This is a genomic window from Leptospira sp. GIMC2001 (genome assembly GCF_028462125.1).
Lineage (GTDB): Bacteria > Spirochaetota > Leptospiria > Leptospirales > Leptospiraceae.
Genome location: NZ_CP115468.1, coordinates 2350468 through 2408138, shown reverse-complemented (window position 1 = coordinate 2408138; position 57671 = coordinate 2350468). Strand labels below are relative to the sequence as shown.

47 protein-coding genes, 1 tRNA gene and 1 pseudogene (2 of these 49 only partly in view) are annotated in these 57671 nt (G+C 38.2%); 25 read left to right on the top strand and 24 right to left on the bottom strand.

What is annotated here, in order from left to right:
* The 4 genes from O4O04_RS12610 to fbp all read right to left on the bottom strand — a co-directional run.
* Positions 1–303: the 5' portion of a hypothetical protein gene (locus O4O04_RS12610; RefSeq protein ID WP_272532095.1), read on the bottom strand. It extends 963 nt beyond the left edge of the window; only the first 303 of its 1266 coding nucleotides appear in the window; its start codon is at positions 301–303; its stop codon lies beyond the left edge, outside the window.
* Between the two features lie 27 nt (positions 304–330).
* The gene (locus tag O4O04_RS12605) at positions 331–1050 is read right to left on the bottom strand and encodes an OmpA family protein (RefSeq protein ID WP_272532094.1); all 720 of its coding nucleotides are present in this window, start codon (positions 1048–1050) and stop codon (positions 331–333) included.
* A gap of 98 nt (positions 1051–1148) precedes the next feature.
* A complete protein-coding gene (locus O4O04_RS12600; RefSeq protein ID WP_272532093.1) occupies positions 1149–3971 on the bottom strand; it encodes a hypothetical protein in 2823 nt (940 codons plus the stop codon).
* Positions 3972–4332: 361 nt separating this feature from the next.
* The gene (gene fbp, locus O4O04_RS12595; protein ID WP_336297480.1) at positions 4333–5355 is read right to left on the bottom strand and encodes a class 1 fructose-bisphosphatase; all 1023 of its coding nucleotides are present in this window, start codon (positions 5353–5355) and stop codon (positions 4333–4335) included.
* A 50-nt stretch (positions 5356–5405) separates the two neighbouring features.
* Here fbp and O4O04_RS12590 point away from each other — a divergent pair, with 50 nt between their 5' ends.
* The 7 genes from O4O04_RS12590 (at position 5406) to O4O04_RS12560 (ending at position 13191) form a co-directional block, all read left to right on the top strand.
* On the top strand, positions 5406–6317 hold the full coding sequence (locus O4O04_RS12590) for a hypothetical protein (RefSeq protein WP_272532092.1): 912 nt from the start codon (positions 5406–5408) through the stop codon (positions 6315–6317).
* Positions 6318–6407: 90 nt separating this feature from the next.
* Positions 6408–6617 (top strand): 30S ribosomal protein S21, encoded by a 210-nt coding sequence (rpsU, locus tag O4O04_RS12585; RefSeq protein WP_272532091.1) that lies wholly within the window; start codon positions 6408–6410, stop codon positions 6615–6617.
* A 44-nt stretch (positions 6618–6661) separates the two neighbouring features.
* Positions 6662–7123 carry a GatB/YqeY domain-containing protein gene (locus O4O04_RS12580; RefSeq protein WP_272532089.1) on the top strand — a complete coding sequence of 154 codons (462 nt, stop codon included), beginning with the start codon at positions 6662–6664 and terminating at the stop codon, positions 7121–7123.
* Position 7124: 1 nt separating this feature from the next.
* On the top strand, positions 7125–8948 hold the full coding sequence (dnaG, locus tag O4O04_RS12575; protein WP_272532087.1) for a DNA primase: 1824 nt from the start codon (positions 7125–7127) through the stop codon (positions 8946–8948).
* Positions 8949–8978: 30 nt separating this feature from the next.
* The gene (gene rpoD / locus O4O04_RS12570) at positions 8979–10760 is read left to right on the top strand and encodes an RNA polymerase sigma factor RpoD (RefSeq protein ID WP_272536094.1); all 1782 of its coding nucleotides are present in this window, start codon (positions 8979–8981) and stop codon (positions 10758–10760) included.
* A 2-nt stretch (positions 10761–10762) separates the two neighbouring features.
* The gene (tyrS, locus tag O4O04_RS12565; protein ID WP_272532085.1) at positions 10763–11983 is read left to right on the top strand and encodes a tyrosine--tRNA ligase; all 1221 of its coding nucleotides are present in this window, start codon (positions 10763–10765) and stop codon (positions 11981–11983) included.
* Positions 11984–11997: 14 nt separating this feature from the next.
* On the top strand, positions 11998–13191 hold the full coding sequence (locus tag O4O04_RS12560; RefSeq protein ID WP_272532083.1) for a polysaccharide deacetylase family protein: 1194 nt from the start codon (positions 11998–12000) through the stop codon (positions 13189–13191).
* Positions 13192–13219: 28 nt separating this feature from the next.
* On the opposite strand, the gene O4O04_RS12555 is transcribed toward O4O04_RS12560, so the two are convergent.
* From O4O04_RS12555 to O4O04_RS12545, 3 genes are all read right to left on the bottom strand, one after another.
* Positions 13220–15094 (bottom strand): AMP-dependent synthetase/ligase, encoded by a 1875-nt coding sequence (locus O4O04_RS12555; RefSeq protein ID WP_272532082.1) that lies wholly within the window; start codon positions 15092–15094, stop codon positions 13220–13222.
* 63 nt (positions 15095–15157) lie between these two features.
* Positions 15158–16498 carry a tetratricopeptide repeat protein gene (locus O4O04_RS12550; protein WP_272532081.1) on the bottom strand — a complete coding sequence of 447 codons (1341 nt, stop codon included), beginning with the start codon at positions 16496–16498 and terminating at the stop codon, positions 15158–15160.
* A gap of 130 nt (positions 16499–16628) precedes the next feature.
* Complete coding sequence (locus O4O04_RS12545; RefSeq protein ID WP_272532080.1) at positions 16629–17087, bottom strand: YopX family protein; 459 nt, start codon at positions 17085–17087, stop codon at positions 16629–16631.
* Positions 17088–17122: 35 nt separating this feature from the next.
* On the opposite strand from O4O04_RS12545, the gene O4O04_RS12540 reads away from it, so the two are divergent.
* The 4 genes from O4O04_RS12540 (at position 17123) to O4O04_RS12525 (ending at position 21016) form a co-directional block, all read left to right on the top strand.
* A complete protein-coding gene (locus O4O04_RS12540; protein WP_272532079.1) occupies positions 17123–17860 on the top strand; it encodes a ParA family protein in 738 nt (245 codons plus the stop codon).
* A complete protein-coding gene (locus O4O04_RS12535) occupies positions 17857–19548 on the top strand; it encodes an FAD-binding oxidoreductase (RefSeq protein WP_272532078.1) in 1692 nt (563 codons plus the stop codon). Before O4O04_RS12540 ends, O4O04_RS12535 begins: the two co-directional genes overlap by 4 nt.
* On the top strand, positions 19541–20506 hold the full coding sequence (locus tag O4O04_RS12530; RefSeq protein WP_272532077.1) for an alpha/beta hydrolase: 966 nt from the start codon (positions 19541–19543) through the stop codon (positions 20504–20506). The genes O4O04_RS12535 and O4O04_RS12530 overlap by 8 nt, the downstream gene beginning before the upstream one ends.
* Before the next feature lie 192 nt (positions 20507–20698).
* A complete protein-coding gene (locus O4O04_RS12525) occupies positions 20699–21016 on the top strand; it encodes a YbaB/EbfC family nucleoid-associated protein (RefSeq protein WP_272532076.1) in 318 nt (105 codons plus the stop codon).
* Between the two features lie 103 nt (positions 21017–21119).
* Here the strand turns inward: O4O04_RS12525 and O4O04_RS12520 are convergent, their stop codons facing one another.
* Both O4O04_RS12520 and O4O04_RS12515 read right to left on the bottom strand, forming a co-directional pair.
* Entirely contained in the window at positions 21120–21836 is a 717-nt protein-coding gene (locus O4O04_RS12520; RefSeq protein WP_272532074.1) for an OmpA family protein, read from the bottom strand.
* 46 nt (positions 21837–21882) lie between these two features.
* On the bottom strand, positions 21883–22734 hold the full coding sequence (locus O4O04_RS12515) for a flagellin N-terminal helical domain-containing protein (RefSeq protein WP_272532073.1): 852 nt from the start codon (positions 22732–22734) through the stop codon (positions 21883–21885).
* Positions 22735–22902: 168 nt separating this feature from the next.
* Here O4O04_RS12515 and O4O04_RS12510 point away from each other — a divergent pair, with 168 nt between their 5' ends.
* Together O4O04_RS12510 and O4O04_RS12505 are read left to right on the top strand one after the other, a co-directional pair.
* On the top strand, positions 22903–23469 hold the full coding sequence (locus tag O4O04_RS12510) for a cob(I)yrinic acid a,c-diamide adenosyltransferase (protein ID WP_272532072.1): 567 nt from the start codon (positions 22903–22905) through the stop codon (positions 23467–23469).
* 72 nt (positions 23470–23541) lie between these two features.
* Positions 23542–24873: a peptide MFS transporter gene (locus O4O04_RS12505; protein ID WP_272532071.1), complete on the top strand. Its 1332-nt coding sequence runs from the start codon at positions 23542–23544 to the stop codon at positions 24871–24873.
* Here the strand turns inward: O4O04_RS12505 and O4O04_RS12500 are convergent.
* Entirely contained in the window at positions 24842–25630 is a 789-nt protein-coding gene (locus tag O4O04_RS12500) for a glycerophosphodiester phosphodiesterase (RefSeq protein WP_272532070.1), read from the bottom strand. The two genes, O4O04_RS12505 and O4O04_RS12500, sit on opposite strands and share 32 nt — an antisense overlap.
* A gap of 77 nt (positions 25631–25707) precedes the next feature.
* A complete protein-coding gene (locus tag O4O04_RS12495) occupies positions 25708–26400 on the bottom strand; it encodes a queuosine precursor transporter (RefSeq protein ID WP_272532069.1) in 693 nt (230 codons plus the stop codon).
* Between the two features lie 245 nt (positions 26401–26645).
* Between O4O04_RS12495 and O4O04_RS12490 the strand changes: the two are divergent.
* Both O4O04_RS12490 and O4O04_RS12485 read left to right on the top strand, forming a co-directional pair.
* Positions 26646–28118 (top strand): annotated as a pseudogene (locus tag O4O04_RS12490) (glycosyl hydrolase family 18 protein); the annotation flags it as partial.
* 367 nt (positions 28119–28485) lie between these two features.
* Positions 28486–29499, top strand: coding sequence for an L-threonylcarbamoyladenylate synthase (locus O4O04_RS12485; protein WP_336297507.1), 1014 nt, complete (start codon positions 28486–28488; stop codon positions 29497–29499).
* On the opposite strand, the gene O4O04_RS12480 is transcribed toward O4O04_RS12485, so the two are convergent.
* Together O4O04_RS12480 and O4O04_RS12475 are read right to left on the bottom strand one after the other, a co-directional pair.
* Complete coding sequence (locus O4O04_RS12480) at positions 29496–31034, bottom strand: OmpP1/FadL family transporter (protein WP_272532068.1); 1539 nt, start codon at positions 31032–31034, stop codon at positions 29496–29498. The genes O4O04_RS12485 and O4O04_RS12480 overlap by 4 nt on opposite strands.
* A gap of 4 nt (positions 31035–31038) precedes the next feature.
* A complete protein-coding gene (locus O4O04_RS12475; RefSeq protein WP_272532066.1) occupies positions 31039–32574 on the bottom strand; it encodes a hypothetical protein in 1536 nt (511 codons plus the stop codon).
* Between the two features lie 160 nt (positions 32575–32734).
* Between O4O04_RS12475 and O4O04_RS12470 the strand changes: the two genes are divergently transcribed.
* Complete coding sequence (locus tag O4O04_RS12470; protein ID WP_272532064.1) at positions 32735–33997, top strand: M48 family metalloprotease; 1263 nt, start codon at positions 32735–32737, stop codon at positions 33995–33997.
* Entirely contained in the window at positions 33994–36162 is a 2169-nt protein-coding gene (locus O4O04_RS12465; protein ID WP_272532063.1) for a CHASE2 domain-containing protein, read from the top strand. The genes O4O04_RS12470 and O4O04_RS12465 overlap by 4 nt, the downstream gene beginning before the upstream one ends.
* 2 nt (positions 36163–36164) lie before the next feature.
* Here the strand turns inward: O4O04_RS12465 and O4O04_RS12460 are convergent, their stop codons facing one another.
* On the bottom strand, positions 36165–37967 hold the full coding sequence (locus tag O4O04_RS12460; RefSeq protein ID WP_272532062.1) for a S49 family peptidase: 1803 nt from the start codon (positions 37965–37967) through the stop codon (positions 36165–36167).
* An 86-nt stretch (positions 37968–38053) separates the two neighbouring features.
* Between O4O04_RS12460 and uvrA the strand changes: the two genes are divergently transcribed.
* Both uvrA and O4O04_RS12450 read left to right on the top strand, forming a co-directional pair.
* On the top strand, positions 38054–40903 hold the full coding sequence (gene uvrA, locus O4O04_RS12455) for an excinuclease ABC subunit UvrA (protein ID WP_272536092.1): 2850 nt from the start codon (positions 38054–38056) through the stop codon (positions 40901–40903).
* The gene (locus O4O04_RS12450) at positions 40904–41851 is read left to right on the top strand and encodes an acyl-CoA dehydrogenase family protein (RefSeq protein ID WP_272532060.1); all 948 of its coding nucleotides are present in this window, start codon (positions 40904–40906) and stop codon (positions 41849–41851) included.
* 15 nt (positions 41852–41866) lie between these two features.
* Here the strand turns inward: O4O04_RS12450 and O4O04_RS12445 are convergent, their stop codons facing one another.
* The gene (locus O4O04_RS12445; protein WP_272532058.1) at positions 41867–42844 is read right to left on the bottom strand and encodes a cation diffusion facilitator family transporter; all 978 of its coding nucleotides are present in this window, start codon (positions 42842–42844) and stop codon (positions 41867–41869) included.
* 107 nt (positions 42845–42951) lie between these two features.
* Here O4O04_RS12445 and mgtE point away from each other — a divergent pair, with 107 nt between their 5' ends.
* Together mgtE and O4O04_RS12435 are read left to right on the top strand one after the other, a co-directional pair.
* Positions 42952–44352: a magnesium transporter gene (mgtE, locus tag O4O04_RS12440; protein WP_272532057.1), complete on the top strand. Its 1401-nt coding sequence runs from the start codon at positions 42952–42954 to the stop codon at positions 44350–44352.
* Between the two features lie 8 nt (positions 44353–44360).
* A complete protein-coding gene (locus O4O04_RS12435; protein ID WP_272532055.1) occupies positions 44361–44987 on the top strand; it encodes a hypothetical protein in 627 nt (208 codons plus the stop codon).
* Positions 44988–45035: 48 nt separating this feature from the next.
* Here O4O04_RS12435 and O4O04_RS12430 read toward each other — a convergent pair whose 3' ends face one another.
* Positions 45036–45707 carry a CDP-alcohol phosphatidyltransferase family protein gene (locus tag O4O04_RS12430; RefSeq protein WP_272532054.1) on the bottom strand — a complete coding sequence of 224 codons (672 nt, stop codon included), beginning with the start codon at positions 45705–45707 and terminating at the stop codon, positions 45036–45038.
* A 112-nt stretch (positions 45708–45819) separates the two neighbouring features.
* Between O4O04_RS12430 and O4O04_RS12425 the strand changes: the two genes are divergently transcribed.
* A tRNA-Asp gene (locus O4O04_RS12425) sits at positions 45820–45893 on the top strand.
* Between the two features lie 32 nt (positions 45894–45925).
* Here O4O04_RS12425 and O4O04_RS12420 read toward each other — a convergent pair.
* Genes O4O04_RS12420 through O4O04_RS12400 form a run of 5 tightly spaced genes read right to left on the bottom strand, consistent with a single transcriptional unit; the run spans position 45926 to position 49252 of the window.
* On the bottom strand, positions 45926–46909 hold the full coding sequence (locus tag O4O04_RS12420) for a lysylphosphatidylglycerol synthase transmembrane domain-containing protein (RefSeq protein ID WP_272532052.1): 984 nt from the start codon (positions 46907–46909) through the stop codon (positions 45926–45928).
* A gap of 4 nt (positions 46910–46913) precedes the next feature.
* A complete protein-coding gene (locus tag O4O04_RS12415) occupies positions 46914–47258 on the bottom strand; it encodes a histidine triad nucleotide-binding protein (RefSeq protein ID WP_272532050.1) in 345 nt (114 codons plus the stop codon).
* A complete protein-coding gene (locus tag O4O04_RS12410) occupies positions 47251–48156 on the bottom strand; it encodes an ROK family protein (RefSeq protein ID WP_272532048.1) in 906 nt (301 codons plus the stop codon). The genes O4O04_RS12415 and O4O04_RS12410 overlap by 8 nt, the downstream gene beginning before the upstream one ends.
* A 14-nt stretch (positions 48157–48170) precedes the next feature.
* Positions 48171–48836: an ATP-binding cassette domain-containing protein gene (locus tag O4O04_RS12405; protein ID WP_272532046.1), complete on the bottom strand. Its 666-nt coding sequence runs from the start codon at positions 48834–48836 to the stop codon at positions 48171–48173.
* Positions 48836–49252, bottom strand: coding sequence for a hypothetical protein (locus tag O4O04_RS12400; RefSeq protein WP_272532044.1), 417 nt, complete (start codon positions 49250–49252; stop codon positions 48836–48838). Before O4O04_RS12400 ends, O4O04_RS12405 begins: the two co-directional genes overlap by 1 nt.
* Positions 49253–49422: 170 nt before the next feature.
* Between O4O04_RS12400 and O4O04_RS12395 the strand changes: the two genes are divergently transcribed.
* Positions 49423–50970: a restriction endonuclease gene (locus O4O04_RS12395; protein ID WP_272532042.1), complete on the top strand. Its 1548-nt coding sequence runs from the start codon at positions 49423–49425 to the stop codon at positions 50968–50970.
* A 498-nt stretch (positions 50971–51468) separates the two neighbouring features.
* On the top strand, positions 51469–52305 hold the full coding sequence (locus O4O04_RS12390; RefSeq protein WP_272532040.1) for an Rpn family recombination-promoting nuclease/putative transposase: 837 nt from the start codon (positions 51469–51471) through the stop codon (positions 52303–52305).
* Positions 52306–52535: 230 nt separating this feature from the next.
* On the opposite strand, the gene O4O04_RS12385 is transcribed toward O4O04_RS12390, so the two are convergent.
* From O4O04_RS12385 to O4O04_RS12375, 3 genes are read right to left on the bottom strand one after another with little or no spacing between them, the layout of a single operon-like run.
* Positions 52536–53204, bottom strand: coding sequence for a hypothetical protein (locus tag O4O04_RS12385; protein ID WP_272532038.1), 669 nt, complete (start codon positions 53202–53204; stop codon positions 52536–52538).
* Positions 53201–54619: a Kelch repeat-containing protein gene (locus O4O04_RS12380; protein WP_272532036.1), complete on the bottom strand. Its 1419-nt coding sequence runs from the start codon at positions 54617–54619 to the stop codon at positions 53201–53203. Before O4O04_RS12380 ends, O4O04_RS12385 begins: the two co-directional genes overlap by 4 nt.
* Positions 54616–55512 carry an LA_3334 family protein gene (locus tag O4O04_RS12375; RefSeq protein ID WP_272532035.1) on the bottom strand — a complete coding sequence of 299 codons (897 nt, stop codon included), beginning with the start codon at positions 55510–55512 and terminating at the stop codon, positions 54616–54618. The genes O4O04_RS12380 and O4O04_RS12375 overlap by 4 nt, the downstream gene beginning before the upstream one ends.
* 130 nt (positions 55513–55642) lie before the next feature.
* On the opposite strand from O4O04_RS12375, the gene O4O04_RS12370 reads away from it, so the two are divergent.
* Positions 55643–57671: the 5' end (the start) of an RHS repeat-associated core domain-containing protein gene (locus O4O04_RS12370; protein ID WP_272532034.1), read on the top strand. The gene runs 5012 nt beyond the window's last position; 2029 of the gene's 7041 nt are visible here — the first part of the coding sequence; the start codon lies at positions 55643–55645; the stop codon falls past the right edge of the window.

Sequence of the window (57671 nt, the reverse complement as noted above, 5' to 3'; positions counted from 1 at the left end):
CAAACCAAATCCCAATCGAAATTGCAGACGGTGTTCGAATACTCCATTGAAATTATCAAAAGGTTCGTTACCGCTGATCAGTCCGTTCTTCGCTTTGGATTCATCTTTGGCTTTTTGTTCACTGGAAGTTTTGTTATCCTTTTGCTTATTTGCCGAGTCCGTAGATCCAGTGTTAGGCTGAGATAGGATAGGGAATGCTAGGCTTGCGATTAAGAGAAAAATAAAAGTCTGCAAGCCAATCTTTTTGGATAGGAAAGCTATGATGTTTCTTCGTGTGATGGGTTTTTTGTTTAAATTTTTCATATTGGTAACTAAGAATGATCTAGTAAATCACTTGATGATCTTGATCGTTCCTATTGTAATTTCTGTTCTTCTATTGCGTGGTTCTGCACTGATTGTATTCACGATCTTCTGAAGATCAGCAAACCCATCAACTTCGGTGAATCGCTCTTCTGCGATACTTCCCGCCTTCATCAATTCTTCTTTTACCGAGACTGCACGTGCTTTAGATAGACGCATATTCAATTGGAAGGCTCCGACGCTATCTGTATGTCCGCCGACTTTTGCTTTGGTTTCGGGATAGGCTGCCATAGCAGCGGCAATTTTGCCAAGTAGCTCTTTTGCTTTGGGAGTGAGGGAAGACTTACCTGTGGGAAAGGATACGTCTCCATCAATACTGAGTAGGATTTCTCTTAGCTTCTTCTCATCATCTTCGATTCGCTTGAGGGCTACACCTTGAGCTTCGAGACCGTCACTGACTTGCTTGAATTCGGTTCCTGAATATTCGAAGTCTCTTTTGACTCCTAGATACAATTTCTCCATATAATTCTCGGTTCCGAGCTCTTCGAGTTTGCCTTCTTCTAGAGAACCCAATGCTTCTTCACGATTTGCAACTTGATCGATGGGTTTCTCGACGGCACATCCACAGAATTTCTTCCAGGTAGGAGTCTGTTGGATCTCTTCCCAACTAATGGCAGATAGGTCGTGGTTGCCTGCATTCAGCGCAATCATAAGCAGACCCATTGGTAGCATCCATTTCATTGTTTTCATAGTTTTTCTCTCAATATCCTTTCGCATTCAATTTATGAATTCTTGCTCTATTGTGGAACTTCGCACAAGGTAAAACCCTGCCCGAAGTTCGTCGTTTTCTATTGCTCTACACAGATCAGTTTTTTGCTGGCACTACAGATAGATTCACTGCTGACAACCGTACCTGCTCCATTGTTTTTCCAAATCTGTCCGTAAAAGAAGGCTGCTGCGTTAGTCGGACAGTTAATATAAGTAAAACCGTGGCAGTTGTTTCTATACACTGTTGCTGCATCAACACAAGTTCCCGCTGGAGTACTGGGTTGTACTGCTGATGTGAGATTGTCTGTCATTCCAGTCCAAAATTCGTCTGCCAGAGTAGTTGAAAAGTCTCTTCCCATACCCATTGGGTTAAATGATCCTCCAGCACCTGCGATAAACAAACGTTGGTGTTCATCACTGCAGTTTGTATAACCGCTGCTATTGCAACGGTAATAATGCAGGCCGGCTGCAATAGGCCAGCCTGCTCCACCATTAACGCGATCATTGACTTCGCCACTACTATTGCTTGATATCAATGCTTTATAGGTTCCCGTCACTCCTCCAGGTTTATTGCTATTGCAATTGCTATCGGCACCAAGAACACCTTGAGCAGTCATCTCACCTTGAAAAGTAGAAGTTGTAACAAATACCCGTTTGCCCGCAGGTTCGTTGTCCTGGTTGCTAATGTTTGGAGTAACTACAGTAGCTGGGGCGCCAGTGTAATTTGCTTCAAGAGCATCTCTTGTCATGGTCACTGTAAAAGTTTGTGTTCCATCTGCATAACTGTCATCGAATCCTTGGACTGTAAAAGTTTGTCTTTTTGCATCATTGGAGCATCCATTATCGCTCGCATTGGCAAGATCAACTTGACTGTTAACCGGAAATACAATGCTTGCAGTCGATAAGGTTCCACATTCATCACTTGCAACTGTACACGCAATACTGAGCGTAATCGCAGCGTTTGGATTGTTAGCTCCCAGACAAACATCAACTGTTGCTATGTCCGCATTTGCCTCTCGAGTGTTTCCAGTAACCTTTACATAGAAGTACTCTTCATTGTCTGTAGTTCTGGCAAAGATATCCACTGGATTGTAAACAACGACTCCAGTGGATTCGGCAGTGATTACTGTCCAGTCTTGATTGGCATCAACTATAGCATCATCCACATGAGTAAGAGCAATCTGATTTGCCGCTCCAGCTGTAAGTGTATTGTAGGTTGTTCCATCTATAGTCACGTTAGCCGGAACCGTTCCCTCAGTTGCATCGGAGGTAGATAGAGGAACGGTTACTGTTCCACCAGGGTTAGTTTTGGTGATAAGCCAGATATTTGTCGTGGCACTAGGCTCTGCTCCAGACAAACGACTTCCTGTTGTTCCCAATGGTGATCCAGAGAAATTGCAAGGTTGGATCAAATGTGCTCCGTCGTTGTCGCAAGAACGAACTCGGAATACTGGAGGAGTGACCGTTGTGCTATAGGTATTGTCCGTTGAAGCTACAGTAAAATTGACATTGTAGTCTTGGTTTCCAAGGTCGGCTCCATCGCTCGATCCTCGGACTTGGAAGGTTTGGTAGGTATTCCAGTTGGCTGTCGTAAAAGTTAACGAAGGAGTGAGAATCGTGCATTTTGTTCCACAATTGGAAGTATAATTGAGAGTAACATCACCTGTAGGTTTGGAGCGAAGACGAATCTGAAAGTTTGCATAGTTTGAACCCATTTGGTTGTTCTCATCTGTTGCAAATCCATTGATGGTTCCACCCGCTGCTGCAGTTGTGCCAGTAGTCGCATCAAATCTTTGATAAGCATATCCGGGTACACTTTGGTCTTTGTTGTAGACAACTACGTCCCTTGGTTTGATTCCATTGTAGTCGGCATCCGCACTTACGGATGGATTGGTTCGGATAGTATAGATCTTCAGACCATCTACTTCTAAGTCATCATTCGAACTTACTGTTACGAGTTGCGGAGTATTAAAATTACCATTTGTAAATGTTAGAGTAGTCGGGCTTGCATTTCCTTCGCGATTGTTTGCATTGATTGGATCGTGTGTATCATTGATCCCAATGGTAACATTTGCGGTAGGAGCTGTTCGCAAAACTACACTGAATGTCCCACTGTTCGGTGTTGCTACACCTGGCTCTTCCATGATCTGGGAAATATTGGAAACACGGATACCCGGACCTTCATCATCTTCCACAGTAGCTGTGATATTGCATGGATCCAGACCTGAATAGGTTCCAGTCACAACTTCATTCGATCCATTTTTCATGACAGCATCACCAAGAGTAATGGTTGCAGCATCCACTACAGTATTTCGGATCGCATCATTGACTCGAGTGAATACGAAGCACTGACGGTTATTGGAGCCACTTGTAGTAAATACCAATTTATCTGGAAAAGGATTGGAAGCAGCGGGAATACTTGGTACAGTTGGACTTGCTTGATTAACATAGGCTATATGTTGGATCGTCATTCGCGTATCATAGGGATTATTCAATGTGACAGGAATCTCAACCGATCCAGTGAAAGCTGTTGGAAGAATGACACAGGATTGGAAGGATCGATAGCCCCAAGATGTTCCACCATCAACATCCGTATCTGTAAGAAAGTTATCGGTGGCAGAATTATAAACGGAATTCACATCGCCATCTTCAATTAAGCTTACTGTCTGAGTTGAAACGGTGATCTGGGTTGTGCAACTTGGCACACTGGAAGTCGTTGCATCAGTTCCAGAATCACTACTCGTTTCATCTTCAGTACCTGCTACAGCTTCTAAGGCTTCCGTCAAACCAAACAACATTCGATCGGCAGCATCATTCACAGCCTGGCAGTTTAAACCAAAGGATAAAAGAAATAAAAAAATGACTGATTGAAATATTTTCTTAAAGGTGTATCTGTTCTGCATGTTAAGGCCTCGTGATGGAAAACTATCTAGCGTCTTTTTAATGAAGACGAAAAAAACTGCAAGTTTTAATTATTTAATTGGGTGAATACGATGTATCTATTATACATTGAATAAAGGTGTTTCAATTGTATATTTTCTAGTAAAAAAGTTATATTAAAAATATATAATATATTAATCTATTTGGTTATTTTCTAAACAGGAAATCGGTAAAATAAACCTATAGGATCATTCAGGCTACCGATTGGAGTATTAATTTCCAAAATGGAGGATTGTTTTTGTCATAATGTATAGGAGGATAGGGGATTGTAGAGATTAACCTACAATCCGTTGAATTGTTACAAAGATAATACGATCGTTCGGATTAAATGAATTTTAGAAATTGCTCAACTTCTTTCTTGGATCCTACAATCATTGTGGATCTTTGGTGAAGTTGTGTCGGTGTAAGATCAAGAATTCTCTCACCTTTTACCGTTACAGCCATTCCACCTGCTTGTTCTGCAATAAAAGCCATAGGTGCAACTTCGTATAACAGACGCAATTTGCCATCAGGATATTTGTTGGATTTTGTATCATTTGGATAGAGAAAGATTCCACCTTTTAGGAGGTTGCGATGGAAGTCGGCAACAAGAGATCCAATATATCGTGCTGTTTTGGGTTTGCCGTCTTCGAGAGATTTGATATGTTTTACATAGTTTTGGAATTCAGGCGACCAATAGTTGTAATTGCCTTCGTTCACAGAATAGATGTTACCTGTCTCTGGCATCACCATATTGGGATGAGATAGCAGGAATTCTCCGCAAGAAGGATCGAGTGTAAATCCTACAACTCCGTTGCCTGTAGATAGTACAAGCATGGTCGAAGATCCGTACACAATGTATCCAGCACAACGTTGTTTGTGTCCGACTTGCAATAGATCTGCTTTGGTTCCAGGAGTTTTCGCTTCGATGTCTAGTCTTCTATGGATGGAGAAAATGGTTCCAATCGATACATTGGAGTCGATGTTAGATGAGCCGTCTAGCGGATCGATAGCAATTGTGTATTTGCCACATTTATAGCCTTCGGGTATCGGGATGATTTCTTCTTGTTCTTCGCTTGCCATAACACAGAGATGTCCGCAGATTGTTAAGGCATTGGTAAAAATCCGATCGGCATAGTCATCTAGCTTCATGACCGTCTCGCCTTGGACGTTTTCTTTCTGAGTTGCACCCAAGATATTATCGAGAAGCCCAGCTTTTCTTACTTCGCGGGATACAATTTTGGCTGCATACAGCAGGTGGCTCATAAGAGCCGTGAAGCCACCAGTTGCATAGGGCAACTTCAATTGTTCTTCGATCAAAAATTGTGAGAGTGATATAAGATTGTCTTGTGGTTTTAGTGGCATCATAGAACGTATTACCAAAATCTCAAGATTCCATCCTCGGTAAAGGAAAATCTATGAGCTTAATCGCTGAGAACCTATTAGGAAATATAGAATTGGAAGACGTATACATTCAGACTTGTGAGATTTTATCTAAGAATACAAGTCATATTCCAGGTTTTTATCAGACGGGTGATCTATGGGACAATCGGGATTGGGATTTTTTTGCAAAAGCACTCACTCTAGAGCTCGGCAAATTGGAAGCCTACCAAGGATTTCTCTGGGGCGGATCCTATCTCTATGAGTTCGGTTTTAGGCTTCTGTCTCCGGCCAAAATTGAAGAAAAAATCATAAACAATAAAGACAAAATCTTTCGCGAATACTTACCTAAGAAACCTGTTGCGACAGGAAGTTTTACCAAGGATCAGATCGAATTTATCACATCCACATCCGTTCATTCTGCACAGAGAGCTGGTTTTATTCTGATCTTAGTTCATAGAAAGGATAGACCGGTTCTCGAATCCAAATGGAATCCAATCGTTCAGCTTTTGGAAAATTTGGGTTATGCTGTTGGCGGAGGAGAGCATCGCTATTTCCCTCTATTTCGTGAGTTCTCGGACCAATTCTTTGCAAGAATTCGCAACCAGATTGAATTGGCTGGAAAAGCTGGAGTGATCACTCATTTCTATATCCAAGATCTTACCAAGTATTTTGATGCTCTCGGTCTTCAGAAATCCTTCGAACTCCTAAAAGAAATCCAAGCTCGTATCCAAGCCCATCTTAAGAAAGATGATATTTTCTTACATCAAGGCACACGTTCGTTTTTTACATTTTCTCCAGGATGCAATGCGGATATTGTTCTCAAGCGATTCGAAGAAGTCTTCTTGCAGATCGAACATCTTATCATCGACTATCGCTTGATATTTCGGGAAGTAGGTGAAGACGATGATCCTAAGGACATTTGGCAAGACCTTCTCGTCGAAATTTAAGTTGGGAGAACCGCATTCCCTTTCTTGACAAAATACATAGGTCAAAAACTATAGGATATCCATTCGGTTTTGAGGAGCATTTTTTCCTTTATGGTAGGAATTATAATAAAAGACGGCGAATCTATTGAGGCTGCCCTACGAAGATTTAAGCGTGACTGTGCCAATGCTGGTATCATGAGCGAAATTAAGAGACGTGAATACTTTGAAAAGCCAAGCGTCGTTAAGAAGAAAGCTATTGAAGCTGCTGTAAGAAAAAGAGATAAAAAGAAAAGACTGTACGCCAAGAAAGATAAGGTCTAAGACCCTATCTTACGTTCCTTCCGGGATGGCGGTTTACCGATATAATGCCCACAATCCAGGAAATAGTATATAGTGACCTCAAGGAAGCTCTAAGATCTCATATTGAGCCTGAGCTTGGTACCCTTCGTTTATTAAAATCTGAGATTCAATACGATTTAACCAAGACAGGTGCGAAGGAGATTCCCGACCCTGCGATGATTCTTATACTCAAGAAGAATCTATCTCAACGTAAAGACTCAGCTGCTGAATATAGAAAGGCGGGAAGAGAAGATCTTGCTGCCAAAGAAGAAGCAGAAGCCGTTGTCATCGCTAAGTATTTGCCAGAAGAGATTGGCGAAGATGCGATCCAAAAGGCTGTAGATGATGCAATTACTCAACTTCCTGCAAAAGGTCCATCTGATACCGGTAAGGTGATGGGAAAAGTCATGCAAAATTTCAAAGGGCAAAATATTGACGGATCTAAGGTATCCGAAATAGTTAAGAGATCACTACAGGCATTATCTTAACATGTCCGGTTCCGACTTCAAGGAGAGAGTTCGAAGGGAAGTCCCTATAGAAAGTTATATTTCTAGATTCATTCCTCTTAAGAAAGCTGGCAAAAATTACTTAGGACTCTGTCCTTTTCACAACGAAAAAACTCCCTCATTCAATGTAAATTCCCAAGGCGGATACTACCATTGCTTTGGTTGCAAAGCATCCGGTGATATTTTCCGTTTTGTTATGGATTACAACAAAGTAGACTTTGTTCGCTCCATGGAGATTCTATCGGAAGCATCGGGAATTCCGCTTACTTCTGGTAAGTCGCCAGAAGACAATGAACGCAATAAACGAAAAGAAGAAGCCTATCGAATCAACCAAAAGGCAAATGAATTCTTTGTGAGCTGTCTACATTCTCAAGCGGGCAAGCAGGCTCTTGACTATTTACTTGGTCGTGGCCTAAGCCTAGACGAAATCAAAAAATTTGATATTGGATATGCACTTGAAGGATTCCAGAATCTAAGACCTGATATTTTGCGCACAAGCTTTGACGAAGAGCTTGGAATCGAACTTGGTTTACTCAAGAAAAACGAGAAAGGAAATATCTACGATTTCTATAGGAATCGAGTCATGTTTCCCATTCGAGATTCTTCGGGACGATTTGTTGGGTTCTCAGGTAGAACTCTTTCAACCGATACAGTTGAAGCCAAATACATCAATAGCCCCAATTCGATTGTCTATGATAAGGGTAGGCAAGTTTTCAACCTATACCTTGCAAGCGAAGAGATTCGCAACCTCAGAACGGTTTATCTTGTGGAAGGTGTGATGGATGCGATTGGTCTATACACAAAAGGCGTACAGAACGTACTCGCACCTCTGGGAACTTCGTTTACTGAGAACCAATCCAAGATTCTCAAGAACCTTGCAGATAAAGTCTATCTCGTTATGGACGGAGATGCTGCTGGCAAAAAGGGAGCACTTCGAGCATCCGAGATCCTTCTCAAAGATGGACTTCCAACAGAAGTGGTATTTTTGGATCAAGGCGTTGACCCATTTGAACTATCTAGATCTAAGAATAAAGCTGAGATTCGAAATGTGCTAGAATCGGGCAGAAGTGGTTGGGATTTCCTAGTCGCAGAGGCACTTCTTGGTGCCGATGCCTCATCTGAGCCCGAACTCAAGAAAAAAGGAATTCGTTCGCTATTCCAATTCACCAAAAAATGGGAAAAGGAAACGGATAGGCAGCTATTTCTTACGGAAGGTGCGAAGAAAATAGGCCTAACTTATCAGGCTTTGTTGAACGATTTCCGTATGGAGAAGGAACAGTTTGCCCCTGCCGTATCCGATAATCAAACTAGAACGCAACGCAATATTGCCACCAATCGTCCAATAAAAAAGGGTGCGGTTGAATGTGAGAGGACTTTGCTTGCAAAGCTTGTGATCTATCCGGATTTGTTTCGATTCGCTCACCGTTTGGATGAGTTAGTTTTTCTGGATGAAACGAGTGTTATAGTTTGGGAGTGGTTGTATACTCAATTCCATATGGGTGAGGCAATTACTCCAGCAGAATTTCTATCTGCAGAATCTCTGCCTGAGAAGATCAGAGAGAGTCTTGCACCGTTTCTTATGCAAGAAGAGATTGCAGATGAAGAAGACCAAGGAATTGTTTTTGAAGAATTGATTATGGCGCAGAGAAAATTTTTCCATGAAAATGAAATGAACAAATATTATATGTTTCCATCGATGTCTGAGGGTGATTTTGAGAGCATATCACAAATAACTTATCATAAGAACGAGATTGAGAAAATCAATTCGTACTTTCGGAAACATTCTCATCAGACAATGCGGAAATAGAGTTAGGTAAACCAGGAGAATTCGTAAATGATTGAAAATCTACAAGAGATGCCCGAAGTACAGAAGATTATTGCCTTAGGCAAAGCGAATCGGGAAGTAAGTTATGATGAGATCAATGAAATCCTTCCTGACAAAATTCTCAACTCAGAAAAAATCGATGATGTCTTTACACTTTTGCATGAGCTCGGAATTGAAGTAGTCGAAGACTACACAAAAGAAGCTGTCGAAGAAGCGATCCAACCAGAAAAAGTTCATCGCGAAAAAGAAGAGAAGAAAGAAAAAGAAGAAAAAGAGAAAGTCGTTAAGAAGAAAAAAGAACCTGCCGGTGGCGGTTCAGAAGATCCAATCCGCCTCTATTTAAAAGAAATTGGAAAGGTAAGTCTTATCTCTGGAGAGACAGAAGTCTTTCTTGCAAAGAGAATCGAGAAGGGTGAGAAAATCATCGAAGAGACAATTCTCGGATCAAGTATATTGCGCCAAAATTTTGCTAAATTAATTCCTAAGATCAAAAGCAAAAAAATCAAAGTCTATGAATTGGTAAAAGTGGACAAATTGTACGCTCTAAACCAAGATGAAGCCGAGAAATTAGAGAAGAACTTCTTCGATAATATGGATATCATCCAACAAGACGAAAAGGTTTTCAACGAAGCAACCAATCGCATTCGCAAATATTCCGAGAACTCTAAGAAGTTTCGTGAACTCAAAGAACGCATTGATCTATCATCCAATAAAATTGATGAAGCTATTCGCAATATTGGTGTATCGCAGAAAGAAATTCAGAAGATATCCCAGAAAATCAAATCTATGGTTTTTCGAATCAAAGAGATTGAGAAACATTTCCTTAAGATAAAAGCCAAATACGGACATGATGTTCGGGAAATCAAAGGCTTCAATCGCTTCATCGAGAAGAACGAAAACCTAGACGAAATCGAAAAGATGATGGATGTCGATATTGATGAAGTTCGCGAAGTAATCAAAGACATTCGTAATAACGAAAGAAAGCTTCGACGTATGGAACAAGAGGCGGGATCTCCAGTTCATGAAATCAAGGAATGGGGAGAGCGAATCATCAAGGGTGAGAGAGAAATCTCTCAAGCCAAAAAAGAACTGGTTCGCGCTAACTTGCGTTTGGTTGTGTCCATTGCAAAGCGTTATGCAAACCGAGGAATGCATTTCTTCGATCTTATCCAAGAAGGCAATATTGGTCTAATCAAAGCTGTTGATAAATTCGAATACAAAAAAGGTTATAAATTTTCTACCTATGCGACTTGGTGGATAAGACAAGCAATCACTAGAGCAATCTCTGACCAGGCTCGTACGATTCGTGTTCCTGTTCATATGATTGAACAAGTAAACAAAGTGATTCGTGAGACGAGATTGTTTGTTCAAGAATTCGGTCGTGATCCATCCAATGAAGAAATCGCAGAACGACTTGGCTGGCCAGTTGGCAAAGTAAAAGCTGTGAAGAACGTTGCCCGGGAACCAATCTCTCTTGAGATTCCTGTTGGTTCCGAAGAAGACAGTGAATTGGGTGATTTTATCGAAGACAAAGACGTTGAGACTCCAGTCAACGCTGCCGCATCTTCTATATTAGCCGAACAGATTCGCCAAGTGCTCCAGACTCTTCCTGCTCGTGAGCAGAAAGTTATTAGAATGAGATTTGGTTTAGATGATGGATATGCACAGACTCTAGAAGAAGTGGGTTATCAGTTCAAGGTAACTCGTGAGCGTATACGTCAGATCGAAGCGAAAGCTCTTAGAAGACTTCGCCATCCATCTAGATCCAAAAGACTTAAGGATTATATTGATTAATAGTGTTAGATTCTACAAAACTTCAATTAGAAAAAATTCGACGGGGAACCGTCGAAGTAATCAGCGAAGCTGAACTCGCATCAAAGATTGAGAAGAAAAAATCTCTCAAGATAAAGGCAGGTTTTGATCCAACTGCTCCCGATCTTCATTTGGGACATTTGGTGCTGCTTCGGAAGCTTAGGCATTTCCAAGAACTCGGGCATACTGTGTATTTCTTGTTAGGTGACTTTACGGGTATGATTGGAGATCCAAGTGGTAAGTCGGAGACAAGAAAGCGACTCACCAAAGAAGAAGTTGCGGGTTATGCTAAGACTTACCAAGAACAAGTTTTTAAGATTTTAGATCCTAAGGCAACGCAAGTTGTTTTTAACTCAGAATGGTGTCTTCCTATGAAAGTGGAAGATGTATTGGGACTTACTGCTAAGTATTCGGTTGCACGACTGCTTGAGAGAGATGATTTCAGCAAAAGATACAAGTCGGGCAATTCCATCTCACTACTTGAGTTCATGTATCCTCTATTCCAAGGCTATGATTCCGTTGTTATGGAATCCGATGTAGAGATCGGCGGAACCGACCAGAAGTTCAATCTATTGGTGGGTCGAGAGCTTCAACGTGATTATGGTAAAGAAGCTCAATGCGTTGTTACCTTGCCTTTGTTGGTTGGTCTTGACGGTGAGAAGAAGATGTCTAAATCTCTTGGCAATTATGTGGGAATCACAGAAGCACCGATTGATATGTATGGTAAGCTTATGTCTGTGTCCGATACATTGATGTGGAGTTATTTTGAGATTCTTACTGATATTCCACTACCCGAAATCGAATCTTATAAAAAATCTGTAGCAAACCAAGAAATCCATCCCAAAGAAATGAAAACTAAGATGGCTCGTGCAATCATGGATCAACTGCATCCTGCCTCTTCTAATGAAGAGGCGATTGAAGAATGGAATCGAATTCATAATACGAAAGCTCGCGCTCTACCAGATGAGATTCCGACACATAGTATTGGTTCGGAATTTTTCCAAGATAAGCCTCCACTGCTTGCATCCGTTCTCAATCAAATTGGTTTTACCAGTTCTGCATCTGAAGGCAGGCGATTGATCAAGAATGGTGGAATCTATGTTAACGAAGAAAAAATCCAAGATGAATCCTATTCTTTGTCGCAAGGCAATGAGTATATTATAAGACAAGGCAAGAAAGGAAAATTTATCAAGATCGTTACCTGATCACGAGTATTTCCATGGAAGAAGAAAAAGTCCAAGACCTCGTCAACGAACTCAGTCAGGATATATCTCGTGATGATCAGTTTAGGCAGAGAGTTAAGAGATTGATTCTTCGCACAACAATTATCCTTGTTCTTATTTTTCTCTCAACGATTGGAGCCTATCTTCTCTATCTCAAATTTTCCTTAAGCCAGATTGAACAAGAATTAAAACTCAAACAAAATACAATCGATGACTTAGAATCCAGTCTCAATTCACTTATGTACGCAGAACAGATTAGGGAAGAAGAATCTCTTCGCATTCGGGAAGGTGGTGATTGGGCAGAAGATCGAGAAACCAATCAACTAGAAAAGAAAGTTTTAAAAAATCTTCAGTTCTTGGAAGCAGCTGCAAAAGACTCGAAAGGCAATAATATATCCCGAGGAAACGAGAAGTTTCCAGAGATTGCTCTTACTTTCGATCTGGCAACTGGCAACGAACTTTCTACAATTGAAAATCTTATAAAAAAATACAATATCAAAGTTACGATTTTTCTCTCGAATGAGAGGCCATCCGATACAACGGGTTCATTTTTTATGAGCTCGAATATTCGCTATATCAAGAAAATGGCAAAGTCCAATAAGGTAGAATTCGCCAATCATACTTGGAGCCACTTCAACTATGTAAGAAGTGTTCATGAAACATCTCCTAAACGAAGAAAGGTTTTGGATTATGTTTCCAAAGACGCGATGACTCTCGAGAGAATGGCAGAAGAATTGTATCGAGTTGAGACTAAATATCTGGATATAACAGGCGATAATCTAACCAAATTCTATAGACTTCCATATGGCGCCGTAAACACATTGATTCTGAATTCGCATGCATCTATTGGATACAAAGATCATATCATGTGGTCCAAAAATTCAGTCGGCTCTCTTGATCTTCCTGACTATATTCATAAACAATTTATTACCAAAATCAGTGAGAAAGGTAAACCAACTGTTGTTAAGAATCCATTCTATAAAACAGGTCGGGAAGCATTGGATTTTTTGTACAAATGGGAAAATCGTGATTCAAATGGAATGAATGGTGCCATTTTGCTGATGCATTTGGGTAGTCCGAGAAAATTTGATAAGCTGATTGATATCTTACCCGAATTTATTGAGACCATGAAGAAAAAGGGTTACTCATTCGTCACGGTCTCTGAAGTTTTAAACGATAAACAAGATTGAACTAAACAAGATTGATTGAATCAATAAATCAATACATTGAATTGATTAGATCTTTGTATTTGTCCATGATCACGTTTCTTTTCATCTTGAATAGATTGGTAAGTTCATCACCAACTTCCATTGGCTTTGGAAGGAAACGAAAATCAGTTACTTTCTCAAAGGATTTGAATCCATTCTCGGATGAGATTGTTTTCTTGATGATTGTCTGAAAGAAAGCACGCAATTCTTTATTGGAATTGAGATTCTCGCCTTCTTTTAGCTTGAATCCGTTCTCTTCTAATTTGGAAAATTCTGGCCAGATAAGTGCTGTTAGGTTTTTCTGATCTTGTCCAACAATGATTACTTGATTGACCATTGCATTCTCAAGTAGCATATTCTCGATAGGAACTGGTTCAATATTTTCTCCACCAAGAAGAACGATTGTATCCTTTACACGACCGCGAACAGAAATAGATCCGTTAAAAGATATAAATCCTAGATCTCCTGTGTTGAGCCAACCATTATTGATAGTTTTGGAGGTTGCTTCAGGATTCTTATAGTATCCTTTCATGACCTGAGGTCCTCTTACATGGATGATTCCCATCTTGCCTGTTGGAACAGCATTGCCTTTATCATCTAAGATTTTTACTTCTGTTCCTTTAGGTGCAAATCCAACAGATCCCTGGATGATTCGTCCAACTTTACGAACAGAAATGATAGGTGCACTTTCTGTCATTCCGTATCCTTCATAAACAGGAACTCCTACAACGTTGAAAAACTCATCCACATGCGATGGAAGTGCTCCTCCACCCGAAATAGTTCCTTTGAGTTGTCCACCTAACACATCTCTGATTTTTTGGAATACGATTCTGTCTGCAATTTGTGCTGGAAGAAAAAGATTTACGGATGCAGCAAGACTGAATGCTGTATTCTTAGCTTTTTCGAGAAGATCTTCTTCTTTTTGCAATAATTTATTGCCTGAAAGATAATCCACGCTATCCTTCCAAGTCTTACAAAGTTCATACGCCCCTTCGAAAACCTTTTGCTGAACGTCGGATGCTTTTTCCAATTTCTGCTTAATTCCTGTATATAAATTCTCCCAGAGCCTTGGAGCAGATGCCATAAAGGTTGGTTTTACTTTCTGGAAATCATCTCTAAGTTCTCGAACGTTTGTATAATAGATTGCTGATCCTCTTTCAATGATCGCATAGTACAATGCTCGCTCGAATATATGCCAGACTGGTAGAATGGAAAGTGCTCGATCACCGGCTCCAAGACCAACGAGAGGAGGGACTTCTTCAACGTTGTAGAGCATATTTCTATGAGTAAGCATAACACCTTTTGGCATTCCTGTTGTTCCAGAAGTATAGATAATCGTAAATAGATCATCCGATTTTGTTGCATGCATTCTCTTATGAAGTTCTGCAATATGTTTGTCTCTTAGCTTTTCGCCGTGAGTAAGTAGTTCTTTTAGTGTGAGAACCGATTCATTCTTAGGATCACCCTTGAAATCTGGATCAAGCACGATGAATTTTGAAACTTGGGTTTTGTCTGCGATCTTGAGTATGGACTCGAGCAATTTCTCATGTTCAACAAAACAAAATTTGCATTCACTGTGTTCCAAGATGTATTGGATTTCTTGCGGAGTCGAGTCTGATCCTCTAGGAACGTTGGTTGCTCCATTTAAAAGTACGGATAGGTCTGCGATTGCCCATTCCACACGGTTGTCAGCCATGATTCCGACTTTTTCTTGCGGTTGAAGTCCGAGGTCTATTAAAGCGATACCAAGATTTTCTGCTTTGAGAAAAACGGATCCTAAGGTTTCTCCTTGGAAATTCTTAGATTTATCTTTTGTAAAATATAATTTCTTGTCACGATTCTTGGCAAGAGAGGTTAGGATTGCTTCGTTGATTGATTTATACATACTCATTGTTTGAATATTGTAAGAGAAAGCAAGTTACAAGGCAAGAAAAAATATTAGAGTCTGCTATTTCTCTGCGGCTTTGGGGGTTAGGATTTCTGCAACATACGGTCGGAGACTGGGTTTCATTTCAATTGCTTTCTGAAAATATTGTTTAGACTTTGTTTCGCTTTCAGGTAAGTTCCTGTAAGCCATTCCTAATTTAAAATACACCTGTCCCAGATCTTCAGCCGTTGGTGAATTCACTCTCGCAATTTCCAAAGTAGAGATGGATTCTTCGCTTCGATCGGATCCAAGAAGGCATGATCCTTTGTAGTAATGGAAAAAATAGATTCCTTTTTGTTTGAAAGGTCGGCTCTGGATTCGTTGTAGGGAATTTAGACATGAAGTATAATTGCCTAAATGATTGTAGGCGTAGGCTAGGCTGAGATTGATTTCAATTGAGTCCCAGCCATAGGTTTCTTTGTAGGCTTTATTCGCTCGTTCATATTGTTCACTTGCTTTTTTTATATCACCAACTATATACAAATTAACATAAGCTGTAAAAAATTGTGCTTCAAACTCATGATTTTTACAATGAGGATTGGATTCTAGTTGATTGTATTCTTGGATTACTCGATCATATTTTTTTCGTTCATATTCTAATTTTATAATTTTTAAATGAATATCGCAAGCATGCCTGGGCTTTTCTCCAAGTTCGGTGGAATATTCTAGGTTGGTAAGTTGGAGATAGTAGACTGCCTTATTGTAATCTTTTCCTGCTTCCGCTTCTTCGGCGATTTGTAGATTCTTATCACCTAATCCTTCGCAATTTAGTCGGATGTTTTCTCCATTATAATAACAAGTTCTTTCTATTGATCCATTTTCATTATAGTCTTCTTGGACTTTTACTAATTTACAATTATCGTATATATACCACATATCCGGATTGCCCGAATGATTGGTGTCTGCGTATTTTTCTTTTATACAGCCAGAGATTTTATCGGAATATTTCGTGAAGACATCGGGAACAAAATTTCTATTGGTATCTTCCCAGATTTCTACAATTTGATTGTTTCTTTGTAATTCCCAAGCATGGGGAACAAACCCGATATCGGTATCTAGAACAAAACTTACTCGAAGATTCGAGGAATCTTTTTGCTTGCCTGAGTGACATCTAAAAGCAGGTTTTCTGGAACGTAGTTCATACAGTTGCGGATAGTATTGATTCCAGATTAAGGATTCAATATCATTGCGAAATTCTGAATTCGTATATTTCGAATGTTTTTTTTTGAAATAGGATGAACATAGTCTATGGATTCGGAAAGCGATTGTTTCAGTATGAACTAAGCTAGGTTTATTTTTTCTAGAAAAGAATCCACCTCTTGGTATTTCTCTCAGCTTGAGATTCACTTCCGTATCATCCAAGTAATCCCAGATCTCCGTCAAAGGAAGCGCTGATAGTTTAGAATTTATAAAAAGGAAAAAAATTGAGAAAATGAGGACAGTTTGTATCCTAGAAAATTTGAATTGGTATATGTTTGATGTACAATCCAATTTATGATAAGGAAAATTTCTTCACATAGAGGTCAAAAAGTACGGAATTTTCATATGGGTTGCCTAATTTTCTAAGAGAGAAGCATTCACCAAGTGGTCTTGAACTTCCATCTTTTAGAATAAACATTCCTTTTGCAGAATCATAGAGTATAATACCAACATGCTGACTCAACTCGCCGCCAAATGCCACCGTATGCTCGACAATGTCTTCTTGATAGATCTCTTTGTCATACTTATCTAGTACACCTGTGAAAAAATGAATGGAAAAATTATCGATGTTCTCGACTTCTTTATTGTATTTTAATAATTTTCCGTTGGATGTGATTGTGCATCCTTTTGAATTGAATTCTTTTAAGGTTTTGTCCCAAATTCTAAATTTCCATTCGAATGCCATGTCAGATTCCAAAGACTGCTTTATAGCTTTTGAAACAACAAAAAAACAAAGAAAATTGACTTCCATTCCATAGAATCTATATTTGGAAACCAGGATTGCCTATGAAAGTAATTACAGTTTCAAATATCAAAGGTGGGAGTGCTAAAACAACAACTTCCATTTTTCTTACGGAAGCTCTTTCAAGGCGTGGCAAAACTCTAGTCATCGATCTAGATATGCAAGCAGATCTTACAGATTACTATTTACCAGAGTCGACCCCAGAGAGTTTGGATAAGGGAAATATATTTCGATTGTTGATTGGAGAATCAGATTTTGCAAGCTGTGTTCATAAGGGGAAATTTGCTGATGTGATTCCTGGAACCATTGACCTTGCTAATCTCACTTCTCGTGTGATGCAGTCTTTTTCGATTCTTAAAAGATTGAATACGATTCTAAAAGAAAATCCAGATTATGATTATGTTGTGATAGACACTCCAGGAAGTGCTAGGTCTGAGCTCACAGTTTCATTGGTTGCCTGTGATATGATTTTGATTCCAGTCACTCCAAGTAAATGGGCAATTCGAGCCGTCAATATTTTGTTAGATGAGATTAGCAATGCTCGTGAGATAACGAATAAGGAGCACAAAGTATGTTTTGCGCCTTCTATGTTTGGGACATCTCAGAAGCATCTAGATCTATTGGAAAGGATTCATAGCCTAGAAGAATTTAAAACCTTTTCACCTATTCCCAAGAGTGAAGTGATAAAAACGAATTCAGAAAAAAGAAAAGTTCTAAAAGCAGGAAGTAAAGGTTGGGAAGCTTATGATCGACTTGCTCAAGAGGTAATTGATTATTTATGAAAATATATTCAGAGTTTAATCCGGATTTGGATTATGATAGAGAAAAATTAAGATGGAATGCATGGGGATCCGTAGATGAGGATTTTCATGGAGCCGATCATATGCCGGGAATTCTTGAATTTTTACGACAAGAACTGGAAGTCGGCAGAGATGTTTTTATTCCACCGGTTCCATTGGATGAAATTAAGATAACCCCATCCAAAATCACAGCTAATGAAAAGAAATCATTGCAGCAAATTGTTGGTGAAGATCATTATTTCGACAATCGTCGTGAGCGAGTTCTACATTCTGCAGGTCGCAGTTACTACGATGTGCTTCGACTCAATCTCAATGAGATCAAAAGTTTTGTTGACTGTGTTGTCTATCCTTCCAATGAAACTCAAGTTAAGAAGATTTTGGATTTCGCGACTAAAGCGAAAATTACAGTGATCCCATTCGGGGGAGGTTCATCCGTTGTTGGCGGTTTGGAAGTTTTAAAAGGCAAAGGACAGAATCGAGTTCTTTCCTTGGATATAACCAAAATGGCCGATCTGATTTCCATTCAGACAGAGAACCAAACCGCAAGTTTTCAGGCAGGAATCTATGGACCTAAACTCGAAAAAATCTTAAATGAAAAAGGTTTTACTTTAGGACATTTTCCGCAATCATTCGTTTACTCTACATTAGGTGGATGGGTTGCTGCAAGGAGTGCGGGACAACAATCGAATCGATATGGTAAAATCGAGGAGATGATCGTAGGACTTAAATTGATTACTCCGGCAGGAGAAATCAAAACAGGCGACTATCCTGCTTCTTCATCAGGACCAGATTGGAATCATATCATTGCTGGTTCAGAAGGTTTACTTGGAATCATTACCGAGGTTACAGTTCGAATTCATCCTCTTCCAGAAAAAAGATTCTACTGTGGATTCTTATTTCCCGATTTTGTTACGGGCAAAGAATTCATTCGTGAGATCAATCAACAAGGAATTCCGACCTCTATGCTTAGGCTTTCAGATGAGGAAGAATCCAGACTTCTTGGAACCCTGGGTTCAATTGGCAAGAAAGGTTTAGTACATTCAGTTAAGGCTTGGATTCAACAAAAGGTTTTGTCTTTGTACGGATTGGATAAAACTAAATCAGCGCTTATCATGGGAATTGAAGGAAATGATCGAGAAATTCAATCGCATTTTATAAAAATCCGTGAAATCGCGTCCCAATTCAAAGCAATGTATGTGGGTGAATCGCTTGGCAAGAATTGGATTAAGAATCGATTCAATATGCCTTTTTTGCGCAATCATATTATGGAGTTTGGATTTGGAGTGGATACGATGGAGACCTCCGCTCCCTATGATCGTTTAGAGAAAATACGCCAAGAATTCTACACTAACGTAAAGAAGACGATACCCAACTCGATTCCCATCTGCCATATCAGCCACAGTTATCATGATGGAGCATGCTTGTATTTTACAGTTCTATTCAAAATGGATACGAAAAAGTCTGTCGCGCAGTGGTTGAAATTAAAAAAAACTGCCTCAGATACTTTCTTAAGCAATGGTGCATCAGCAAGTCATCATCATGGCATTGGTGCAGACCATAAATTCTGGTATGAAAAAGAAATGGGTAAGGTTGCTGTATCCTCTTTGAAAGGACTCAAATCTTCGTTAGATAAAAATGGCATTCTAAATCCGAAAAAAGTTTTTGATTGAGAAAAATCCAAAATATCGAATTGAATCAAAGAGTATAGATTGTAACGGAATTTCCATATTTGCAAAAATATGGATTCCGGCAAAAGTCAATTTCACAATTCCAATTCTTTGCGTCCATGGGCTCACGGGCAATCATCTTTCTTTTGCAAGGATTGCTCAAGGTTTAGTTAGGCGAGGCCACAAAGTCATAGCCATCGACTTGCGTGGGCGAGGGCAATCAGACAAACCAGAATCGGATTATTCTCCCAGCACTCATTCTAAAGATATCTATAATTTATTGAATGAATTGAATATTGAGAAAGTGAATCTTATCGCTCATTCTTTAGGTGCTTGGATATCCATTGAAATAGCTACTCGCTATCCTTGGCTTGTGAATCGCTTGGTTTTATTGGATGGCGGAGGAGTTACACCGATTTATAAAAAGTGGAAAAACCTAAAAATGGTTAGGTTATCTCTTGGAAGAATCGGGGCAAAATTTCTAGATCCCAAAGACTATTTACAGAATGTAATTGATTCACCATTCGTAGATGAGATGAGCGATGATCTAAAAAACCTTTTGTTATATGAGTTAGAAAAAGTAGGTGAACATTGGGTTTGCAATATTCCCGAATATGTGACAGAATCCGAGCTTGCAAGTTTGGGTGGTGCGATGAAAAATTCGACCTTGTTTTCAAGGATACTATTGCATCCGATTGAATACGTTCGCACTATGATTCGAAATAAAAATCTTCCCTATCATAAAATTAGCTGCCCGACACTAATCATTCGAGGACTCGCACCCAATCTTTCAAAAGGTGATGAATTGATCGCTGATAGTTCCTTACAGGCTATGTTGCAAAAAATTTCTAAATCAGTTGCGCTCACCGTTCCAGACAAAAATCACTATGGAATTCTTTTGGATAGTTGTCCGTTGAGAGACTCCGCGCTGAATCATTTTCTGGAAGATGTGATTGGATAGTTGAGAACAATCTGCAAAGATTCCTTAGCTGTATGAGTAATTTTGGAAGTTGGGATCGGTTAGAGAAAATTTGTCCAAAACCAACGATCAATTTATTTAAGAATCAGCTTGGTTGACAGGCTAGGTAGCTGTAAAGATATTGGATTCATTGATCAACTGATTAGTTCTAATAGGTTGCAATTAGGAGTTTCTATGTTTGCCAATGCAAAAGATAAATTTGAACATTTAAAAAAATTAAAAAGAATGCGTTCTCAGGTTAAAAATCTTGAGAAAGAATTGTTATTAGTAGACTTCGAAGGAGAATCCAAAGGTGGACAAGTTGTCTGCATCATGGATGGCAAATTCAATATCAAAAAACTAGATATAAAAGAAGAGCTCCTCGAAAAGAAAGACAAGAAATCAATTGAGAAGGCTGTGATCGAAGCTGTTACTAAGGCTCTTTCTGCTTCGCAAAAAGGTTCAGCTGAGAAAATCCAAGAAATGGGCGGACTACCTGGTCTAGGAATGTAAATTCTCCTAGCAAATTTATAGTCCAAGATTCAATTCAGTTTTAGATAAAAAAAAGCCTGGATGTAAAAACCCAGGCTTTTGCTTTTTATAAATTTTGGTAAATTTACGATTTAGGAAGAATTTCTACTTCCACTCTTCGGTTCGCTCCGTCTTGAGGAGACTTACCTGGAAGAGGTTGTTGTGATGCATATCCTTTAACACTAGTTAATCTAGATCCTGCAACGCCATTGTCTTTCAATAAACCAGATACTTCTTTCGCACGGCTCTCAGATAGAGCTTGGTTTACAGATTCAGAACCTGTTCTATTCGCATGTCCAGCAATTCCAATATTGGTTTCTGGATAAGCAAGTAGTGCTTCAGATAGTTTATCGATATTGGCTTTACCTACACCTTTAAGGTCAGATTTACCATCTTCGAAAGAAATTCCACCATCCATTTTAACTTTTAGAGCTGCGGTCTCACCGTTTTCTGTTTCTTTTTCTAGTTCAATTCCACGGTCTTTAAAGTTTTCTTTGATGTCTTCATGCATCATATTTAGATAAAGTCCAGTTCCTAGTCCAGCTAGACATCCAGTTGCTAGACCAACCATCTTACCTTTGTTCTGCTCTTTTCTTTTTTTGAAAACGTTGAACACTTGGTTTTCCAGTTTCTTTCTTTCTTTGCCGTCTTTTGCTCTTTGCATCTCATCATAGACAGCTCCAAAAGCAAGACCAGTTCCACAACCAATACCAGTTGCCATCAATAATCTTTTTGCATTTTCCGAGCATCCGCTCATAAGTGACATGGCTACAGCCAAAATAATAATCTTCTTCAAATTCATTCTCCTCTCTATTCTCTCAAATCAATATATTGATTTCTTTTTTCTTTCATCCGAATCGATCCGAAAGCAATTTTATCACTTGGTCGGGTCTTGAGTTGGCTTGAGCAACCATAGCTGTGCCGGACTTGGTCAAAACTTGGTTTCGAACAAATTCAACAACTTCTTCTGCCATGTCTGCGTCTCTGATACGCGATTCGGATGCGACCATACTTACATAATTATTGGAAAGTGATCCAATAGTTAGTTCTAGTCGATTGTAGTAAGCACCTAGTTCTGCTCTTTGTTTATTTACTTTACCAATGGCATCATCAATCAGACTGATCAAATCATTTGCGTTAGCTGGTGTTGATAGCGATGATTTCTTTTCTCCATTGGTCAATTTCAAAGTGGATGCATTCATAGTTCCAATATAAATGGATAATTTCTCATCTTGATTCGCTCCAACATGCAATAACATGGGACTGCTAAGAGCACGGGAAAATCTTCCATCTAAAGGTCTAATTCGGTTGAATTCGGCAGTTTTGCCAATCCGATCCACTTCCTCAATCAATTGAGACACTTCTAATTGAACCAATTGCCGGTCTTCGGTGGAATAGATTCCATTCGCAGTTTGAACGGATAATTCTCGCAGTCTCTGAAGGATTCCATTGACTTGATCTAATGAGCCTTCTGTAACTTGCAAAAAGGAGAGACCGTCCTGAGCATTTCTCTCAGCTTGAGCAAGTCCTCGAATCTGGGTTCTTAGTCTCTCGGATACAGCAAAGCTCGGAGCATCGTCACCTGGACGATTGATACGCATTCCAGTTGAGAGCCTTTCCATGGATTTATCCATGGCATTATTGGTTTCTTTTAGAACTCGATTGGATGTGAGGGCGCTGATATTATGATTGATTTTCATGAGAGACACTCCTTTGCTTTTTTTCTCGGATCCGTCCGATTTTTTACAACTTGATTCAAGTTACATATCCAAGGTTACGATAATCGTATTGGAAAGCTTCGCAATTTTGAACTTAAGATATAAAAAAGAATTTGTCAACAAAGATTTTGGCAAATAACGTTACATAATATGAAAATATATACAAAAACAGGTGATAAGGGCGAGACTTCACTCGCTATGGGTGGACGTGTCAAGAAATTTGATCCTAGGGTTGAGCTTTATGGAACGAGTGATGAACTCAATTCTGTAATTGGAATAGCTCTGTCTTTTCTAAGAGACAATTCTCAGTTGAGGGAATCACTCTCCAATGTACAAAATTTACTTTTTGAATTGGGGTCTGAGCTTGCTGGTTTTCAGAAATTGGAAGTGAATGGAAGTGTAAGCCCGATTATTTTAGAGAGTGATATTCATTTTCTCGAAACAAAAATGGATGAGTGGACGAATGAATTGGAGAGTCTCAAGCATTTTGTATTGCCAGGTGGATCGAAGCAAGCATCCTTTTTGCATCAAGCAAGAACGATTTGCCGAAGACTAGAAAGGTCGATGGTAAAAGAGCGAGAAGCCGGATTGGATATTCCGCAACTGTCCATGATCTTTATCAATCGATTGAGTGACTTTTTATTTGTTGCAGCGAGATATGCGAATAGGGAAGAAAATTTCAAAGAACCTATCTGGATTTCTCGTGCCAAAAACTAAATAGAATTTGTATTTATGAATATTGAATATTATAAACTTTAAAAACAAAATTGCGATAAAATTTATTATCTAATGGATCAATCCAATAATCTCCCATTGAAACCAAACGAAACTTTGTCATCCACAACTCGAGTTGGACATCCTAAGGCTTTGCCAGTTTTATTTCTCACGGAAATGTGGGAGAGGTTTAGTTATTACGGGATGCGCGCTCTATTGGTTTTGTATGCAGTCAAATTTTTGCACTTTACCGATAGAGAAGCTGGACAATTGTATGGAGCCTATACTGGTCTTGTTTATTTAACTCCAATATTTGGTGGATGGATTGCTGACAGGTATTTGGGTTTTCGCCATTCCATTATCATTGGAGCGATTCTAATGGGAATCGGGCATCTTTTGCTTGCTTGTGATGGGCTCGGTTTCTTCTTTGCTGGTTTGAGTTTTCTTATCATTGGGAATGGATTCTTTAAGCCCAATATGTCAAGTCTTGTCGGTCGTCTCTATGAAGATCGAACCAATTTAAAAGATAGCGGATATACGATTTTTTACATGGGAATCAATCTAGGTGGATTCTTTGGACCGATCTTATGCGGATATTTGGGAGAGGCAATCGGTTGGCATTATGGATTTGGTGCGGCAGGAATCGGGATGGGTGTTGGTCTTTTGATTTTTCTTCTAGGTCAGAAGTTGATTCCTGATTCGATGGGGAGGCGTCCGCTTGCGAACAATTTGTTCCAAACTAAGATCATATCCAATCAACTAACACAAGTAGAAATCTCACGAATCAAGGTGATTCTTGTTCTCACATTTTTTTCCATTTTCTTTTGGTCTGCTTTTGAACAGGCTGGATCTTCCATGAATCTATTTGCAGATCGATTTGTAGATCGAACTGTTCTGAATTTTACAATTCCCGCATCTGTATTTCAATCAGTAAACCCAGTGTTTATACTCTTACTTGCTCCTTTGTTTGCAAAATTATGGACTGTCCTTGGCAAAAAATCTCTCGAACCAGATTCAGCTTTTAAGTTTTCCATTGGATTATTTCTTTTGAGTTTCGGTTTTGTCTGCCTTGTTCTGGGAGCAAGAGAATACAATCAGTACGGAATTGCATCTTTGCATTGGTTGATTCTTGCCTACCTATTCAATACTCTAGGAGAACTCTGTCTATCACCCGTTGGACTTTCTATGGTTTCGAGCATGTCGCCACCTCGATTGGGTGGATTGCTTATGGGAATGTGGTTTCTATCCAATGCAATCGCTCATTATGCAGGTGGCGTATTTTCTGGAATTGCAAATGAGATAGGAATGGATACTTTCTTTGGAGTATTTGTAGTTCTCGCAATGATTGCAGGAATAATTCTCCTTGTACTACGTCCTAAACTTTCACAGTGGTCAGAAAAGTCTTAAGTTTCTTTGGATCATCGGTAATGATTGCATCTATTTTTTGTTCGGTGAGAGTCTTCCATTCATCTTCAGAATTGGACGTATAGACCCAGATTTTGTATCCAAGTTGTTTGGTTTTTTGATTTCTTGGAAAATCATTCAATGCAATCGATTTCTCCCAAACGACAGTCGAAGATCCATTCGCGGATGCAAAAAATAGAGAATTCAAAAGTTTCTTTCTTCCAGTTTGTTTGAGATCGGCAATCAACTGCGCGGTTGCTATCTTCTTCGAATACTTATGGAAATAATAAATTGCCAAAGGTGAAAAGGAGGATACTACGATATTGCCTGGATACAAATTGAGAATTCCCGCTATATTTTTGGCAGATTTTTTAGTAAGTTCAACAGTGGATTCTTTTTTGATTTCCACATTTATCAAAGTGGATTTGTGAAAATCTGAGATTACTTCTATTAACAAAGGAAGTCTTTCTCGATTCGTTAGAAGTATTGTTTCTAATTCAGATGATTTTATGTTTAGAATTTTGCCCTTATGGTTGGTCGTTCTATCTAAGGTTGAATCATGCAAAACAACCGGTTCACCCGTAGCACAGAGTTGTGTATCTAGCTCAAAACCATCGGCAAATTCCTTAGCATATCGAAATCCTTCCATCGAATTCTCAGGTAAAACGGCTTTTGCGCCACGATGGCCGATATTCAAAGGAAGAGTTTGTAAATTATTTATTGGCATCGTTTTAGATGATGATCTACGTAACTTTTGCAAAAACCTCCAAATATTCTTAAAAAAACACAGTGTTACAAACCAAAAAGGGAGTGGGAATTCGTTATCTTCATCTATTTTCATTTGGATGAATCAGCTTTTTTCGAAAGCATTGCTTCTCGTTTGAGGTGGTTTGCATCTTCTCCTAGATACCAATCAATTCGATTGTGAGCTAGGTATATCAATGGCGTGATCAAAACGGCGATACCCAATTTGTAGACAAAATTGGTTGATGCAATATCTACCAATTTTTCATAAGGAAGATATTTACCGAAGGCAATAAATATTACGACAAATGAGTCTATTAATTGCGAAATAATTGTCGATCCTGTTGCACGAAGCCATACATGTTTGCCTTTTGTCTTCATTCGGATATAATGAAAGATTTGTATATCTATCAACTGACCAATCAAGTAAGCTGTGATTGATCCGATGATCACAAGACTTGAGTTAAAAAATACTTGTTCGAATGCTTCATCTGTTACTGGCGAGTCTGGCATCGCGGGAATAACAATTCCAATCAATATTAGAAAGTAAGCAAGAACAACCATCGCCATTCCAAGTAGTGTTGTAAGCCTTACTCCACGTCTGCCATAGTATTCATTGAGTAAATCCGTGATGATAAAAGTTACGGGAAATGGTATAACACCAAGTGTCATTGTGAATCCTGCGAAGGTAAATAGTTTTGCACCGATTACTTCTGCCATCAAAAGAAATGTTAAAAATATACTATTTAAAATTAGGAAGAGTTTGAAGGGTTTGGTCAACGTCATGATTTTTTACTTTCTTCTTGGGGTTACTTTGGCAAAGTAGAAAAACGAAGATAAATAAGTTTTATTACTGGAATTTAATCAACAAAGCTTCGATATTATATTAGAATACAAATTAGGCACGGTTTATGTCGGAAAAAAATCCTATCGAGGGTAAATTCAAAACCCAAAAAAACTCAATCTCTTGGAAATACTATTTTATATTTTCCTCTTGGTTATTCTTATGTCTTCTATCTTTCTACCTTGGAATGGGTTTGATTGATTGGGATGAAGAAAAACCAAACACAAATCTCAATCAAGCTTCTATGGGTGAAGGCGTTATTCGTGCATTCCAAGCTGATAACGATAGTACTGAAGGCAACGACAGTTTTACTAAAGAAGAAAGAGAAAGTTTTGTATTCAAAAATGTTTTGGAAGAAATTTTTTCCAGTGATAAGAAGGAAGAAACGAAATCCAACTCAGGAATTCTTACCCGAGCAGATGTAGACAACAAGCCCATTCGTTCTTCTACCTGGTTTTCGGACTACGAAGCAATGAAAAAATATGTGCTTCTTTATGACGAGATTCATCCTTTTATCTATTCAATGAAAGGTGGATTGACGAATACAGGAGAGCTTGCAAATTCCTGGAGTTCTACTTCCAAACGAGAAAGAATTGCTGAATTGCGTGCTTTGAATCCTCATGTAAAGATCATTCCAACAATATTTCGTTGGGAGAATCCTAAGGAAAAAATCTCTGAAAATATTGGAATGAACGGTCGCTCTGACATTCGTGACAAACATATCCAAATCATCGTAGATGAAGTGATGACCTATGATTACGACGGAATCGATATCGATTACGAAGGAATGAGTTGCGATAAAAAAGAGAAATTTGAGGAATTTGTAGTTCTTCTTTCCAAGGAATTGAAGAAGAGAAATAAATTATTGTCTGTTGCTGTTCATCCTAAGACTCCCAATCCTAAAGGCAAGCTTACCAAATGCAAAGGACTTAAGAACGATATTGTAGTTGATTTCAAAGAAAATTGGCGCGGTCCAATGACACATGATTATGAATTTCTTGCTAAGCATGTAGATCGCCTCAAGATTATGGCGTATGAATTGCACCCGAGAAAATACCACAATCCCGGTCCAGGCCCCCAAGCACCAAATACTTGGTTAAAAGAAATTATTCGTTATGCGAAGAAAAGAGTTCCTAAAGAAAAACTCTATATGGCGATTCCTACCTATGGATATGACTGGGCATTGAATTGCAAGGCTCCTGCCAAATCTGTGTATTATTCTGATGTTCGAAGAATCAAAGAATTGAATCCGACTATTCATCAACCAACTAACATCAATAGTATTCTTGAAAAAAGTAACAAATCTGGTTCATGGACAAACCTAAATAAATTTTCTTGGGTTCATGACAATAAAATCTATGAAGATCCAACTCTTTGGTATTCTTCTGGTGGTTGTGATCGAGTAGCCTTTTACATGAATAGAAAAGCTTTTGAAGAGAAAATGAATTTGCTTCGCAAATACGAAGTCGCTGGATTCTCATTTTGGCAGTTGATATCGGATAACGATCCAGAAATCAATCAATATCTAGAACTGCTTGTAACGAATAAGCTACCAAAGATTGAAGTTGCTCATGATTTGTATGACAATGAGAAGATTGCACCGGAAAAATCGATTGAAGATTTACCTGCTCGAGGTTTGAAGAAAGATGTTTCAACGGCAGCAGTAAAAAAACAAGAAGCAAAACTTCCTGTAGTAAATACTAGCAAAACGGAAAAAACTAAAACAGTTCAATCCTATCCAACTCATTCACCTGTTGTTGCCAAAGAAACTAAAAGCACAACCAAACCTTTAGCGGAAATAGTAGATGAAGTTCCAAACAAAAATATCGTTGAAACTACAATCACAAAGAAACTGGTGAGCGAGGAAAATTTGGAACCACAGATTGTTGCTCCGTCAAAGGATGCGGAAAATAGAGTCAATCGATTGTTAAATGATCCAAAGTTAGAAAAAAATCCAACAACCGATCCAAATACTCTACCAACACCAACTCCGAATATTAAAAAAGATTATAAACCTCTAAAAGAGGATATTATCTACGAATAGCATAGATACAATTCTAACCGATTCCACAGAAATTGCAGCCTCCACAATCCTAAGTGGGGGCATTGTTGTTTTTCCAACAGAAACAGTCTATGGAATTGGTGCTTCTAGTTACAATTTTGAAAGCTGTAAAAAAATTTACGAAATAAAAAATAGACCGAGTGATAATCCACTCATAGTGCATTTTCCTTCGATAGAATCAATTGAGAAAGCTTGCCATATGAACGATCGGGCTCGCAAACTATTTCAAGAACTTTCTCCTGGTGCAATCACCATCATCCTAAAGAAAAAAGATGAACGAATCTTTAGCAATGGTTTAGAAACTCTCGCAGTTCGAATTCCTAGTCATCCAAGCATTTTGGAATTACTCAATAAGTCAGGTCCGATATCTGCACCTTCCGCAAATCCTTCAGGAAAGCCGTCTTTTACAAGGGAAGAAGATGTAATCCGTGAATTCAGTGGAAAGGTAGATTGCATTCTACAAGCAGCAGCGCCCACTTTAGGACTTGAGTCTACCGTAATTAATCTTTCTTCTGGAGATATTGTACTTCTTCGTCCAGGAAGTATTGATGCAACAGTCATTGAAGATGTATTAGGTGATAAAATTTCTAGAAAAATCAGTAATTCTCAGATTAGCCCAGGTATAAAATACCGTCATTATTCACCCAATGCTAAAATGATTTTGGTGGATTCTTTTGAAGGTTTTGATTTCCAAGAATTAATCGAGAAAGAAATTAATTCTAATAAATCTAAGAATAAAGATGAATTGCCAATCAGCCAAAATCACTTCAAGGTTGCAAAAATTGGTTTTCGAATTTCGAAACCGACGCAATTTGATCGAGTTGTACATCAGAATACAGAATACGCTTACTTTCTATATGAATTTCTGATTGATTGCGATAATCAAGGCATTGATTTGATTTTTTGCGAAAGACCAATGCCCGGTGATCTAAATGAGACAATCAACAATCGATTGAATAAAGCATCTTCGGGTGTTTAATTTCTAGAGCTTACCATCACATACAAAGTCTGAGCACTGTATTCAAACGATTGAGATAAAGAATTGGGATCTATGCGAGAATTGCCTTTTCCGAATTCTCGAATATACGTAAGTGATATCGAGGACTTTGCTGTAACCCAAGACATTCCAAGGCTAATTCCTCTATTGTTCGAATATTCATTTCTGGGATTGGTTCCACTACGGGGAATCTGGTAGGTTAGGCTAGCATTTCCTTGAGTCGCTCTTAGTTGATTGGAATTGTATGCTTGCAGACCTAAATCAATTGCAGAATCCGTCCAGGAAATTGGTTTTGTATTCGAATCGTTAGTGAAGAAACCACAAGAAACGGCAAAGGTATCGGCTAAATAATATTCGGTTCCAAATGCAAAGTTTATTGTTTTGACGCGAGTTAGCTCTCTAATTTCTCTATCGTTGACAATATAATTGATTCTTGAGCCCGATACCTGGAATTCATTCTGATCTCTGAACGTTTTGAATCCAGTGGTATAGATTATATCAAAAGATGCTAGAAGTTTTGAACTTGGAAAAAATGCTGCTCCCAATCTCAATTCTGTAGTCTCGGGAATGGACCCTATGAGCTTTGGTTTAGAAGAAATTACACCAGCTTCAACAGAAGAAAAAATATTCTGTGTTCCTTCAATAAAATCCACAGCGTTTGGACCGGTTCCTCGAAGGGAATCTGTATAGACTTCATTGTACAATCTATTGCCGCCAGTTACCAAAATTCTCCTTAGACTTGCTCCTAAAGAAAGTTTGTCGGTAGCTTGGTATTGGAGTCCGAGAATTGGAAGTAAGCCCGAAACTTGTTTGTTATCAATGAATGATCGCATAACATAAGAATTGTTGGCAAATTGCTGAAATTGAGTCTTGGACGTCTTTCTCACATCCTGCATATAATAAAGGGTAAAACCAAATGCCAATTTATCCGTAATTAAATAGCTAGCACTTGGTCCCACAAGAAGCTGGGACGAATTTTCTTTTACTGTGTTTCTCGTCTGATTGATCGTTGGTGAAATCAATGGGAAATTTACTTGGTCAGTTCTATCATAGTTTAAGTTGTATGTGTTTACAATAGAGAAGCCAAATTTCCATGAGTCGAAACTTTTGAGAATCCCAACAAAGTTCGGATCGAAACCTTGGTGCGATTGGGTGTAGACTTGCCCTGGAGTATCAATGTTAAGATATTTCCGATCCGCTGTTTTGAAATTACTAGCCGAGATAGAAAATCCATCTTGATAAGCGAAAGCAAGTCCAGCTGGATTGTAGTATGCACCGGACGGATCGTCCGATATTGCTGTAAAGGCTCCAGATAGTCCAGCAGATCTTTCACCATAAAAGCCGTTTATATTATTAAAAGGTTCTGATGCAAATACCGCAATATTTGAAAAAAGCACGATCACAATCAATAAGGAAAATCTTATATTTTGATGAAAGGAATTTCTAAAGTAATTATAAGTTGCTTGAAACAATGATTGATCCTCATTGGATTTAGAAGTATTATAAATTTTTGACATAAAATTAAAAAACAGAGACTGTATCATCGAGAAGAATATAGTAATCTTTTTCTTCTACTTCGTCATATAACCATCGCCAGACGCGAACAGAAGGAACGTCTTCTTCTTCACCCCAATATTCTATATAGATCTCATTGATATCGTCGTAGTCACCACTCGTGTTATCGTCGAAATAGTAGCCGTATCCCCATATAAATTCTTCGTCTTCATTGGGATCTTCACCATCAAATGCTAAAACAAAGTAATCTTCTGCAGAATAGTCCTCTGGTGCACTCTCTGCAATACAACTGCCAACACATCCGAAATCTACTATGAGTTCTACAAATTCCTCGAACAAATTGTCCTTATCGAAAGAGTATTCAACTCCATCTAAAGTTCCAAAGCCATTGACTAATTCTAGACCGCTACCATCATCTTCGTAGTATTCAATCCAATCGACTACTCCATCAGCGTTGAAATATTCATCGATCTCAATTTTTGGTCCAGCAGCAGTCAATCCTGGTGATATTTTGGTATTCACCAATCCACCATTGTTTCCTGTTTTGCCAATAACATCAGTTTGTATAGTAAGAGATGCAGATCTGCGATCACGAGCCTTGTAACTTAAAGATATACAGTTGTCAGAATTTTCTTCTGTATCGGCCAAGCATTCTTCTACAGTGAGACGTTTCGATACTTCATTGGAACTTGTAGGACTAAATTTTGTCGTTTGTTTGGTTACTAAGATTGTTCGGTCTTTTTTGCCTGCTTCGGTAAAATAAGTTATGGACGCATCGATATTTACAGTTACTGTCAAGAATCGAAGAGTTTTCTGAACAGAACTAAATACTTGAGACTTATCATTCTTCCATTTTAAATTTTTCTCAAATGCATTTTTTTCATTTATATTCGTTGGACAAGTTTTAGGTGCAGAAATTGTGTCACTAAAGCTAAAGTATACTTCATGATCGTAGGCTTTATCTGATGAAGGTTTGTAAACAATTGCGGGTGAGGGGACAGACTGTCCAACCCTAGGTGCGACACCCAAGTTTTGCAATCGAACAAGGTCAGCACTTGCTTCTGTATCGGAAAGTCCAATTCTCTTAAGGCCTTCGATAATTTCTGCAATGACTTCATCAGATATTGTAATATTTGTTGCACCACCAGGAATACAAGATCCAGGAGCAGCTTTTGCTCGACCATAGACGGAAGAAATAAGAATTAGATCTCTCTTAGAATCTTGCAAGATCGCCGATATTACGGTCGTTGCATCCTGTAATATTCCAACTCCAGTTCCTCCCTCTGATCTCAATGAGTTAAAGTCTTTTGGCGCCAAATTATTTCGTACAGCAAAGCCTGATCCATCAGATGTTTTACGAATCGATCTTGGGACAGCGACCGAAACATTGCTTGGTAACTCAGGATCTATAACTGATTTTGTTACATTCCGAACTAGAAATCTCAATAAAAGCTGAGCTGGATCATTGCTAGAATCCTTTTCTGCCTTGCACGCAAAGGACAATAAAATTAGGCAAAAAATTATTAAGAATCGGGACAACATATTCCACAAAAAATTACTAAGCGAAGTTTCTTGTCAAGATGAATGGTTAAAGTGCAAAAATAAATTGACGGAATGATAAAAATAAACATGTGAATTATTTGAAACAAATTAGAAATAAATTGTATTCTTTTTTGGGTATGTAATTCCTTGCAGAACGGATATGATTAGCTTTTTTCGTAAAATAAATTATTTATCATTCTGGTCTTTTTTGATTGGATATATAATATGTACTTCGATTGGCAATTTTATCTATGCCGATACGGTTTACTATGTACAGAGTCCTAAGGCAAAGCTACTGGCTAATCCTAAAATGGATGCTGCTAGTTCACCGATTGAAATGGGAGCAAGTGTTCGTTCTCTTGGTGAATCAGGATTATTTGTTCAAGTTCGACATTCTGATAAAACAGGATGGATTTCTAAATTATTTTTATCCACATTTCCACCGGGAAAGCAGATGAAATTGGGTGCAAGCAATGCACCGAGTGAGAGCTTGCAAGCAAGACAGAGAGCATCTGATTTTACCAAAACAGCTGCTGCTCGTGGGCTTTCTGAAACCGAAAAATTAAGAATTCGCGGAGCATCTAACGATTATGATTTTGATAGTCTGCGTTGGTTAGAAAAAATAGGAAGATTGGATTCACCTACAGATAAAAACTCTGATATAGAAGTGAATTCTGATTCTGAAAATAGTAACAAATTTCTTAGCTTTTTCCAAGACGAAATTCCTGCGACAACGAAGTTGGAAGTCAAGATGGGAAGAAGCCTTGCCGCAAAATTGATTAGTAAATACGGTCTAGTGCGAAGTGAAGAGAATACAAAATATATAAATGAAATCGGACATGAGTTGTCTAGTGTATCGTCACGAACTGATCTAAGCTTTCGTTTTGGAATTTTGGATACAGATGAGATTAACGCTTTTGCATGCCCTGGAGGTTTTGTATTTCTTACCAAGGGATCGATACGGGTCATGGAGTCTGAATCAGAACTTGCGAATGTGCTAGCTCATGAAATATCACATATCGTCTTGAATCATCATGGCAAATTTCAAGATAATAATTTATTTCTTGAAGTGCTGTCTTCATTACTTGCCTCCTCGGGAGGCGAAGTTGTTACCAATGCTACATCTGAGGCACTATCCGAATTGGAAAATGAATTCTTTGAAAGAGGTAGGGATGAGCGAACTGAATGGGACGCAGACGAGTCTGCAATTTATCTAGCATCTCAATTGGGTTATCAGACTAGAAGTTTTCCTGATTATTTGAAAAGGATAGCTGAACAGAATCAATCTGCAATTTTATCGAAAACCCATCCGAGTGCCTTTCAGAGAACGAAGAAGTTAGAGAAGGCATTCATTAGTTTATTAGGATATGACGTGTCAAGACTTGATAACACAAATTTCAATAAATTGAAAAATAATCTATGAGACTTCCAGCAAAGTCTATTTCTTATTCGTTAAGTCTATTTATCCCAAGTATCATTCTATGGATATTTTATAATTTTGGAATATTGGAAATCTGGAATAGAAAAATATCAGATTTCTTAATGACTGCATATCCGAATCATCACGAATTTTCGAAAGATGTTGTAATATTGGATATCGATGAACACAGTTTATCGTATTATGCCGACCATCCAGATATTGGTCGTTGGCCTTGGAAACGATCGATTTATCCGGCAATGTACAGCTATTTGAATATGGCTGGGGCAAAATTTATTATCGTAGATATACTTTTTACTGAAAGATCACAAGAAGATGAATCTTTGGTCATTGCCAATGAAAGTTTTCCAAATATTTCGAATGCAGTGTCGCTACGAGATGAAGTATTCGAAAATAAAGTATCGGGTAACCAAAGTAAGTGGGAAAATTATAAAATAAATTTAGAGTTCAATCATAAATTCCCTCAATTTGGTCGTGCCTCTTTTCCAAACGGCGAAATTGGTTCAACTTCTAAACATCTTCATGTGGTCAACGTGATACCGGATACAGATGGCGTTCTTAGAAGGTTTGCGCCTTTTCTTGGTTGGGGTGATTTTTATTTTCCATCTCTAGCTGTTGTTGGATATTATGCAAATCAGCCTATCGATTTTTCGATCGATGAGAATCAGATCATATTGAAAAATCAAGAAATTGAATCCGAGCCGATAAAGATTAACAAAAATGGATTTATTCGATCTTATTTCTATTCTTCAGATGTATTAAAGAATATTCCTAGATATTCAGCAAGCCAAGTACTGGAATCCTTTTCACGGATTCAAGATGGGCTGTTGGAAGATGAAAGTCAATTGCTTGTTCCACTATCTGCATTTGAAAATAAAATAGTATTATTAGGAACAACAGCTCCAGCAACCCATGATGATGTTGTTACTCCATTTGGCTTATATCCAGGCGTTGTCGTTCAAGCTGCTTTCGTTTCCAATTTAATAGAAAACCATGTCTTCAAGGAAACTTCTCTAGAATGGGGAATTTTCTTTTGTTTACTTTTCATGGTAATTATTACGTATTTTTTATTTCATACTGACAATCATTGGTTAAGGATACTTATTCCAATCGGACTTATGGTCTTGATTGGAAGTTCATCCTACGTCGCTTATATAAATGATTATCTGTTGCCTTTGTCTCCCTTTGCTGTCAGTCTTCCGATTTCTTTTATATTAGGATATTCTTATGTGACTTTCAAGGAAGGACGCGAGAGACGCAAATTCAATTCGGTTCTCAGAAATCTTGTTGATCCATCCGTTGTATCTCTTGCGTTGCTTGATATAGATGCTTTAAAGAAAGGGGGAGAGTGGGAGATTACGGCTTTTTTCTCGGACGTAGCAAGTTTCTCGCAGATCAGTGAAGAATTAACTGCAACTGAGCTTGCAAGTCTACTGAATGAATATCTATCAGCGATGACAGAGGAATTGAAAAATCATTCGGGCACTCTAGATAAATATATCGGAGATGCTATCGTTGGAATCTTTGGTGCACCTATTCGTATAGATAGCCATTCGAAAGATGCTTGTTTAACAGCACTTGCTATGCTCGTTAAATTAGAAAAATTGCGGGAAAAATGGGTGGCTAACAATAGTTACAGTAAGAACGCTCAGAATATGAAATTTCGAATTGGACTCAATACTGGTCATGCAAAAGTAGGATTCATGGGTACTGAGAGTCTAGCTTCCTATACGATGATGGGAGATATGGTGAACTTGGCGGCAAGGCTTGAAGCAGCAGCCAAAGATTACGGAGTTCCAATTCTTGTATCTGAATATGTCTATGAAAAGACTTCGGAAGATTTCCATTTTCTTCAATTGGACAGAATTCGAGTCAAGGGCAAAGAAAAACCTGTATCCATTTATAGTTTGATCGCCAAAAAAGGGGATCTATCCAATGAAGAATTGAAATGGATTGATTCTTACGGGAAAGGATTCGAAGAATACAGTAGTCGCAACTGGCAGAAAGCTATTAGCTACTTTGAGCAATGCATTCATGAAAAAGGCAAAAAGGATATTGCCGCAGAATTATTGATTGAGCGTTGCAAGCTCTATAATGAATCTCCACCACCAATGAAATGGGATGGAGTGTTTACTCGGGATTTTAAATAAAATTAAAATAAATCTCTGATAGATTCTGCTAATATATTTTTATTTAATATTCGAATATTCTTATCACTAGTTGATTGCAGCGTAAATAAATTAGCAATGGGGTTTTGCATACCTTTAGTAAGTTTATGAATCATTTGAACAAATGGAATCGATTCTCTAATAGCCGATTTTAAATTGTATTTCGGAGCCATATATTCAATTTGGATTGTCTTTTTGTTTAGATCTGCTTTTACAATGTCTAGTGTTTCTTGTATGGATTGAATTCCATCAATCATTTGATTTTGTAGAAAAACACTAGGAGCAAAAATTCGTCCACCACTCATCTGCTTTAGAACTGTATCTGAAACCTTGCGCGCATCATTTACTCTTTTTAGAAATAGGTTTTCAACTCTGGCTATTTCTTTTTTTAGAAACAACTCTGATGTCTTTGATAGTTTACCTGTATCGGAGAAAATTTCTCGGTTGGGATAGAAACCAATTCGATCTTTAGAGATTCCAATCTTTTTATAGAATCCTTCTAAATCAAATCTCATCATGATTGTTCCTATGCTTCCTAGAATTGCAATAGATGGAGAGTAGATTTTTTTTGCAGCACAGGCAAGATAGTATCCTCCCGATGCGCAAGTATTTCCGAGGTGAGCATACACGGGTTTCGTCTTCCCAAGATCGACTAATGCTTTGTAAATTTTTTCTGAATCAAATGCGGAACCTCCGGGAGAATCAATCTCCAGTAGAACTGCAGATATCTGAGGATTATCTTTGAGACTTTCTATTGCATGAAGAATCGGATAGGCTTCAATGGTTCCAGATTTGGATTCCAATTCCTCTTGCTTTCCACTTGAGATCTCACCTTTGAGAGGAAGAATCGCAACTGTAGTCAATCTGTTCCCAAATATTTTAAAATTTTTGATTCTATTTTTATTTTCTATATTCGATAGAGTTAAAGGTTTCGATATTTTAGAAATTTGTTTATTTTTGGATTTGATTTTCTTTTTGGAAATATTTTCTTGATTGTTCTCAATTGAATCCAATTCATTCGAATTCATAAGTTTTGCATCAATTCTAGTAAAAAATTTCTTAAAATCAACTAACTCAACAAAATCGGAAAAGAAATTTATTTCTCGCAAAAAAGATCCAGTAAGAATCGGCATCTGAAGAATCTTTTCATCAACATTGGTCTCTGATTTGAATCCGCCCAAAATAGCTTTTTTTAAATCTGTTAGTACTGCTTCAAGGTTGCCCCTTGCTTCCTTGGAGAAATTTTTGCGTGTAAACATCTCTCCAAAAGATTTATAAGGACCCGATTGAAAAACATCCACTCGTAATTTGAGCTTCTGGATTAGTTCGCCAAAAAACATTGCATCTGCTGATGGGAGTTGGGAATGAAATTCAGCGGTATCAGATGTGTACCGTTTGTTGCATATCGCGAGTAAATATAAAGATTTTAAATCTCCTTCTTGCCCATAACCAATCACTTCGATACCTTTTTCTTGCATCTTTTCAATTTCATATTTTATAGAATGAATTTCTGCGAATCCGAATTGAATATTTGGTACTATGATGGAGAGATACTTGACTCTGGAATCTTGGGTAATTGCTTGTAAGTTTGCAATAAATTCAATAAAAAATGGATTCTCATCTTCTGGTTGTAGTCTTCTTAGTAAAAAACTCTTTTCCGAGTCATTGAATCTGGAAGGAATTTCGATGATGACATGATTGCCTTTTGCCAAACTAAGAAAGGCGACTCGAATTATAAAAATTAAGATTCGAATAGGAAGAAATAAAATTGCAAAAAAAATTCTCAAGATAACTTACCTCTATTGTAAGGGTATGAAAATGGTTTCCATAAAGCCAGTGGAAAATCACTCTGACTCTTAGGGGCAAATCATTGATTGGTAAATTAAAAATCCGTGGTGCTCGCGAGCACAACCTCAAGAACATCGATGTTGATATTCCTCGGGATCAACTTGTTGTTATCACTGGACTATCTGGATCAGGTAAATCTTCTCTTGCTTTTGATACAATTTATGCGGAAGGCCAGAGGCGATATGTCGAAAGTCTTTCTTCTTATGCGCGTCAGTTCTTGGGACAAATGGAAAAACCAGATGTCGATCTAATCGAAGGATTGAGTCCTGCAATTTCCATTGAACAGAAAACTACACATAGAAATCCTAGATCAACCGTTGGTACAGTAACAGAAATTTATGATTATCTAAGACTACTCTATGCTCGAGTTGGAGTGCCTCATTGTCCTAAATGTGGAACAGAAATTAGTACACTTTCTGTTGATCAAATCCTAGATAGAATTAAATTATTTCCAACCGGAACAAAGCTGCAAGTTATAGCGCCAATCATCAAACAAAAGAAAGGCGAGCACAAGGATATACTAGATCAAGCACGAAAGAACGGATTTCATCGAGTTCGAATCAATGGTGAGATAAAAAGTCTTGATGAAGAAATCATCTTAAAAAAAACTTTCAAGTCTGATATTGATATCGTTGTTGATCGAATTGTTGTCAAGGATGGATTGGAATCTAGGCTTTCTGATTCTGTCGAGACTGCCCTGAAGCAATCTGAAGGAGTTGTGATCATTCATGATGATAAAAAAGATCATGTCTATTCTCAGAAACTTTCTTGTCCCAATTGTCCCGATGTAACTCTTCCAGAACTTTCTCCAAGACTTTTCTCTTTCAATTCACCACATGGAGCCTGTAAGTCCTGTGATGGTTTGGGATCGCTTCTGGAATTTGATGAGAATCTTCTCGTGGTTGATGAGAAAATAAGCTTAGTCGAAGGCGCAATTGAAGCATGGGGTGGCGCTAAGTCCAATAGCTATTGGTTTATGGCAACAATTGAAGCTTTATCCAAAAAGTTAAAATTCAATCCGACTACACCGTGGAATAAATTATCAACCAAAGTAAAGGAAACTATTCTATACGGAGATCAATCAATTCAGATTGACTATGATTTTCGAAAAGAAAATTCCCATTTTGAATTTTCGCGAAATTATGAAGGTGTAATTCCCAATTTAACTAGACGCTATCGCGAAACGAAATCAGATTCTATGCGCCAATACTACGAGACTTATATGACCAATCATATCTGTCCGGACTGCAAAGGCAAAAGGTTGAGTCCAGGTGCATTGGCTGTTCGGATTGCAGGACTAGGCATAGACGGCTATACAAGTATGTCCGTTGAGAAATCATTAGACTTTTCGAATAATCTAAAATTCAAAGGTGCAAATATTGTTATATCGGAACCCATTCTAAAAGAAATTGTCCAGAGATTGACATTTCTTAAGGACGTGGGTGTAGGTTACCTCAATCTAGCACGAAGCGCGGGCACTCTTTCTGGAGGCGAGATGCAGAGGATTCGTCTCGCATCTCAGATTGGATCAAGACTTATGGGTGTTATGTATGTGTTAGACGAGCCATCCATAGGCTTACATCAAAGGGACAATACAAAACTCATCACAACCTTAAAGGATTTAAAAAACTTAGGCAATACTGTTTTAGTCGTCGAGCATGATAAAGAAACAATGGAGGAGGCTGACTATATTATCGACATGGGACCTGGAGCAGGCGTTCATGGCGGACAAATTGTTGCAAAAGGAACTCCTGAAGAAATTAAAAAGAATCCTAAATCTACTACGGGTAAATATCTTACCGGAGAGAAATTTATTTCGAGACCAGATAAGAGAAGGATTCCGGAAGGAAAGTCTCTAAAAGTAATTGGTGCAAGTCAGAATAATCTCAAGAATATTGACGTAGAATTTCCGTTAGGTGTGATGGTTGTGGTGACGGGTGTCTCTGGATCTGGCAAATCAACATTAGTCAATGAAATTCTATACAATAAACTTGCTCATGATATAACCAAATCTAGGACAATTGCTGGAGCTCATAAAAAGATTCTAGGAATTGAGAATTTAGATAAAGTGATCAATATCGATCAGTCTCCAATTGGTAGAACTCCAAGATCTAATCCAGCAACTTACACTGGGTTATTTACTCCGATTCGAGAAATGTTTGCAAATCTTGAAGATGCAAAGTTGCGAGGTTATGGACCGGGGCGGTTTAGCTTCAATGTCGCAGGTGGACGTTGTGAGAAATGCCAAGGAGATGGAATTTTAAAAATTGAAATGCATTTTCTTCCCGATGTTTTCGTCACTTGTGATGTATGCAAAGGAAAAAGATACAATCGAGAAACATTGGAAGTTCGATTCAAACACAAAAATATAAGCGACATTTTGGATATGACTGTTGAAGATGCGGTAATCTTTTTCGAGAACATTCCCCAAGCAAGACGCAAATTGGAAACTTTAATGGATGTTGGTTTGGGTTACATCAAACTCGGACAACCCGCAACAACATTTTCGGGCGGTGAAGCGCAACGTATTAAGTTATCCACAGAACTTTCCAAGCGCCCAACTGGCAAAACTCTCTATATTCTTGATGAACCAACTACAGGTCTTCATTTTGACGATATCCAAAAGTTAATGAATGTGCTCCAAGCATTGGTTGATAAAGGGAATTCAATGGTCATCATCGAACATAACTTAGATGTTATAAAATCTGCAGATTATATTATCGATATTGGACCTGAGGGTGGTGATGGCGGTGGTGAAGTTATTGCAACTGGAACACCTGAAGAAGTCGCCAAAGTGAAAAATTCATTTACCGGACAATATCTCAAACCGATTCTAGATTTTGAAAAGAAGTCCAGCAGTAAAAAGAGTGAATGAATGATCGCGACCAAATGGAAAGAAATAATTGATTCAGATCTCAAAAAATCAAAAGAGTATGATGTATGGGAGCGATTCAAAGTTTTTTTTCCAACTTTTAATAAGCTTGGATTTTTTGATCATTTGCTTGATTGGAATCAGGAAAATATCGAACAATTTCATCGAGTTTTAAGGTATATGGCATTGGATTCGGCTGGGCTCGGAATTGCAGTCTCTGCAATGGCTATGGCAAATCTATGCGGAAATATATTGAAATTTTCGAATAGAACGAATGAGTTGAATGACCTTGTATCTGGTAGAACGATTTATTCTTTCGCTGTATCAGAGAAGGGTTGGATGGGTAGATTAAAAAATATTCAATCTACTGTGAAAAGAAATGGAAACAAAGTTATTCTGTCAGGAAAGAAGGGCTATGCGACGACGGCAAGGTCGGCAGATAAATTTATTGTTGTTCTACGAGATGATGAGAATCGAAATTTTTGCGCATTTCTTTTGGATTTTGATATTGTAGGATTCAAAATTTTACCCTATGATATGAATTTTGCCAAGGAAGCAACCCATGCTGAATTAGAATTGAATAATATAGAAATAGATCCTAGTTGCGAATTGGATTTCAATTATAGGAATCATGCAAAAATTCTTAGAACACTAGAAATATTCTCATTGCATTCAATTTTATTAGGTTTTTGTGAGCGTATATTATCTGATCAAGATATTTTTGTATCAAGTAATGTAGTGTCAGAAAAGGAAAAATTGATTTCTTGTTTCAATGAATTGGATGAAGTTATGAGAACGAAGATAGCAGCAGTTGGAAATCTTGGAATGGAGACGCTAACTGTAAGTGATATGTCTATTGGTAAAGAACTTATCAACCAATTGATTGCAAGTCCGGTTATCATGGAAAAATTCCCAGATCTCAAGTTATTTCAAATGTTGTCCGGTTCTTAAGCTCAACTTCAAAGGCTAATGTGAATGTCCGTGGTGGTGACCATGTCCATCTTTTGAATGTCGATTGTCATGATTTACGACAATCGTATCTAAGACATCACTGGATTCTTTAGACGCAAGTTCTACATTCACATGAGTTATCCCATATTCTTCTTTTAGTAACTTATGCGTTTCTGTAGTAACGGACTCCCATAACTTCTTGTCTTTTATGAGCAATCTTAGATTTACACATTCTACACCAGAGGTTAGATTCCAATGGTGATAGGAAAGAATTTTCTGTACTTTGGGAATGGATTTGATATCTGAAAGTATATGAGTCAGTTTATGAGGATTAGGTGAAGCTTCCAATAGAGAATAAAGGGATTCTTTGAGAAGGCTATAGGTAGCTCTACCGATTATTAGAATAATCAGTAAGCTAAATACTGAATCAATCCAGGCAAGATTTGTAAACCGAATGATGATGGCTCCGATTACCACAGCAACCGTTCCGAGCAAATCACCAAGTACGTGGAAGTAGGCAGATTTTAGATTTATACTGGTTTTGGAAACAGTAAAAAGTATTAATGCGGATATTGAGTTCAAGAAGAGACCAATCAAGCTAAATGCTAACATCGAGTCTGCGTGAATTTCATGTGGATCGATAAATCTTTCTATACTTTCGTAGAGAAGGAATCCGCACAAAAGAATTAAGAGAATTGCATTCAAAAAGGCTGCAAGAATTTCAAATCGAAGAAATCCAAAACTAAATCGTATTGTTCTATTTCTAAGAGAAAAGCTAACTGCAATCAAACTGATTACGTGAGCAAGCATATCGGTTACGATATGGAATGCATCCGTTAGAAGAGCAATCGAGTTACTTTGATAGGCTCCATACAATTCTACAATGAATATGAAAAATGAGATACCGAGTGAGATAAGTAGTGATTTTTTAGATCGTTTAGCTTCCTTTTCAGTCAAAAAATGGTAATGATCTAAGTTTTCTTCAGGGAGCATGTGCTTATAGTCAAGAATTTTTGAAAAAGCCAGGTTCGCAAGGATAAAAATATTGGAATGCCCTTTAGAATCCGATCATAATAATAAATATACCCGAGGAAAAAATAATGGAACCGTCAATCAGCCCCGAACCAACCAATAAAATTCCTCCACTTGAGTCTGAAGCATTCGAAATCTGGTTAGATAGGCTTTCTGAGTTTATAAAGACGGGAAAAGACAATGAAATTCTGGATGCATTTGACAATGCTCACTATGCTGATATTGCAGAATGCATTCAAGAACTTGAAGATGAAGAAGCTTTTTATGTTTTTCGATTATTTGATCCGATCAAGCAGAGTGAGATTTTAGTTGAGTTAGATGAAGAATTTCAATCTAAGTTTTTAGAAAAACTACAACCGAAAGAAATCTCACCCATTTTTGAAAATTTAGAATCCGATGATATCACTTTTATCTTGGGGGATGTTCGACGAGAGAAAGTTGAAGAGGTTCTCAAGAATTTAGATAAGGAAGATTCCCACCAGATTCGTACTCAGTTAGAATTCAATGAGAACACTGCCGGTAGAATCATGAGTAGTGATTTTGCCTCAGTATCTATGAATGATACTGTTCAGAAAGCAATTGCCAAAGTACGTAAAGTAGCCAAAGAAGTTGATGATATATATTTAGTTTATGTTACAGAAAAGTCTGGAAAATTGGTTGGCTTTCTTCGACTGAAGGATCTATTGCTTTCCAGTCCCACTGATAAGATCCATAAAATTATGGATTCGACCGTATTTTCTGTACACTTCAATACAGATCAAGAAGATGTAGCTTTTACCTTTCGTAAATATGACTTAGTGTCAATTGCAGTCGTTGATGACGAAGAAAGAGTTATCGGTCGGATTACTGTAGATGACGTCTTAGACATCTTACAAGATGAAGCATCAGAAGATATCTATAGAATGGGTGGTCTATCTGAAGACGAGAAGCTCACCACTCCTGTATTAGAATCTTTGCGTAAGCGAATTGTATGGCTGATTGTGAACTTGGCAACGGCTACTCTTGCAGCATCAATCGTCTCAATATTTGAAGATACAATTCAACAAGTTGTTGTGTTGGCAACTCTTATGCCCATAGTTGCAGGAATGGGAGGCAATGCTGGAACACAGTCTATAACAGTTGTTGTGCGAAATCTTGCAACAGGTGAGTTGACAATTGGAACTTGGTGGGAAGCCGTACGAAAAGAAACTTCCATTGGAATTTTGAATGGAATCTTTTTGGGATGTCTTGCAGGCATTCTTGTTTTCTTCTTCAAGCAAAATCTTGCTCTATCTCTTGTGATTGCCTCTGCTATGATGGTGAACATGTCCCTTGCAGGCTTGGTTGGTTCCTCAATTCCTTTAATTTTGAAAATATTTCGCATTGATCCAGCGATTGCGTCCTCAATATTTGTGACAACTTTTACAGATGTATGTGGATTTTTCTTCTTTTTAGGGCTTGCGAACTATTTTATGAAATATTTATTGTAATATTGATTATGAATTTGAAAATATTGATCCTTGCTTTTATCCTAATTCAGTTTCATGCCAATTGTAAATCAGTAGATGAATCCAAAGATTCAGCAGAAATACAGGCAAGCATTCCCGAAACAGATATTCTACCTCCGCCAGTTTCTGGAGAAGAGATCATTGATGAACATGGAAATGTAGTAGTCAATCATAAGAAGGAGCATACATATTTTCAGAATCCTTCAACGGATTCCTTGGAATACTTCCGAGTCATTCTGACAAGCGATATGTATGAAGTTCGCCAGATCCGAGGATCAAAATTCATACGACGCAAACCTGACCTTGGTGGCGACAGCCTAGCAAAAGAAGAAGTCCACAATTTCAATACTGTGAATTTGACAGATGAAGGGATTCTACTTGTAACTTTGAATGGATTCACAGGTGGAATTGAAGTTATCAATTTCGATCGTCGAGTTCCCCGAATCAATGAGATTGCAAAACTTATTCAGAGTGATGTGACAAGATGGAATTTTCTTCATGAATACAAAGATGATAAGCCGCAGATCACTAGAATGAAAATTTTCTATATGATTCAACTTAAGAAAACTCTAACCAGAGAAGAAATTTTAGAAAGGTATTTAAAAAAGAAAAAGTAAAACTTATATCTTAGAATCATTGCTATATTGCAATTTTTGAATATTCTCTTAAATGACTTCGTATTTTTTCTTTTGCTTTGTGTCAGTTGGATCGATTACTTGCTTTTCGGGGTGAAAAACAATCTGCCAATAGCGGTTTGCGTATCCAATAACTCCAAAAATTAAAACAACAACCAAAATATAACCGGTCCATTGTGGTTGGGGGAAAAGAACGGGAAGATTTGGAAAAGTTTTGATTAAGGGAATCGACATGTACCATAGAACAGCAAAACCAACTATTCCCACTCCAATTTTACCCCACCAATTTGGCTTGCCTTGCAGTCCTCTTTTGAAATAGAGATAACCACCGAAGACAACTCCTAAGATTTCTCGTATAGCATACAGAACAAGTATCCAGATTGGGAAATCAAATAGTGTAACAACAACGCCCAAGCCACATAGAGTCGCAATCTTGTCGCAGACTGGATCTAAGTATCGACCTAAGATTGTTTCTTGTTTTAACAATCTTGCCATTTTACCATCGAGATAATCTGTGATTATTGTCAGGACACAGATCAAGGCTGGATAGAAAAAAGTTTCCAAGCTTGGCTTCTCTGCATATTCGAGAGAATAGATAATGAAGGGTGGAACAAATAGAACTCTACAAAAGGATAAAAAATTTGAAATGGTAAATATTTTTTCTTCTAGTAACTCTTTGGCGGTCTTTTCTTGTACAATCATACGAATTCAATTACAAGCTGAATAAATTGCTCGGTATTTGCAAGCATCTAGGTAAAAATTTCTAAATTTCTTTGACAAATGAAGGCTCCAAAATATCGTAGCAAATGAATTAGGAGTTGTAGCTCAGTTGGTTAGAGTATCTGCCTGTCACGCAGAATGTCGCGGGTTCGAGCCCCGTCAACTCCGAGATTCATTCCCCGCTCATACTGAAAGATCTTCTATTGCAATGAATCAAATAGTTCATCTTTCAATATGCTTTCCTTTCTGTTCATCCAGATAATATAAGCTATCAAACCAAACAGGCTAAGAACAAGAAACTGTAACATATGTACTGCGGTTGCATACAGAAATCCATCAGTACTACCAAGTCCAATTAGAACGAATCCAGAAACTATGGATGCATGAAATACTCCAAGTCCGGAAGGTGCAGAAGGGATAGCAACTCCCATAGCTCCGCAAAAAACCATAAACATACTCTGAGTAAAACTTAGAGGGATTCCAATTAGGTAAGATTGAATGCAATAGGTTACTGCATAAGCTAAAATCCAAGTTGGCACAGTTATGAGAAGTGGTATTGTTAACTTTTTCCAAGTTAAAAAATCTTTGAGTTCGGACAGATGGGGTTTGATTTTCTCATTAAACAATTCTGGTTTCTGAACTAAATTAAAAAAGAATAATCCAATTTTTGCAATGCGTTCATTGGCAAAACGAATCATAATCAAACCTAGTATCATTCCAAATACTGCAAGTGCCGATACCATCATTGCTTTTGGATTCGCATTTTCGTTACCCAAACCTAATAGCATAAAACTCAATGCACCTATAAACAAAACAATTGTTAGGTCTATGACTTTTTCTAGGAATAGTTGGGAGAGAATCGTAGGATACTTAATTTCGGATGCCTTTTTAGTATAGTAGATGCGAAGTATATCACCTCCACGAGCGGGCAAAATCATATTCCCACCCAAGCCAATGGTCGCTATAAGAGCACTGGAAAAAAAAGAAATCTTACGATCTAGCAGAAAATACCATCGCAAGGAAAATAAGATGATCCCAAACATATTGCTTGCAACCATTGGAATCAGAAAGTATGGATTCCATTTATCACGAAGCTTCGCAAATTCATTTATATCGAACTGATACAATAAAGCGCCGATCGCAATCGCTGAAATCAGTAGGCTGAGAAAAAACTTTTTATTCATAAAATTAACCTGGCGGCCAAAGAAGGCTTCTTTTGCCCAATAGATGGAAATGGAGGTGGAAAACAGTTTGTCCTCCATCCTTACCCATATTATTTACAATTCGATATCCTGACTGATCTAGACCTAATTTTTTGGCTGTATTGGCTATTTGAAAAAGAAGTCTTCCTATAATCTGAAAATCTTCTTCTGTTGCCGTTGCAATTGATTCGATATGTTTTTTTGGAATGAAAACCAAATGAACTGGTGCTTGAGGGCTTATATCATAAAAACCTAATATTTCATCATCCTCATATTCGATTTTTGCTGGGATTTCTTTATTGATTATCTTACAGAATATGCAATTATCCATTTAACTTCTCTCCTTCCATTACTAAACTTCCAGCTCCGAGAATCGCTTGATTCTCTCCATAATAAATATTCAACCGATTCGAAAGTATAGGAAAAACAGATGAGTGGATTCTTTTGCTCAACCGTTCTCCATAGAGATGCCAAGATTGAGTAAGTCCTCCAACAAAAGAAATACTATCGACATTCAATAAGTTTACAATATTTCTTGCAGCATCCGCCAATACGTCACAGCCTAAATCCAAAATTTTTCGAGCTGCTGCATTACCTGATTCAACTAGTACAAAAAGTTCGGACACAGCGTTCAAAGTTGTTCCGGTCTCATCCTTATATCGACCTAATAATCCTTTTGCACTGAAATAGCTTTCAGCACATCCAAGGTTACCACAACCGCAAACTGCCCCGTCTTTGATGATGGTTGTATGGCCGACTTCCATTCCATTCCCATCAAAGCCATTGAACAATTTTCCTTCATATACCCAGCCACCACCAAGTCCCGTTCCGAGTGTGAATACAAATAGATTCTTGGAGCCTTTTGCTTTGCCAAAATAGCATTCACCGAGTGCCGCACAATTTGCATCGTTATTGAGATAGGCTGGAACATTGATTTTGTTAGTTATATATTGCAACACTTCGAATTGATTCAGTTTCGGAAGATTGGCAGATGAGTGAATGATTCCTTTCTTAGAATCTATGGGTCCAGGAGAACCAACTCCTATTCCATAAATAGAATTCTTATCTAACAACGAATCTATGGCAAGGCTTATTGCATGCGCAAAATGATCATTGTTCATGGATGCATCGGTTCTTGCAGTTGATTCTTTATGGATCTTCCCATTACGATCGATGAGACCAGCTTTGATGGAACCTGCACCAATATCTATACCTAAAATATAAGACATTCTACTCCTATAGATTATTTTATAATCTGTGAAAAACTACCATTCTTCATTTCGTAAATTGTTTTAGCATCAAAGGCGAGATTCATATCATGGGTAACAAGAAGGATGGTAAGACCCATGCGATTGTATTCCATGAGTAGCAATTGAACTAAATTGCTATTGTCTGGATCCAAGTCTCCTGATGGTTCGTCAGCGACTAGCATGGATGGATCATTGATTAGAGATCTTGCGATGGCGGCTTTTTGCATCTGACCGCCTGATAACTCTCGAGGAAGATCATTGCGAATATCACGCATTTCTAATCTATCTAGTAAGAATTCACATTTGGTTCTGTATTCGGCATCGGAGAACTTCCGAGTAAAGATTGCAGGCAATAAAATATTTTCTTCAACGGTAAGACTTGGAACCAGTTCGCTGAATTGGAAAATCATTCCCAAATCCCAAGCTCTCAATTTTGCAAGTGAGCTTTTGGAAAAGGAGGATAGCTTTTTGTCATTGTATAGGATCTCACCTTCGCTTGGAGAGATGAGTCCAGTCAAAAGAGAAAGAAGGGTTGTCTTGCCCGATCCGCTTGGACCAATAATTGCAACATAGTCTCCTGAGTTCACGTCAAACGAGATCGACTTAACTGCGGCACTATTTCCATAATTTTTGGATATGTTGTTCACTTTTAGCATCATTATTTGAGTCTCCTGATGCTTGAATACGGATCTTTGAGTGTTGCAAGTAGTACGCTTGGAATTCCAATCAGGCATACGACAAGAAAATATGTTAATAATGCAATGATCTCAATTTTTACGAAGTCGAGTAAAAATCTTGAACTTCCAGGATCGGGAATCAAAAAAAAGATGATGCCGTTCGCCAAAATAAAGGAAAATCCGGTTTGAAGAAATATCAATATTAGATGGAGTTGGACACAGATCCATGGATTGCCTCCGACTGCCATCATAATTCCGAGGTCTCCTGTTCTTGGAAAAATTGTTCCTAAGACAAGAAATGCCAAGGAAAATACGGCAAGGTAAAAAAGGAGGTCAGGAGAATTCTTCAAACCTTCGATAATAGAGAAAGTAATATCACCTGAAACGTTAATTTGCAAACGTAGTGCGAGGATAAGAAAAAAAAAGATGCCAGTAGCGAAAAAACCAGTAAATAAGGAATAGATGAAATCCCTTTTCCAAAAGCAGATCGCGTAGTTCAATACGGATATTTTGCTCATAATCTGAAGTCAGATTAAATTGGTAGGGGTATAAATCAAATGATTAAAACATGATCTTCGTCATTCTCATAGGAACTGGTATAATAATTCTTGGACTTGTTGGAACTTTTGTCCTGCAGTCCCAGCGCGACATATACGGTAAAGCTCTGTCGCTTGCTGCCTCTGGAAGTTTTATTGACGCAAGAGCCTTGATTCGGGACAAATTGGACGGATCTCCCGGTGACACGCGTTCCCACTTGGTACTTGCAAAAATCTATGCAATGGAAGGCGATTCCCTCAACGAAGCCAACCATTTGAGCAAAATACTTTCCATTGGAAAATTTGAAAAGGATATGAACCCGGTTCAAATTTCGAATCGGATTGCAGACATTTATTACACAAAAGATCTAAACGAAGAAGCATTCTTTCAATACCTCACAACTGTTGAAATGGAACCAAACAATCCAACGGCCTGTATAAGATTGGGATTTATGGCATTGGGTCAAAAGGATTTTAAAATTGCAGATCTTTTCTTTACTAGGCTTGATCCAGACACAATAAAAATGCCTGCATTCTTTGTTGCCAAAGGAGTAGTTAACGGATGTTTGGAGAAGGGGGGTGAGAGATCAATTTTTGAAAAAGCAATAAAGATGGAGAAAACTCCTGTTGCTAACTTTCTTTTTGCGATATCCCTTGCTAAAGAAAATAAATTTGATAAAGCAATTGATATTGCAGAAGAAATTGCTGATCAGATGGATGATGAATACATTCGTTACACTTTGTTCCAATTCATCATGTGTGTATCGGCTCGCATGGAAAATTACAGTCAGGCTATGAAATATGCAAGATTGTGTATGGAAATGGCAAGGCTTGCGGGTTGGGACATGGAGACGATTGAATCCGATATTCATTTTGCAATGTGCAGTATATATTTAGGTAAATATGAGGAGGCTTCTGAGTATCTGATTGAAGCCGAAAGCCAGAGAATTCATGAACCTGAAGTAATCGCACTTGCAAATATAAAGTATAAATTAGAACACAATCAAGGTAACTTAGCGATACTTCGAGATGAATATGATCTAGAAGGTGAAGTTCAGAGATTGTTTAGCAATATATTTCCTAATTCAAGATATTTTGAACTTTCGGGTATGCGAACCACTAAGCCTTTCAATATTCGTGGAATGTTGGATGAGGGCGGTAAAAAGATTATTAAAAAACTGGATCAAGTTGGTGTTGATCGCTTTGAGAAATTCTTATCTCTTCAAGGTACCAATTTCAAAAATGCTTGTGTTCGTATGATTCTGAGTATGAATTATCGAGTCTCTCGTGAAGTTGCAAACTCCGATGGTGATGGTGTCAACTATACGGGTATGTCCAAAGAAAATAAAGAGGATCGGGCACTTTTTCGATTTAGACGTTGGAGAGATTCCAAAATCTCGGATGTCTATCTGAGAGAAATGCTAAACGAAATGGAAGCTTATGAAGCTAACCAAGGTTATTTGATTGGAAATTTTGATCTAACAGAAGCTGCAAAAAAATTTGTCACACAACATGCAGAAAGATTTTTCTTTATCAATGGCAATGAATTCGATATCCTTCTTGGTAAAATATTGGAGTGAAGTTCGTTGGAAAAAGAAGAATAAGAGAAGAAATTTACCACAAAGTTCACTAAGTAATAAATAGGTCACAAAGGACTATGTTAGGTGTGGAAGCTGTTTGGGGTTTCTTTTAGTTAAGATATTAATATACTCTGTTTTTATTTCCTTTGTGTGCTCTGTGTCTACTTAGTGCTCTCTGTGGTTAAGAAAAAATATTTGCCACAAAGATCACTAAGTGCTTACGAAGGTCACAAAGGACTGTGCTAGGTGTGGAGGCTGTAGGAGCTGTTTGGGGTTTTGTGCTAGTTATGGCTATTTCTCTTCTCCTCTTCCTCTGTGCCTTTGTGTGAGCTGTATTTCTTTCGGAAGGTAATTGTGCTGCGGTGTGATCTGATTTTTTTTCATATTCAATTCATTTACTTATGTTTCTTAGAAACCACTTTGAGTGGCTAATACTATTCACGATAATATTTATATTCACATCCTAGTTTCTGGACGGGTAGAGAGGATGGAATTGGTATGAAACTCTTTCCATTAACCAATGATTTAGTATTCAAATCAGTTTTTACCAAAGACCCAAAATTATTAATATCACTGATTAATTGCATACTTTTTACAGATAGAAATAGAGTGATTGAAGAGCTTACTATTATCAATCCCGAAATTCCGACAAGCTTCTCAAAAGATAAGAGATCTATTCTGGATATACGCGCCAAGGACAGAGAAGGTCGTGAATTCCAGGTTGAGGTGCAAGTAGGTTTTCAGGGTGTATTTATCAAAAGATCGATTTTTTATCTCGCTGGAATGATTCGCGATCAATTAAAAGAGGGAGATGGATATTCAGAATTAAGAGCGGTATACCAGATAAATTTAGTTGATTTTGAATTATTTCCGTCTGTTGACTACTTTAGTAAGTATAGTCTAAAGGAAGAAAGGAATCCAGAACTTAGGTTGACAGATGACTTGGTGATTGTATTTATTGAGTTGCCTAAGTTTCTAAAGAAATTAGAAGAATTGGAAACTGAGCTTGATTACTGGATATATTTATTCCGGAATTCCGCAAAGTTAGAGGAGAAAGATATGGCGATTGTAATAGACAAAGCCCCGAATTTAGAGAATGCATTTAAGATACTAGAATCCTACTCTGCCGATCCTGAGAAAAGAAAACAGCTAGAAGAAAGGATTAAATCTGACAGGGACTTTGCATATGATCTTGCCGCAACTTACGAAAGGGGAGAATTTAAAGGTAAATTAGAAGATGCCCGATTGATGAGAGCAGAGGGAATCGAGCTATCAGTGATATTAAGAGTAACTGGTCTTTCGGAAAGTCTGCTGAAAGAAAACGGAATTATTTGATTTTATATTAAGCTATAGATAAATTTTCTATATCACAACCCTTATGCGGAGTGGCTCCTTCGTGACGGCTTTGGCCCATCACCAGCCCAACCCCCTGGATGGTGGGTAGACATTCCGAGTTAGCCACAGGACGGAACGAAGGAAACACGAAGCTTACCACAAAGCTCACTAAGTGCTTACGAAGGTCACGGAAAGTTGTGTTTAGTTTGGGTGTTGGTTGTGATGATTTTCTATTTTTGATTTCGAAATCTAAACAGTAGAGCAATTCCAATTAAAAATAGGACAAATGAACCAGCAATAGTTGTGATTGTATATCTTATCATTTTATGTTGTTCGGTGACCATTTCTTCCAAAAACGAGATGCGTGACTGGAGGAATTCATTCTGATCTCGTATTGCATCTGCTAGGTCTGATAATTCGCTTGAATTTATATGAGGATTTGTTGTAGATTTTCTGTTTGGAATATCGATAAGTTTTCTAGCTGATAATTCTTGAATTCGTTGTTGGACTAGTTGGTGAGTGCTCCAAACCTCGCTTGCATGTGAGAATTTTTCATAGGATGATTTATACAATCCTTTGTTGTAATCCTCTTCGGCTTCTAAGATTAGAATTTCTGTGGAAAGCAGCTCCAGTTGGGGGTCATTGATATTTACGATGGAGAGTTGCTGGATTAGATTTTTTGCATTCGAATATTCACGATTCTTGATATGATATCTAATAATTCCATGATCCTTCTCGCTTATTTCTGCCTTCAGCTTGAGAGAGAAGTTAGGTGCAAATATTGCTATTATCAAAGAAAGCGTAGTTATCAATCTATAAAATTTAATTCTTAGTAACTTGTTGTAAGAATTCTTAGGAAGGAAAAGCATATGAACTGAGGATTTGTTGTGTTCCATCATCTGTTTAAGATTACCGCTTTGTGTCCGAATCTTGGGCGTGGCATGACGGAGCCCGCATCTTGCCAAGGTGATGTGCTCGGACTGGAGAGTTCTAAACTATAAACGGTATCAACTGGAAGATTGATTTCTTGAGATCCGCCAAATAGATAGGCTTTCCTCTGTTCATAAGATATTTCCATCGCTGGATAGTACAGATTGGTCGGTAGATTGGATCCGATTACAAAGCTATTGGTCTGGGTTCCAAGAATACTATATTCAAATCGATTCGATGGAACAATTGCATTCACAGGTTGATTGATATCAATTGAAGTAGATCCACCAGCGATCAAGAATAGACTTGGATCATTGGGCGCTGTATCTCCTGTCCTTGGGCGATAACATGCTGAGGCAGATCCATGCCTTGCGAGGGAGTTGGAGGCTTCGATTTTTGCCGTGGTTGAGTTGGCAGATGGCACATAACTATCAGATGTTGCTTGTGGCGTTCCATTCTGGTAGAATCTTCCGCCTGAAATATAGATGGAACCGTTGAACTCACATCCTGACATATCCACTCGGGCAAAAATTGAGTTCGCTGAGGTATAAGAAGACCATTGCCCCGAATCACCAACTGTTGGTTGAAAACGTAGAACTGTATCAAGTATTGTTCCTGTTGTCATATCTGTTGATGTTGTTCCACCGATAGCATAGATGGATTCTCCCACCGATCCGACAACTGCTCCTTGTAAGGTGGTTGGTAGAGGACTCATGGTTGTCCAGGTATTCGTAAATGGGTCATATACTTCTGTAAGATTGGAGGCTGTTGTGGTTGTTCCATTGACTCGAATTCCACCAATGATATAGATTTTGTTCTGGTGTGTTAGAACTTGAGCATTGATTCGGGGTGTTGGAATCTGTGTTACAGAATTGTACCATCGGTTATCTATAGGATCATAAAAATCTATATCGGATACGGGCTGTTTGTTGGAACCTGTTCCGCCGACTATCCAAATGGATCTTTTGATTATATCTGAGTTGCTTGGTTGGGACACAAAAGAAAATGCAGGTCCAATTCCATTCTCACTTAGTCCACAGAAGACTTGGTAGTTGATCAATTCATTGCTTGCGAAATTGCCAATGGTGAGGGTATGGATATCAGAAGGAAGGAAGCTACTGAGCCAAGTCTCGTTGCCATTAACTGATCCGTAACGGATAAATCCTTCTACTTTGGCATTGCACTTCCATACAACCACAGCAGATGTCTCGTTAATCTGAGGAACGATTACCCATTCGAGTGTTGGATTGCCGGAGGCGACAGCTTCGTCAAGAAATGAGTTCGAGCAATTTGCTAAACCTAGAGTAAAAAATATGGGAATGAGTATTGCAGATATAACGAGACTTATATGATTCTGTGAGAGAGAGAAATGGAATGGTTTCATAATTTGACACCTGCGCTGATCTCGATTCCCGCTGCACATTTGCTTGCATTCTGCTCAATAAAACAAAGGGTTTGTAGGGCTGGTCTGAGATAGTAGTTCTCAGCGAACGCATATTCCATACCTAGGTCTAGTTGAACAATTGGTACGGTTCCATTGCGGTTAGAACCTGATCCTAAATCGGCATTGAATAATAAGTTCGATACGCCTCCGCCTAAATTCGTGTAGATGGATAAGTTTTTAGTCTCTGTCTCCCAAATTGTATAGTTTAGATAGATCTGAGCATTCAGGGCTTTTGCACTGGATGCTGGAAAAAATTGGAGGTAGTCTAGCCTGATTCCAAAGTTTATACTCTTATAATTAGCGAAGGCTGGTTCTAGATAGAATCCGAATTTAGAATAGCTAATGTATTCCGGTGACCAGGCTGGTATATTCAATATATTGGATGCGGAGATTCCTATCTTAGTTAACGGTGTTTTGGCTGCAACAAGTCGGTATTGTTCGGGGAAGTCGGGTGGACTTGGTTTGATGGGAATGGGTGGTTTGATCTGGTATTTTTTAATATTTACGAATCCTATTCCTGTTTTTAAAATAATCTCCTTGTCATTCTCCTCGACGAAGAGTCCGCGAAATTTGCTTCCATCTTCTAAGATTACCTCTGTTATAGTGTACGAATTGTCCGTTCCTGTCTTGGAATTGTCATAGGATTCGAGATCGGATTTGAGTATTTTGTATGTTATGCCCTTATATTTAACAGTGATTTCTTTAGAATCTTCGGTCTCTAGTTGAGCAATGAATAGATGTCCGTTGGGAAATACCAATTGTACGGCTAACAAAGATTCCATATTTATCATAAATATCATAAAAAAAACTAACAAAAGCAAATTTTTCTTCATTTGTATTGACAAGAATTCAAATTTTATCAAATATAACAAGAACAAAATGCAATTTAAGTTGTTTTAGAGTTCATTTTGTACAAATAAAGAAAAATTCAGCTCTGTGAGCTATGTTATGTTGGATAAAAAGTTGTTAAATATTAGAATAAAACGTTTCTCTAAAATTGTTCCCTATGGGCTTGCTTTTGGTGTTTTTGTAGCAATTGCCTTGGTTTTTAACTTTATTTCTTCGACTAGCCCTCTGCCACAGAGCCTGCCTGCGCCTTCGGTGGATGCAAATGGGAATCTAACAATGGCGTATCCCTTGGATATTCCCGAGGGAACTAGTGGGATGACTCCACAATTGTCGCTTAGCTATCATTCTCAAGGTGGTTCTCCTTCTATGGGTAAGGGTTGGGTGTTGTCTGGTCTTCCTGAAATTCGTCGGGATGCGGATACTAACTCGTACAAACCGCAAAAATTCTCCCATAGTTATAATGGTTCTATGGTTTTTATCAATGGTTCAGGAAACTACGGGTTTCGTGCAGAAAATTTTGCAAGGCTTGAGCCACAGGGCAATGCAAGCAATCCAGCCTCGTGGATTGAGAGGTCACCTGATGGGAATTGGAAGCTGTATGGAGATGGGAGTGACCATACAATTTCTTCACTGGATGGTTCTGAGAATTGGGTCTGGGCTATCAAGTCAGAACAAGACGTCTTGGGCAATCAAATCCACTATGAATACTATAAATCGGATGGGAATCTTCTTCCGAAAACGATTCGTTATGCCAATGGGAATCGCACCATTGAGTTTCTCTATGATGATTTCAATGATGATAAGATTAGTTTTGTTCTGCGAAATCAGCGCAAGGAGACTAAGATTCTCAAAAGTATAACTTTCTATACAAATGGAGATAAATCGCATAGCTACGAACTCGATTATGATATAGATAATGATCGTAAAGTTTTCTCACTTAATTCTATTTTATACAAAACGGATTCATTCACAAATACTCATATACCCATTAGCTTCCAGAAAACTGGTAAACCGCGTGGAATTATGGAATTATCATCCAATGAAGGAATCAATAATGAAGGTTATGGTGGATCCATTGATCTTGTGGATCGATTGTTCGAATTGATCAAACAGATTCTATTCAGTAAGATGATGAGTCAGGTGCAAGCGGGTGCAAGACGCGGAAACATGACTTCGCTCGAAAGAACTGCGACTTCAAATTTTAATGGAGCTATGTCAACTCTTAATCTCAATGTTTCTTCTAATTTCGCTGGAAGGTTTCCAGAACAAATGCCGAGCGCATTGAAGCGTAGTATAACGACAGCTCCTACAACTAGTGAAATTATCATGAATGTTGTCTCGGAGAGTTTGCAGAATCCAACAAAGAATGATAGTGAATTCCTATATGCAAGCACGGAAGGAATTGGACGTTTTCCAATCAAAGACAGACAATCTTGTGATTGGGGAACTATAGCTTGTATATGTTATGCGGTGGTACCTGGATGTCCTGCAGAAGTGATCAATTATTGCGGGGAATTTCTTTTCTTCGGAGGATTTGATTCTTGTCAAAATGGAATTACATCTCCCGTTCCAATGGCTATGCCAACCGATACCAATGGAGATGGAATCACGGAATATTCGCGACTGCTTGGACGGATGGATACATCTATGGCTTTGCATGTTCATGACGAGTATGGAAAATTTGGTGATACTGTTCTTCCCAATCTACCCATTCGTTACAATACCTATACAGAAATAGCAGATATTGATGGAGATGGTCGAACTGATTTTGCTTATCAATCAGGTGGTAAATTGCATGTTGCCTTCTCCGAAGGCAGCTATTATGCAGAACCTAAACCTTTTCTGCATGTGGATCTAAAAAATATGCCTGTTATATATCATAAGGCTGAAGAATACAAGAACAGTGATTTCCTTATGGACTGGAACCGTGATGGTAGAGCTGATTTTATACATGTTGAAGGAAAGCTTGTTCATGTGTATTTCTCGACGGGGAGGAATTTTGCCCCGAAAAAGACTTACAACTTAGGTGGTTATGATAGCATCGAGTTGGTATCGGTTAACGATGATAAGGCATCTGCTCATCGATTGTCAGGTTTTGCTGATATGGATGGAGATGGAAACCTAGATCATGTAATGGTTCGCC

Bases quoted from the DNA above. Each gene is read 5' to 3' on its own strand.
- O4O04_RS12605 (WP_272532094.1), bottom strand. From the start codon at position 1,050: ATGAAAACAATGAAATGGATGCTACCAATGGGTCTGCTTATGATTGCG.
- O4O04_RS12600 (WP_272532093.1), bottom strand. From the start codon at position 3,971: ATGCAGAACAGATACACCTTTAAGAAAATATTTCAATCAGTCATTTTT.
- fbp (WP_336297480.1), bottom strand. From the start codon at position 5,355: ATGATGCCACTAAAACCACAAGACAATCTTATATCACTCTCACAATTT.
- O4O04_RS12590 (WP_272532092.1), top strand. From the start codon at position 5,406: ATGAGCTTAATCGCTGAGAACCTATTAGGAAATATAGAATTGGAAGAC.
- rpsU (WP_272532091.1), top strand. From the start codon at position 6,408: ATGGTAGGAATTATAATAAAAGACGGCGAATCTATTGAGGCTGCCCTA.
- O4O04_RS12580 (WP_272532089.1), top strand. From the start codon at position 6,662: ATGCCCACAATCCAGGAAATAGTATATAGTGACCTCAAGGAAGCTCTA.
- dnaG (WP_272532087.1), top strand. From the start codon at position 7,125: ATGTCCGGTTCCGACTTCAAGGAGAGAGTTCGAAGGGAAGTCCCTATA.
- O4O04_RS12560 (WP_272532083.1), top strand. From the start codon at position 11,998: ATGGAAGAAGAAAAAGTCCAAGACCTCGTCAACGAACTCAGTCAGGAT.
- O4O04_RS12555 (WP_272532082.1), bottom strand. From the start codon at position 15,094: ATGTATAAATCAATCAACGAAGCAATCCTAACCTCTCTTGCCAAGAAT.
- O4O04_RS12545 (WP_272532080.1), bottom strand. From the start codon at position 17,087: ATGGAAGTCAATTTTCTTTGTTTTTTTGTTGTTTCAAAAGCTATAAAG.
- O4O04_RS12540 (WP_272532079.1), top strand. From the start codon at position 17,123: ATGAAAGTAATTACAGTTTCAAATATCAAAGGTGGGAGTGCTAAAACA.
- O4O04_RS12535 (WP_272532078.1), top strand. From the start codon at position 17,857: ATGAAAATATATTCAGAGTTTAATCCGGATTTGGATTATGATAGAGAA.
- O4O04_RS12525 (WP_272532076.1), top strand. From the start codon at position 20,699: ATGTTTGCCAATGCAAAAGATAAATTTGAACATTTAAAAAAATTAAAA.
- O4O04_RS12520 (WP_272532074.1), bottom strand. From the start codon at position 21,836: ATGAATTTGAAGAAGATTATTATTTTGGCTGTAGCCATGTCACTTATG.
- O4O04_RS12515 (WP_272532073.1), bottom strand. From the start codon at position 22,734: ATGAAAATCAATCATAATATCAGCGCCCTCACATCCAATCGAGTTCTA.
- O4O04_RS12510 (WP_272532072.1), top strand. From the start codon at position 22,903: ATGAAAATATATACAAAAACAGGTGATAAGGGCGAGACTTCACTCGCT.
- O4O04_RS12505 (WP_272532071.1), top strand. From the start codon at position 23,542: ATGGATCAATCCAATAATCTCCCATTGAAACCAAACGAAACTTTGTCA.
- O4O04_RS12495 (WP_272532069.1), bottom strand. From the start codon at position 26,400: ATGACGTTGACCAAACCCTTCAAACTCTTCCTAATTTTAAATAGTATA.
- O4O04_RS12480 (WP_272532068.1), bottom strand. From the start codon at position 31,034: ATGTCAAAAATTTATAATACTTCTAAATCCAATGAGGATCAATCATTG.
- O4O04_RS12475 (WP_272532066.1), bottom strand. From the start codon at position 32,574: ATGTTGTCCCGATTCTTAATAATTTTTTGCCTAATTTTATTGTCCTTT.
- O4O04_RS12470 (WP_272532064.1), top strand. From the start codon at position 32,735: ATGATTAGCTTTTTTCGTAAAATAAATTATTTATCATTCTGGTCTTTT.
- O4O04_RS12465 (WP_272532063.1), top strand. From the start codon at position 33,994: ATGAGACTTCCAGCAAAGTCTATTTCTTATTCGTTAAGTCTATTTATC.
- O4O04_RS12450 (WP_272532060.1), top strand. From the start codon at position 40,904: ATGATCGCGACCAAATGGAAAGAAATAATTGATTCAGATCTCAAAAAA.
- O4O04_RS12445 (WP_272532058.1), bottom strand. From the start codon at position 42,844: ATGCTCCCTGAAGAAAACTTAGATCATTACCATTTTTTGACTGAAAAG.
- mgtE (WP_272532057.1), top strand. From the start codon at position 42,952: ATGGAACCGTCAATCAGCCCCGAACCAACCAATAAAATTCCTCCACTT.
- O4O04_RS12435 (WP_272532055.1), top strand. From the start codon at position 44,361: ATGAATTTGAAAATATTGATCCTTGCTTTTATCCTAATTCAGTTTCAT.
- O4O04_RS12430 (WP_272532054.1), bottom strand. From the start codon at position 45,707: ATGATTGTACAAGAAAAGACCGCCAAAGAGTTACTAGAAGAAAAAATA.
- O4O04_RS12420 (WP_272532052.1), bottom strand. From the start codon at position 46,909: ATGAATAAAAAGTTTTTTCTCAGCCTACTGATTTCAGCGATTGCGATC.
- O4O04_RS12415 (WP_272532050.1), bottom strand. From the start codon at position 47,258: ATGGATAATTGCATATTCTGTAAGATAATCAATAAAGAAATCCCAGCA.
- O4O04_RS12410 (WP_272532048.1), bottom strand. From the start codon at position 48,156: ATGTCTTATATTTTAGGTATAGATATTGGTGCAGGTTCCATCAAAGCT.
- O4O04_RS12405 (WP_272532046.1), bottom strand. From the start codon at position 48,836: ATGATGCTAAAAGTGAACAACATATCCAAAAATTATGGAAATAGTGCC.
- O4O04_RS12395 (WP_272532042.1), top strand. From the start codon at position 49,423: ATGATCTTCGTCATTCTCATAGGAACTGGTATAATAATTCTTGGACTT.
- O4O04_RS12390 (WP_272532040.1), top strand. From the start codon at position 51,469: ATGAAACTCTTTCCATTAACCAATGATTTAGTATTCAAATCAGTTTTT.
- O4O04_RS12385 (WP_272532038.1), bottom strand. From the start codon at position 53,204: ATGATGGAACACAACAAATCCTCAGTTCATATGCTTTTCCTTCCTAAG.
- O4O04_RS12380 (WP_272532036.1), bottom strand. From the start codon at position 54,619: ATGAAACCATTCCATTTCTCTCTCTCACAGAATCATATAAGTCTCGTT.
- O4O04_RS12375 (WP_272532035.1), bottom strand. From the start codon at position 55,512: ATGAAGAAAAATTTGCTTTTGTTAGTTTTTTTTATGATATTTATGATA.